Below are 55,162 nucleotides of genomic sequence, written 5' to 3'. Positions count from 1 at the left end.
CGGTGGCCGCCAACGCGATGGCCAGCGGCGCCAGCAGTACGGCGATCCGGCCCACCAGGTAGAGCCCGGCGACGACCACCACCAGGCAGGCGCTCCACAGCACCGCGGTCCGGACCAGCCACGGCAGCGCCGTCCACGCCTGGCGCGGTCCCGTGTCGCCGTTCGTGGGCGTCGCGCCGGTGCCTGTCCTCGGCGCGGTGCCCTGTGCCGGCGCGGTGTCCGCCCCCGCCTCGTCTGCCGCCATGTCGGCCCTCCTCGATCTCGCGAGGTCGGTACCCGCCCGGCCGTGCGCCGACACCCGAATCGTCCCGACGCTGGGCTGGCCGCCCGCGCGGATCGTACGCCGGCCTGGGCGATCCGGGGGGTGTTCGCAGGTCCCGGCGTTTGCGCTCCCCGGCTCAGGGAACGCCAACAGGGAGCGACCGACCCGAGGAGGAACAGCGTGGGCGACTTCATGGACAAGGCCAAGGACCTCGCGGACAAGCACGACAAGCAGGTCGACCAGGGTATGGAGAAGGCCGGCGACATGGCCGACAAGCGCACTGGCGGCAAGTACGACGACCAGATCGACAAGGGCGTGGACCAGGCGCAGGCGCGTACCGGCGAGGGCGATCAGGTCCGCTGACGTGCCGGACGACTCCCGGGCCGCCGAGTGTTCGGCGGCCCGGGAGTGTCCTGTCCGGACCGTACGTCGGTCAGCCCTGCTGGTTCTCGCGTAGCTCGCTCATCGAGGTGGGCCGGCCGCTCAGCGCGTCACGCATCCGGTCGATCATGCCCGTGCCGGGGGCGAGCAGCTTGTTCGCCGGCGGGTGGTCGGGCGCGCCCGGGTGTGGTCGGGTCGGCGCGACCTTCTTGAACGCCGTCACCTTCGCCGCCAGTTCGACAAGCTCCTCGCGGGCCGCCGCAGCGCGGAGCCGGGGAAAGAGGTCGTTCTCCTCGTCCCGCACGTGGTGCCTGATGGTGCCGGTCAATTGGGCCAGCAACTCGTCGAAGCGGCTGTCGGACGGGTCGACCGACTCCAGGTCCTTCATTGTCCGTTCCGCGTCGGAGTGCTCGACGATCTCGTGATCGGCGATCTGGTCCCCGTCGGGCAGCACCTTGCGGGCCGTCGGGTAGACGTACGCCTCCTCGGCAACGGCGTGGCGGACGAGTTCGGCGATCACCACATCGGCGATCTGGCGGCGGTACTCGGGGGTGCCCTGCCGTGACTCCAGCTCGACGAAGAGGCTCTCGACCTCACGATGGTCGGCGACGAGGATGTCGACGACATCCTGGTCATCGGTGCTCTGTGGGTTGCTCATTTCGGGTTCCCCTTACCGGTTGCGGATCGGTGGGTGTGAGGCCCCTGGTACCCCGCACCGGCTGGGCAAACCTACGATCACCGATGGATCGGCCGTTACGGGTGATGGTGGTGTCGCCGGAGGTGCCGGCGGGGTGTACGGGCACGATTGCGCGGCCGACGCCCGGGTAACCGCCGCCATGACCGACGACCGCCAGCCAGCCGACCGCGATCGGTCGCGGCTCGAGGAGGCCGCCGAGCGGAGCGGCCGGGCGGTCGAACGGATACGCCACCGCGGCGGGCGGGCCGGACGGATCAGGGCCCGGCAGTGGGAGATCATCCTGGTCATCTCGGTCCAGGCCGGTTTGGCCGCCACGATCGCGGCCCTCATCGCCCAAAACCTGCTCGGCCCCGGAGCGCACGTCTTCGCGCCCGCTGCGGCCGTCGGCACGATCGCCACAGCCATCGGCCAGCGGGCCCGACGCACCTTCGAGCTGTTGTTCGGTGTGGGCCTGGGTATCACCATCGGCGACACGCTGCGCTTCATGGTCGGCTCCGGGCCGTGGCAGACCGGGGTGGTGGTCGCCCTCGCCATCGCCAGCGCGTTGCTGGTGGCCGGCCGGGGCGGCGCGCTCGTCGGTCAGGCAGGTGGTACGGCGGTGCTGATCGCCACGCTGGCTCCGATGGAGCGAGGGCTGGAGCTGCCCCGGATCTTCGACGCGCTCGTCGGCGGCGCGGTCGGTCTGCTGGTGGTCGCGCTGCTCCTGCCGGTGAACCCGATGAGGGTGCTGGACCGCGCCGCCGAACCGATCTTCACGGTCCTCTGTGAACAGCTCGCCGAGCTGGCCGAGGCGCTGCGCCAGCGCGACAGCGACCGGACGCGGCGCGTCCTGGACCGGCTCCGCGGCACCGAGGACGACGTGGGACGGCTCAACGATTCGCTGAGCGGGGCCGAGGAGGTGGTGACCATCGCTCCGGCCCGCTGGCACCGCCGCCGACAGTTCCATCAGTACGCGCGCAGCGTCTCGCTTCTGGAGCGGCTCCTACTGGACAGCCGCGTCCTGTCGCGCTGGGCGACGACAGCCCTCGAGTACGACGAGCCGATCCCGCCGGAGCTTCCGGACGCGATAGCCCGGCTGGGTCTGGCGGTGGCGGAGATGCGCAACGAATACCGGGTCGGCGACAACCCGCAGTGCACCCGCCGGTTGGTCGAAGAATGCGCCGAGCTGGCCGGGCGTGCCGCCGCCACCGGGGTGAGGTCCTTCGGCGACGCGCTCGTCACCGGGCTGCGCACCGCGTCCAGTGACCTGCTGCGGGCCGCCGGCTGCGAACCGGACGACGCCAACCGGATCGTCCGCAGGGCGGCCGGAGTGGGTGAGGCAGCGATCCGTCCGCCGGTCCGGCGGCACCTCCACCGACCTCGACCCACCCGTGCCACCCGCGCGCGACGGCGGGCGAACCTCAGTGCCCGCCGGTACGGCGACGACGAGCGGGCCGGCCTCCCCGCAGTGGGGAGACCGGCCCGGTGAACCGTCAGGCTCAGGAGGAGTAGCCGCGCTCGGCGATCCAGTTGGCGACCTTCGGCAGCGTCATCCAGTACTCGCCCAGCGCCGGATCGGCCGGGTCGGCGACCCGGATGGTGTCCCCGCCGTCGCGGTAGCCGACGAGCGTCAGGTAGTGACCCCCCTCGTACGAGTGCGGGTTGCCGTCGGTGTCCACTGTCGTGCCCTTGATGTTTGCCACCACCGGTCGACCGGCGTCCACCGCGGCCAGCACGTCCCGGCGCAGCTGCTCGACCTGGTCGGGACGGGCCACCGCGTCACGGATCTCGGTGGTCCGGTACCCGCCGCCGGTCAGCTCGTTGAGGACCCGGGTGGTGTCCAGCGCCGAGGCGGTACCCGCCTCCGTGGTACCCAGCAGCCTGGCCACGTCGTCCTGGGAGACCGCCTTGCCTTGGGCGGACAACGCGATCCGGGTCGCCGCCGGACCGCAGTAGTAGAAGTTCGGCTGGGCCTGGTAGTCGATGCCGAGGATCCGCTCGGCGGACCTGTCGTGCTGGCCGCCCCGCTCGACCGTCGAGGTCGGGTTGACCTGCACCGGTGCGGCCTGTGCGGCCATCGCGGGACCGAGCGCGCACCCGCCGGCGACCAGCAGGCCGGCAACTGACACACCGCTCTTCTGGAGGATCGGATTCATCGTCGAGTCTCCGTTCGGGGGGTTGGTGCCTCCGTCGGCGGAGGCAGCAGCACCGGGAATGGCGCTCGGCTCACCATGTGGCGATCGCCCGCGGCGGCTTCCGGCCGTGGGCGTACCGGATGCAACGGCCGCTCGGTGGCAGGGATTCCTTGCTCGGGGTGCGCCCGGTCACGGCCGGCCGGCGGAACCGGTCAGACGGCCGGAGACCGTACGGACGGTCAGAGACTGCCCAGTAGCCCCGTCACGGTGATCTCGATGACCACCCGCTCCGGGTTGGGACGAGGCGTCCGGTACCGCTCGGCGTAGCGGCGCTCCGCCTCCGCCACGGCGGCCCCGTCCGAGCGGAGCACCGCCCGACCCTCGATGGTCAGCCAGCGGCGCCCGTCGACGTGGCAGACGGCCACCGGGGTGCCGGCCGTTCCGGCGGCGGCCACCTGTCGGGCCTTGCGGGAGGTGCCGGAGGTGATCACCCGCGCCAGTCCGGCCTCCGGGTCGAGGGTGACACCGACAGGCACCACGTGCGGAGTGCCGTCGGCGCGCAGGGTGGTAAGCGTCGCGAGGTGCCGTTCGGCGCAGAAGGCTGTGACACGAGGATCGTGTACGTCCAGCCGATGATCGCCCGCCATGCCCGTCCCCCGTCCACCGAACCGACACCGATCATGGCACGCGCCGGCGCGCGCGGTCCGGGTCCGACGGAGAGTCCGGCTGCCCCGGCAGCTGGCGGCCCGCCGCACGGCGCTGGTGCACGAGGCGGGTCAGATAGATCAGCGCACCGGCCAGGACACCCATGTCGTCCAGGTAGATCGGGTCGGGGAGAAGGTCGATCGGGAAGATCGTGTAGATCAGTGCCCCGTAGAAGGCGACCTTGCCGCCCGCGCCGAGCCCGGCCAGCAGACGCCTGGTCCGCACCACCCGTACCGCCAGCAGCACCGCGCCGACAAGTGTGGCGATCGCCAGGAGACCGGCGATCACCACGAGCACCCACGCCTCACGGGACATGCCGTCACGCTAACCCACCAGCGGGCCACGGCGTCGGAGCCGTCCACCGGCGGCGTCGATCAGTACGCCGGCACCGCCGCGCGGCCCCTGGCGACCACCTGGTTCTCGCGGGTCTGCTCGACCGGCCGGCCGACCTCGCTCAGCGGCAGCACCGAGGCGGACTCCTCGACCCGTCGACCGCTCGCCGCGTGGGCCTCCTCGCGCAGGCTGCGAGCCGCCGCGACCGCGAGTTCCGCCGCCCGCCAGGCGGCCTGTTCCCGCTCGCGGGCGGCGGCGTGCCGGGCCGCCAGGTTGTCCCGGATCGCCCGCTGCAACACCAGTTCCTGCTCGACCGGGTGCCGCCGCGGATCCCAACCGGCACGGTGCGCGAACACGTCACTGAGCTGCTCCACCGACAATTCCCGCCGCCAGTACGCGTCCAGCGCCGCCCGGTGCAGGTAGCGCTCACGGTCCGCGTACTCGGCCGGGGTGCGGGCCGTGTGGGGCAGCGGCATGGCCGCCGCCGCGTCGAGACGCCTGACAGCCGCCTCGGCCGACTCGTACGCCTCCCAGGCGGCCTCGACCTCGTCCTGCGCGGCCACCCACTCGGTCCGACGGCGCTGGGCGGTGGTGGTGGCCCGTTCGGCGGCGACCGCGACCTCCTGCGCGTAGCGGCTCTGCTCGCGCTCCTGGTGAGCCTGTTCGAGGTGGCTGGGCATGGCCGCGCGGCGGATCCGGGCCGCCGCGTCGAGGTGGAGACGGCCGGGCCGCAGCAGCAGGGTGGCGACGGTGACCGCGACGACCCCGAGCAGGCTCAGCCAGATGGCGGCGGCCCGGGGTACGTCGGGCAGGACGGCGGAGAGGACGGTCTGCATGATCAGCACCTCGCGGTCGAATGGCGGATAGCGGCGGGGCGGTGGACGGGATCTCCACGGCCGTGGCCGGATCGAGCCGGACGGTCGGGCGGATGGCCGGACGGACCGGGGCCGCGCGTCGGGCTGGGTCACCGCTGTCCGGTGCCCGGCGGGCCGGTCACCGATCGGTGCCGTCCGGCGGGTGCGGGGGGTGTCAGGCCCCGACGGGTGACCCGGGCCGGGCCGCAGGAGCGGCCGCGGGCCGATGGTCGGCCGAGATCAGCGGGTCGGCGGACCGCGTCGGGAGGGGATGCCACGGCCGGGATCGACGGCCGGCGCGTGCTCGGGGCGCACGGTGACCGGAGCCACCGCCGCAGTGGGGTTGTCGACCGCGCCCGACGGCGGGGAGGCGACCGGTCGGCTCGCCTGCTCGGCGGCGCCGGCTGCCGGTCGGAGGGTGTCCACCCGGCTGCTCACGGCGCTGGGCCGGAGCTGCGTCGGGGCGGGGGGTGACGTGGCGGCGAGGGCGCCGCCGAGGCCGACGGCGAGCACCAACGCGGTGACCGCCAGCCGGGTCAGCTCCCGCAGAGACCGCAGCACTGCCCACCGGGCGGGGCGGACGGAGGCTGCGGAGGACACCCCACCAACCTATCGTCCGCCCCGGCCCGGCGCAGCTCGACCAGGACGCTTTGCGCAGTGACAGCCACCACCTGGGCACTGTGGATGGTCACCGGGGCGGGGACGCCCCGAGGTCAGTCGTTGGTGCCGAGCACCGGGGGCGCGGCGGCTCCACCCTCCCGCCACACCATCTCGTCCTCGGTGAGCCAGGTGAGTCGCTCGTCGGACTCGTCCTCGCCGGGGCGCCCGCGCCCGCCGAGCAGCCCGGGACGGTTCGCCCCGCCCGCCGCGCGGCCGGTGCCGTCCGCGCGCCGGCCGTCGATGCTGCGCCCGATCCCACTGGCGGCGCGGTTGTCGGTCGGGGCCGGCGTCGAGGCCGGTCGGGCCGACGGGGTGGGCGTGCCGCCCGAGCTGGCCAGTGCGGAGGTGCGGAGCACCCCACCGGCCGGGGCGCCACCCTGGGCGCCGAAGAGCAGACCCGGGCCGGTGGTGCCGGCGGGCACTGCGGCGGGACCGGACAGGCCGGCCAGACCGGCGGCGCCGCCGGCCAGCAGAGCGCCGCCGACAAGCGGGTCCGCGCCGGCGAGAGCGGTACGGCCGCCCCCGGTGTCGTCCGAGACCGTGACCAAGCCCGGCGTGTCGCCGGTGCCCCCCTGAACGGGCACGACGCCTTCCCCGACGACAGGCGGCGAACCGACCTGGTGCGGCGTGCCGATCCTCGCGTCGCCGGTGTGGGCCGTCTGGCCGCTGATCGTCGGCGCGGCACTTGCCGGCGCGGTGGGCGGTCCGCTGCGCGGCGTCGTCCTGCCGTCGTCGGCGGTCTTCGGGGTGCCCGGCGGAGGCGGCTCCGGCTCGACCACCCGGTCGTACACGGAGATGTCGTAGCCGGCCGCCAGCTCGGCCACCACTGTCACCATCCGCTGGTGGGCCTTCTCCTGCTCCTGCTTGTCCTGCTGGTGGCCGAGCATGCCGCCGATCACGGCACCGGGCAGGCCGAAGGCGCTGCCGCGCAGGGCGCCGTTGACCAACTGGTCGTTGTCGTCGGTCTCCTCCGGGCTCTCGGCCTGCTTGTGCGCGGTGCGCAACTGCCCGGCCATCATCGTGAGCGCCTGCGTGACGCCTGCCATCCCCTCGCCGAGCGCGTCGGAGTGCACGGTGACCAGACCGACCCGGCGCTGGAACTCCTGACCCGCCGCGCCCGTCCAGGTGTTGCCGAGCTTCTCCAGGTCGCCACTCAACTCCCGGCCGAGGCCGTCGAGGATGCTCTTGAGCGAGGCCCACTGGGCGGCCACGCCCTCGATCTGCTCCGGGTCGCCCGCCATCACGGCGTCGTACAGCTCCTGGTGGCTGCGACCCTCGTAGCGCTGGGTGTACTCAGACACGCCCGTCCCCCTTCGGCTCCAACGCCTGCTGGACACCCGTCAACGCGGCGGTGATGTCCGTGGCGTTCGCCGCGTTGCGCGCCTCGGCGGTGCGGTAGTTCGCCAGGATCGTGGCGGTGGCCTGCTGCGTCGCCAGCACCGCCTGCCGGAGGCGCTCGGCCTGCTCGACGTACGACTGGTGGACCGCGCTGTAGCGGCGCGCCTGGTCGGTGGCGTCGGTGAACGAGCCCAACGCCGGTGGCCTGCACTGCATCTCGGTGTTGAGCTTGCGCAGCACCGACTCGGCCTGGCCCAGTCGGGCCGCCAGGTTCTTGTGGAAGTCCTCAAGGGACAGCAGGTCGACTTCCGTGCGCCCGGTCATGGCAACATCCCCGTCGTTCTGGTTGACAACCGTCAGCGACTCCCAGGTTAGTCCACCGCCGCGATCCCGGGCGACCCGTGCGAGCGGCTCAACCGTCGGCGTCGGTCGATGCGGCCGGTAGGCCCCCGCCGGCTCCACCGTTCGAGGACGTGCCGCTGGCGGCCGGGCTCGGGGCGGCAGTGGTGGGCGCCTCACCCTCGGGGGCGAAGAAGGCAGCCGCGTCCTCCGGGTCCAGAGTGGGCCCGGTGGGGATCAGGGCGAGCAGTGCGCCGGGTACGGCGAGCGGGGTGACCCCGGCGTAGCCGAGCACGGCGAGCGTCTCGGCCGACGCGAGCGGGTACCTGACGCCCTGCGGACTGATCAGGTAGATCGTCGACCCGGCCGCCCCGGAACCGCTGGTCCCGGCGCCGGGGGCGGCCTGCGCGAGGACGCCCTTACCGCCGGGCAGCAGCACCGCCTCGGCGGTGCGCACCGCGTCCCGGCGGGTCTGGCGCACCGGCACCGGACCGGGATCGGTAGCCGTCAGCTCCGCAGGCGCCCGGTCGAAGACCTCCAGGGTGGTGACCGGCGGGCCGCCGCCGGTGCCCGCCCGGTACGTCGCGCACAGCGTGGTCTGCCCGGCGCGGGCCGGGTACAGGGTCGGCAGCGTCTCCGGCAGGCCGTCCTCCTCCACTCGCTGCTCGGTCAGCAGCCGGCCGGCCTGGTCCGGTGTGATGTCGGTGATCTGACCGCCACCGCTGATCATCAACAGGGCGGTGATCTCAGTAATCGAGACGAGCCCTTCGCGGGTCAGCACGTAGTAGCGGCCGGCGGCCTGGAAGACCTGGCCGATCGTGGACGGCCGGTCACCGACGCTCAGCCCGCTCCGGTCGCCCTCGCCGGGCAGCGTCGGCTTGCGCAGCGGGGGCCCGGCCGGTACGGCGTTGAGCAGCTGTTGCCCGACCCGTAGCTGCGTGGCGTTCGGCATCCGCAGCGCCGCGATCGTCTGGTCGCCGCCGAGCACCTGGAGTCGGGCGTCGCCGGTCAGCAGGTACCGCTGGCCGTCCACAGTGACCAGAACGGCCCGGTCGCCGAGCGGCGCGCCACCGGGCAGCGCCCGGTCGATGACGACCCGGGTGGTGGACCGCTGCGGGTCGGTCGGATCAGGGACGTCGCAGACCGACCAGGGCAACCCGGTCAGCGACTTGCGGTCCGGCAGAGCGTCCGGGGCGCCGACGATGCCGAGCGTACGACCACGCGGGCGGTCCCGCAGCGACGCCTGGGACATCGTCCGCACCGTCGGGTCCGCCACGTTCAGGATCAGCCGCGCGGAGGTGTAGTTGAGCGCCGGGTACAGCTGCCCGCCCACGAACACGTATGTCGCGCCGGTCTCCCGTTCGATGACGAGCGTCTTGTCCTCGAGCGGCGCGGTGTTGCCGGTCAACTGGCCGTACGCGCCCACACCGCCGAGCACCACCGCGGCGGCGATCACGCTGCCGAAGACCGCCATGCCGAGCCGTCGCATCGGCAGGTTGGTGGTCTCCGGATCGCCCGACAGCAGTGCGGAGACGATCCGGCGGGTGACGAAGCGGTACGCCTGCACCTGATCGCGGCGGGTCCGCATGACTTACCTCCGGCGGGGTGGATCCGCGACGATGTCCTCGGGGTGCCGTCGCGGGCTTCCCTACGATAAGGGGCCGACGGCTGGTCTTCGGGGCCACCGCCCGCGGCCGACACCGGACCGACCCGGCGCAGAGCCGTACCGTGCAGGAGGGACAGTCAGCGATGACGCAGGTTCAGGCGCGACCCGTCCGAGCGGCCACGAGCCCGTCCGACGTCCCGCCACGGTCGACGCCGTCGGCCGACCGGCCCGGTCGGGGCCGGGTCGGCCCGGTGCTCGTCGGGCAGCTCGTCCTGCTGGAGTTGTGCGCCATCGCCGTCTGGGCCTCGACGGCCGGGCCGGTCTGGCTGCTCGCGGCGGTGGGCACCGTGGCGGCGCTCGTCGTCCTTGCCGTCTTCGCCCGTCGTGGCGGGCGCTGGTGGTTCGAGGACCTGCTGCTGCGTCGGCGACTGCGGCGACGCCGCGATCGGGCCGCGGCGGCGCTGAAGACCGGCTCCGCGGCCGATCCACGGCTGGCCGCGCTGGCCCCCGAGCTGAGCGTCATCGAGTTGACCGACCGGGGCACCCGCCTCGGCATCGGGCAGGACGACCACGGCTGGTTCGCGGCGATCGCGCTGCAGTCGGGCAGCGGCGGGGCGGTCGGTTCCGTCGACGCGTCCACGGTGGACCGCGCGCTGCGGGTGCTCGGGGACGTCGCCGCGCCGGTGTCCCGTACCCAGGTCGTCGCCCACACCCTGGTCTGGTACCCGGCGCCCGGCGCGCCTCCGGCGGCGCACCGGACCGTCTGGGTGGCGCTGCGGCTCACCGTGCGCGACGCCCGGGTGGAGGCGGTGAGCCGGGGTGGCGGGCTGCCCGGTGTGCACCGGACGTTGGCCGCCGGGATCGGCCGCCTCGGCAAGGCGCTGACCGCGGCCGGGCTGTCCCACCGTCCGCTGGGCCGCGACGAGCTGCGCTCGGCGGTGGTCTCGGCCGCCGGGCTTGACCTCGTGCCGGAGCCACCGACGGAGACCTGGCAGGGGCTGCGCGGGGGCGGCTGGACGCACCGCTGCATGGCGCTGCGGGGTAGGCCGGACGCACCGCTCGGCCCGCTGGTGGACGCGATCACCGCGACCTCGGCGCCGTCGCACACGGTGGCCGTGTCCGTGTCGGCGGACGGCCGGGTGGCGGCACCCCTGCTGCGGGTCGCCGCCATGGACAACCATGTGGAGGCGCTGGTCAGGGCGGTGCGGGAGGTGACCGACCGCGCCGGAGCGTCGGCCCGACCGGTGGACGGCCAGCACGGCCCGGGCGTCTACGCCAGCGCTCCGGTCGGGTGGATGCTCGGCGCGTCCCCCCGACCGGAGCCGCGCTGACCGTCCCGGCGTCGCGCGGTCGGCCGCGTCAGGGCCGCAGGTTGACGATCCAGCCGTACAGCCCGCAGACCCAGACGGCGAGCGGCACCAGCGAGATGATCAGCAGGATCTCGACGATGTCGAGCAGCCGGCCCCAGACCGGTGAGATGCGCTTGCCGGCGACGCTCAGCCCGTAGACGAGGCTGATCACGGCGGCCAGCAGCAGCCCACCGAGGACCAGGCCGAGGCGGACCGGCAGGGACCCGTCGGCGAAGGTGGCAGCCGCGGCCAGACCCAGCCCCGCCGTGCCGGCGAGCAGCACCGGGACGCGCTGCGCCCGGCCCAGCAGCGGCCGGGCCCGCAGCAGCGAGAGGAGCCCCAGCACCAGGCAGAGCAGCACCGCCGGGAGCCGCCCGTCCAGGGCGAGCACCAGTTCCGCGCCGAGGACCAGCAACGAGACGGTCCACAGCAGACCGGTCAGGAACTCGTCGGCGCGTTCGCTCTGCTGGAGCACCTGCCGGCCGTCGACCGACTCGCTGTCGGTCTTCAGGTCCTCCGGGCCGGTCGGGATCGACGGCACCGGCAGCCGGGCCAGCCGGTACGCCGCCATCGGCAGCGCCGGCACCACACCGAACGCGACGGCCGCCACCACCGCCGCCGCGGCCGGTGCGTCGATGCCGAAGGCCAGGCAGAGCAGGGCGCCCACGCCTGTCGCCGCACCCACACCGATCGAGGCGAAGAAGAGCGGGTACCTGTCACCCACCGCCAGCACGGCCACCGCCCCGGCGACCACCGCGGCGGTGGCCGCGAGCAGGACGTGCGGGCTCGCCAGGTCGGTCAGCGGCCGGTCGCCGGCGAGCAGCAGCAGGCCGCCGGTGCCGGCGTGCACCAGGCCCACCATGGCCAGCACCGCGCCCGTCCGGCTGTCACCTGCGGCCCGGGACAGCACCGCCGCGCCGACCAGCAGCGCCACCGCCACCAGGAGGGCGGCCACCGCGCCGGGCAGGTGCGGTGGGCCGGCGAAGAGCGCCGCCAGCGCGCCGGCACCCAGGGCCACCGCCGAGAACAGCACCGCGAAGCTCCGGCTCGCGCCGGCCTGCCAGGCGCCGGGTCGCTGGTTGGTGGCCGTGGCCACCGCGTCCACCACGTCGTCGAAGACGATCTCCGGGGCCGCGGCCGAGCGGGGATTGAAGTAGAGGACCTCGCCGTCGCGGACGCCGAGCTGCACCGCCGTACGGCCACCGTCCAGCGGTGCACCGCCCAACCTGGACAGTGCCCAGCCGCCGTGCCGCACTCCCTCGTCGGCGAGATCCTCGCCGGCGTACCGCAGCAGGGTGGGCAGCAGGTCGGCAAGCGGAACGTCCGACGGCAGAGCCAGATCCATCCGGGTACGGGGAGCCACGATGGTGATCCGGCTCAGACCACCGGTCGCCGTCTTCGTCGCCACAGTGGCCTCCAGGTGTCCGTCTACGATCAGCGGGCCGCGGTGCCGCGGTGCGGGTCCACCGCGCCCACGGGAGATTACCTACGATGGCGTGCACGTACGATGCCCACCCGCAGACTCCGGTCCGCGGCGGTGCGTCGTCACTGCCGCTTCTGGGGAGGAGACAGCCGTGAGCACGGTGGTGTTCCGCCGGCTCCCGCGTCAGCCGGGACCGGCCTTGCCGCGTGGTGAGGTGCTGCTGGAGTCCCCTCCCGAGCTGCCGGAGCCGACACCGCGCGGGATGGGGCAGCTGCTCATGATCCTGCCGATGTTCTGCGGGGTCGGCGCGATGGCGTTCCTGTACGCCGGCAAGGGCGGCGGCATGATGACGTACGTCGCCGGTGGCCTGTTCGGTGTCTCCATGCTCGGCATGGCGATCGGTTCGCTCGCCAACAGCGGCGGCAAGGACAAGGCCGAACTGAACGCCGACCGCCGGGACTACATGCGCTACCTGGCGCAGATGCGCAAGCGCACCCGCCGCGCGGCGGAGCAGCAGCGGGCGGCGATGGCGTGGCGGCACCCGGAGCCGGACGCGCTCTGGTCGATCGCCGCCTCCCGCCGGCTGTGGGAGCGGCGGATCACCGAGGACGACTTCGGCGAGACCCGTATCGCGCTCGGCCCGCAGCGGCTGGCCGTGGAGATCGTTCCGCCGGAGACCAAGCCGGTGGAGGACCTGGAGCCGATGAGCGCCATCGCGCTGCGCCGGTTCGTCCGCGCCCACTCGACGGTGCCCGACCTGCCGACCGCGCTGTCGGTGCGCGCGTTCAGCAGGGTCGTGCTGCGCGGCGACCGGGAGCCGGTGCTCGACCTGGCCCGGGCGGCGCTGGGTCAGCTGGCCACCTTCCACGCCCCCGACGACCTGGTGATCGCGGTGGTCGCCGCACCGGACCGGCAGTCGGTGTGGGACTGGGTGAAGTGGCTGCCGCACGCGCACCACAGTGGACGTACGGACGCGGCGGGCGCGCGCCGGCTGGTGTTCGCCAGCCTCGCCGAGGCGGAGGAGTCCCTCGCCTCCGAGCTGGCCGGGCGGCCCCGGTTCGCACCGGAGGCCAAGCCGCTGACCACCGCGCCGCACGTGGTCGTGGTGATCGACGGCGGCGAGGTCTCGCCGACCGGCCAACTGCTGGGCCCGGGTCTGCTGGGCGCCACCATGATCGACCTGTCCGGGACGGTGCCGCGCGACGCCGGTCGCTGGCTGCTCTGCCTCGACGTCGGCGACGGCAGCACGCTGGAGCTGGTCCGGGGCACCACCTCCTCGCCGCTGGGCCGACCGGACCGGCTCACCGCCGAGGCGGCCGAAGGGCTGGCCCGGCAGATCGCCCCCTACCGGCTCTCGCAGCAGCAGACCAGCAACGAGGAACCGCTGGCCCGCAGCATGGAGCTTCCGGACCTGCTCGGCGTGGGTGACGCCGCGACCGTCGACGTCCGTCAGACGTGGCGGCCACGCGGCCACCGGGACCGGCTGCGCATTCCGCTCGGCGTCGGCCCGGACGGCAATGTGGTCGAGTTGGACTTCAAGGAGTCCGCGCACGAGGGCATGGGCCCGCACGGCCTGGTGATCGGCGCCACCGGCTCCGGAAAGAGCGAGCTGCTGCGTACGGTGGTGGCCGCGCTGGCGGTCACCCACTCGTCGGAGGAACTGAACTTCGTCCTGGTGGACTTCAAGGGCGGTGCGACGTTCGCCTCGTTGGAGGCGCTGCCGCACACCAGCGCGGTGATCACCAACCTGGCCGACGAGCTGCCGCTCGTCGACCGCATGCGCGACGCGCTCGCGGGCGAGATGGTGCGTCGACAGGAGCTGCTGCGGGCGGCCGGCAACTACGTCTCCCGGTTCGAGTACGAGAAGGCCCGCTCGGCCGGCGAGCCGTTGGCGCCGATGCCCAGCCTCCTGATCATCTGCGACGAGTTCAGCGAACTGCTCGCCGCGAAGCCCGACTTCATCGACCTGTTCGTCATGATCGGCCGGCTGGGCCGCTCGCTGGGCGTGCACCTGCTGCTGGCGAGCCAGCGCCTCGAAGAGGGCAAGCTGCGCGGCCTGGACACCCACCTGTCGTACCGGATCGGTCTGCGGACCTTCTCGGCCGTGGAGAGCCGGATCGTCCTCGGTGTGCCGGACGCGTACGAGCTGCCGAACGCGCCGGGGCACGGCTACCTGAAGACGGACACCAGCACGATGCTGCGGTTCCGGGCCGCGTACGTGTCGGGGGCGTACCGGGCACCGGGGCAGCAGGCGTCCGCGTCGCAGGCGCTGGTGCAGCGCCGGATCGTGCCGTACGGGCTCGACTTCATTCCGGCGCAGGTCCCGCAAGCGCCCGTGGACACCACGCCGGAGCCGGAGCAGCCGGCCGACGGCAAGGCCGTGGCGATGCTCGACGTGCTCATCGACCAGCTCAAGGGCCGTGGCCGTCCGGCGCACCAGGTGTGGCTGCCTCCGCTGGCCGACCCGCCGGGCCTTGGTGAGCTGCTCGGTCAGCTGGCCGTGGACCCGACGTACGGGCTGTGCACCGCGTCCTGGCCGGGTCGGGGCCGGCTCACCGTGCCGGTCGGCGTGGTCGACCGCCCGTACGAGCAGCGCCGCGACCCGATGATGGTCGAGCTGGCCGGCGCGGGCGGCAACGTGGTCATCGTGGGCCGTTCGATGAGCGGCAAGAGCACAATGCTGCGTACGCTGCTGGCCTCGCTGGCCCTCACCCACACGCCGCGTGAGGTGCAGTTCTTCTGCCTGGACTTCGGCGGCGGCGCGTTGCGCAGCATGGAGCGGCTGCCGCACATGGCGGGGGTGGCCGGCCGGCGGGACGTGGAGGCGGTACGTCGTACGGTCGCCGAGGTGGTCGCCGTGCTGGACGACCGGGAGGCGCGCTTCGCCCAGCACGGCATCGACTCGGTGGCGAGCTACCGCCGTCGCCGGGCTGCCGGCGAGTTCGCCGACGACCCGTTCGGTGACGTGTTCCTGGTGGTGGATGGCTGGAACACGCTGCGCCAGGAGTACGAGGAGCTGGAGCAGACCATCACCACGCTCGCCAACCGGGGTCTCGGTTTCGGCGTGCACGTGGTGCTCACGGCGGTGCGGTGGGCGGAGATCCGGATCAACATGCGGGATCTGCTCGGCACCAAGCTGGAGTTGCGCCTGGGCGACGCCTCGGAGTCGGAGATCGACCGCCGCTCGGCGACGAACGTGCCGGAGAAGGCGCCCGGGCGTGGCCTGACCCGGGACAAGCTGCACTTCCTCACGGCCATCTCGCGGATCGACGGCCGCCGGGACATCGACGACCTGACCGAGGCGTCGATCGCCCTGGCCGGGCACGTGGCGGCGAACTGGCCGGGCCGTCCGGCGCCGAAGGTGCGGCTGCTGCCGCGCAAGCTGCCGGTGGGCGAGCTGGCCCGGATCATCGACCGGTCGGTGCCGGGCCTGCCGATCGGCGTCAACGAGTCGGCGCTGGCGCCGGTCTACCTGGATCTGGCGAACGAGCCGCACCTGACGGTCTTCGGCGACGCGGAGTGCGGCAAGACCAACCTGCTGCGGTTGATCGCCCGGGGCATCACCGAGCGGTACACGCCGGCGCAGGCCCGGCTGGTGATCGCCGACTACCGGCGCGGTCTGCTGGGCGCGGTGGAGGGTGACCACCTGCTCGACTACGCGCCGTCCAACCAGGCGTTCGCCCAGGGGCTCGGCTCGATCCGCAGCGCGTTGTCCAACCGGCTGCCCGGCCCGGACGTGACCACCGCCCAGCTGCGGGACCGCAGCTGGTGGAAGGGTCCGGACCTGTACATCCTGGTGGACGACTACGACCTGGTCGCCTCCGGTGGCAGCAATCCGCTCAGTGCCCTGCTGGAGCTGTTGCCGCAGGCTCGGGACATCGGCCTGCACCTGGTGGTGACGCGGCGGGTCGGCGGTGTGTCCCGGGCGCTCTACGAGCCGGTGCTGCAACGGCTCCGGGAGTTGGATTCGCCGGGCCTGCTGATGTCCGGAAACCGGGAGGAGGGGGCGGTCTTCGGCGCGTTGCGGCCGAGCCCGCAGCCGCCGGGTCGGGGCACTCTCGTACGCCGGCGCGACGGTCAGCAGTTGATCCAGACCGCCTGGTCCGAGCCGTCCTGATCGGGCAGTGGCGAGCGGGGTCGTCCGGAGCGTGGGTATTCGGTCGCATTCCCGATTCACCACTATCCATCGAACGCCCAGGATCAGGGCTGCGAGGGCTGGACCGGTTCGGCTACGGTCTTCACTGGAGTGTCCGTCGGTGGGGTGATGCTGCCTTGCCGCGGGGGAGGGGTGCGGCGAAGCCGCCACCACAACAGACGGAAGGGTGTGAAGCATGGCGTTCGAGGTCGAAGCTGCGACTCTGCATACCGCCGCGAGTGACGTGCGGTCCACGCGCAGCGAGGTCGACGGCGAGCTCAAGAAGCTGTGGAACGTGGTCGACGACCTGGCCATGGCGTGGAAGGGTCAGGCGTCCACGGGCTTCCAGTCGCTGATGACGCGCTGGAACGAGGACACCGTCAAGCTGCTGACGGCGATGGACAGCATCGCCGACCTGCTCGACAAGTCGGGTACGACGCACCAGGTCAACGACGAAGAGCAGCAGCAGATGCTGGACAAGTTCCACTCTGCTCTCAACCCGTGATCCGTAGCCAGCAGAGGAGGAAATCGTGACGATCAAGGTTGACTACGCGGTCCTCGAGAGCAGCAACCAGCAGATGCAGGCGATCTCGAAGACCATCGACGAGAAGCTCGACACGCTGCGGTCGATGCTGTCCAAGCTGCACTGGGACGGCGAGGACCGGGTGGCCTACGAGCAGCACCAGGCCAAGTGGGACACGGCGGTCCGGGACATCAACCGGATCCTCAACGAGATCGGTGGCGCGGTGGGCATCGCCCGCGAGAACTACGTCTCCACCGAGATGAGCAACTCCAAGGTGTGGAGCTGACGCAGTCTCCGCCGCGGCTCCGGTCCGGGTTCGACCCGGGTCGGAGCCGCTGTGCGTTGGGCGGCCCCGCGCACCAGAGTCAGCCGGTGACTGGTGAGTCCGTCCGCCGGCCGGGCCGCCAGCCGCGGCGACGGCCCCGGGCCAGCACCGGTCGGGCGATCAGCAGTAGCACGACGAGCAGGGCGCCGATGGCGGCGGCCCACAGTGCGGCGGTGCGCTGCCCGCTCAGCGGGTCGTCCTCCGGGGTGGGCGCCGGCAGCGCCCCGGCGGGCGGGTCGGTGCGGGTGCCGAGCACGCTCGACACCGCGCGGTACGGGCTCACCACTCCGTAGCCGACGTCGGCGTTGTGCCCGTCCGGCGGGTTGTCGGCCGTCCGTTCCAGCCGGTCGGCGACCTCCTGCGGGGTGAGGTCCGGGTACGCGGCCCGGACCAGCGCCGCCGTCCCCGAGACGTACGCGGCGGCGTAGCTGGTGCCGCCGTTGGGCTCGGCGCGGTAGCCGGGCCCGCCGGGCGCCGGGCCGACGATGTTCAGCCCGGGCGCGGCGATGTCCACGTAGGAGCCGCTTACCGACGTGCCCACGTGCCCGCCCTGCTCGTCCACACCGCCGACGGCGATGACGCCGGGGTAGGCGGCCGGGTAGCCGGGCCGGTCCTGCTGGTTCTCCTGCCGGTTGCCGGCGGCGGCGACGAGCACCACCCGCTTGGCCAGCGCCCGCTCGACGGCCCCTTCCAACTCGGGGCGCGGCAGTGTCGTCAGGGACATGTTTATGACGTCCGCGCCCTGGTCGACGGCCCAGTCGATGGCGGCGGCGACCTGACCGGGCAGCGCCTCGTCGTTGGTGCCCTTGAGGTCCGGAAGCACCCGGACGGGCAGGATGCGGGCGGCGGGGGCGATGCCGCTGAACGGCACGCCGGTGCCCTCCCGGCCGGCGATGATGCCGGCGATCATCGTGCCGTGGCCGACCAGGTCGCACTGCCCCTTGTTGGAGGGGAGGTCGTTGAAGTCGCGGCCTTCGAGCACCTGGCCCTTGAGCACCGGATGGATGGCGGAGACCCCTGAGTCGATGACGGCCACTGTCACTCCGTCGCCCCGGGCCAGCGGCCACGCCGAGGACGGCTCCAGCCGGCGCAGCCCCCACGGCATCTCGGTCAGGCCCGGTTCGCCGGCGGGGCCGCACGTGGGCGGCGCCGCGGCCGCCGGGGTGGGCACCACCACTGTGGCGCCGAGCAGGGCCGCCAGCGCTCCACTGAGGATGCCGCGGACGGCACGCCACGGACGGTGGAGAGGCTCGGTCGCGCTCATCGGCAGGCTTTCGCGCACCCGCAGAGATTACCGCTGTGGTGGGCCGGGCAGCGGCCCGGCGGCGGTCAGGACGGGCCTGGGGCGTCGGCGGGAGGCGCCTCGGCGAAGAGCGCGAGCAGATCGCCGACCTGCCGGTACGCCTCGGACGGGTGCCGGAACCGGCCGGACGGGTTGAGGGTGTACTCGTTGCGCCGGCCGACCCGGGTGCGGTGCAGGTAGCCGCCCGCCTCCAGGTCGGCGACGATCGCCTGGGCGGCCCGTTCGGTCACGCCGACCTCCGCGGCGACGTCGCGCAGCCGGGCCGTGGGGTCCCGGGCGATGGCCAGCAGAACGTGCCCGTGGTTGGTGAGGAACGTCCAGTTCCGCCCGCCGCCGGTCGCACCCGTTGCCGTGCCCGTCATCGTGGGACCGCCTCTCCGGTTGTCCGTCCCACTCGTCACCCTGCCATCGAGGCTCGCCGGCCCTGCCTCCGGGGCGGCGTCGCGGGAGCGACTCTGGCCGTCAACGTATGAAATCTATATCACGCATACCTTGACGCATCTTGTGGTGCGTGTGACCGTGGAGCGGGCCAGCGCCCGCCACCGGCCGGTCGAACACCCGGCTGACCAGGTCAGATGCGTGGAAACGAGGTGCGGGAATGAGCCTTCCCGGAGCACCCGGCGGGCAGCCGGGTCCGCAGCGGAGCGCCGACCAGTCGTCGACGATCACCGAGCCGGCCCTGGCGTACGCCGAGCTGGCCGCCGGCAACCGGCGCTTCGTCAGCGGCTCCCCGCGCCACCCCAACCAGGACGCCGGGCACCGGGCCGCGGTGGCCGACGGGCAGCACCCGTTCGCGGTGATCGTCGGCTGCTCCGACTCCCGGCTCGCCGCCGAGATCATCTTCGACCGGGGGCTGGGTGACCTGTTCGTGGTCCGCACGGCCGGGCACACGACCGGCCCGGAGGTGCTGGGCAGCGTGGAATACGCGGTGACGGTGCTCGGCACCCCGCTCGTAGTGGTGCTGGGCCACGACTCGTGCGGCGCGGTCCAGGCGGCCCGTGAGGTCGCCGCCACCGGCGTGGCACCCGAAGGGCACCTGGGCGCAGTCGTGGACGCCGTGCTGCCCAGCCTCCGTCGCGCCGCCGCCGACGGTGTCGACGACATCGACGGCATCGTCGACATCCACATCGCACAGACCGTCGAGGCGTTGCTGGAACAGTCGTCCGTGCTGGCCGACGCGGTGACGCGGGGACGGTGCGCGGTGGTGGGCGTGTCGTACCGGCTCGCCGCCGGTGTGGTGCGCCCGGTCGCGGCCGTTCCGGCGGGCGTCGCCTCGCTCGACGTACCCGACGGGCCGTCGACGCCCGCCGCCGCCTGACGCGACGAGGGCCGCCCCACGGTGCGGGACGGCCCTCGATCAGCTGAGCGGGTGGGTCAGAGCAGCGACATGTGTACGTGGTCGGTGTGGTTCGACGGTCCGCTGTACGACTTCCAGCCGGTCGCCGGGAACCAGATCTGCCGGTTCCAGATCACGTAGTAGATGCCGAGGCGGTCGGCGTTGCGGATGAGGAACGCGGCGACGTTGTTGCCGTACATGCGGGTGTCGTCGTTGTGCCACGGGCTGAAGCCGCTCTTCTGCAACGACCAGTCGCAGGCGCGGCCCTTCGGGTGCTCCCACGGCCCGCCGGAGCGGTAGCAGCCCACGAACCGGTTGAAGCCGGCCCGCTTGACCTCCTTGTACGCGTGCAGCGTGCGCGGCGTGACGCAGCCGGACGTGGTCGGGTCGTCCTCGCTGCACGACTGCGCCTTCCAGTCGCCGTCGGCGGTGCGCCCCGGGCCGATCCGGGCCACCGGCGAGGTGGCGTCCACCAGGCCTCCGGTGAAGCCCTTCCCGCCGACGAGGGCGAGCGCCTTGTCCGCGTCGCGCTTCTCCTTCGCCATCAGGGCAGTCTGCTTCTGCTGCTCCCGGACCTCCGCGTCGAGTTGCAGCTTGGCCTGCTCCGCGCGGGCCTTCACCTCGTTGACCTCGGCGAGCTTCTTCTCGTTGACCATGTTCATCTCGTCGAGCATGGCGGCCCGGCGGACGAACGAGTCGGGGGCGTCGCTCTCCAGCAGCATGGCGATCGCGCCGATCCGCCCGGTCCGGTACGACTGGGCGGCGATCTGCGCGACCTGCGGCGCCAGCGCCTCCAGATCCGCCTTCGCGCGGTCGACCTCCTGCGCCAGTTCGAGCTGCCGCTTCTTGGACTTGTCCAGCTGGGACTTGGCCGCCACGTAGTCCCGGTTGGTCTTCTCGATGACGTCGGTGAGCAGTGTCGGCTCGCCGTCCTCCTCGTGCCCGGACGGCGTCGGCGTCGTCGGGGCAGCGTTCGCCGGGAGGGGGCCGGCGAGCACGGTCAGTGCGGCGATCACGGCCACCACGGGCGTCAACCAGCGGCGTAGGGGTGCCGTCACGATGTTCCCTTCCGTCGACCGCCGACCGGGTTAGCTGACGGGTTCGGGGCGGAAGTGGCCCCTACCGCTGACGCGGATTCACCCCACGTACCTGGGTTCCCGGCTCGCCGGTTGGCGATTGGGCGGTGGCACCGCAGGCGCCGATTCGCGCCTTCGGCGGTGACCGGCAGCGAGGTTACCCGAGAGTCGACCCCCTGAGCTACGTCCCGATGCCCACCAAAAGCGTCATATCGCCATGGCGTTGAGTGACCAGTGATGCGGTTCTCAGGCCGGATGCCCGATCTGGTCACGCTGAGGAGTGTCACCATGCCGTCTCCGTGCTCCTGTTCGTCTCTGGCCACCTGTCGGTGGCGGGGGGCGGGGGTGTGGCAGGCGCCGGGTCCGCTTCGTGGGGTGGACCAGTACGTGGGGAGCTGAGCGCGGCCAACGCCTCCGCCCGGTCCGGCCGGGGCCGGGGAGCGGGGGTGCCCTCGGCCGGCTCGGCAGCCGACCGGCCGGCGGCGGTCACCACCGCGGCCAGCCCGGTGGTCAGCGGCACGGCGGCGATGAGGCCGAGGGTGGCCACGGCGCTGCGGACGATCTCCTGCGCCAGGAACTCGCTGGTGAGGATCTGTCCGAGGGGGCGCGTGTCGGCGGTGAGCAGGAGCAGCAGGGGCAGCGAGGCGCCCGCGTACGCCAGCACGATCGTGTTGACCGTGGAGGCGATGTGCGCCCGGCCGACCCGGGTGGCAGCCCGGTACAGCTGCAACCGGGTCAGCCCCGGGTTGGCGTTCGCCAGTTCGGTGACGGTGGCCGCCTGGGTGACCGTCACGTCGTCGAGCACCCCGAGCGAGCCGATGATGATCCCGGCGAGCAGCAGGCCGTGCAGGTCCACGTCGGCCTGGAACATCGACAGCGTGGTGGCGTCCTCGCTGCCGAAACCGGTGAGGTGGGTGGCTGCGGTGGCGATGGTGGCGAGCACGCCGGTGAGGACCAGGCTGCCCAGGGTGCCGAGGACAGCTACCGAGGTCTGCGCGGTCACCCCGTGTGTCAGGTAGAGCACCACGAACATGATCAGGGCGGCACCGACCACCGCGACGACAAGCGGTGACCGGCCGGCGGCGATGCCCGGCAGCACGAAGGTGAGGAGGATGGCGAAGCTGGCGGCCAGCCCGGCGAGCGCGGCCAGGCCACGCCACCTGCCGAACGCGACGATCGCGGCGGCGAAGACCACCGCCAGCCACACCAGCGGTGTGCCGCGCTGGTGTTCGGCGATGTTCCAGTTGCTGGCGCCGGGGTCGGCGGGGTCGGTCAGCTCGACCAGGATCACCTCGTCGCCGACGTCGACCCGGGGTGCTCCGGGGCCGTCCGGTACCGGTGTCTGGACCTGCTGCCCGGCGCTCGGCCCGTCCTGCACCCGGACGTCCACCGTGCCGCACCGCCCGTCGCCGGCGTTCGGCGTGCCCTCCGGGGTCTGCGGCGTGGGCGGGCACGGTTCGGTAACCACGCGGGTCACTGTGCCGTGGTAGCGCGGGACGTCCGCGCCGCCGCCGGTCTGCGGGGAGTCGCCCCGGGGCCAGAGCACCACAGCCGCGAGCACCGTGGCGACGAACAGGGGTACCACGGTCGCGACGAGGATCCGCCGTACCCGGGGAGGGGCGGACGGAACGGAACGGCTGTGGTCGGAACCCAATGCGAGACTCCCAACGAATCCGATGCGGGGTACGTGCCGGTGGGCCGGTCGGTTCACCGTCGCCGCGGAAATGCGGTGACGGGCGCGGCGGATCGCGGGATGCCGATCGCTTGATCACGTACGGTGAACGACTGGTCGGACCGGCGGGGAGCGCCGCCGTGTCGCGGCGGCACCGGTGCCGGGCTGCGCAGCGTCGTGATCCGAGGGCCATCGTCGGAATGCTAACCACACAGGCTGTGGGACGCAGGTCGTGGCGGAGTGTCGGGGTCCCCGAACCGCCCGCGTGGCGGGGCGCGGCCCGGGATCGTGGAGTCATGCACGCTGAGTCACCACATGGTCCGCACGGTCAGCAGCACGGTGGGCACGACAAGCACGCCGGTCACGATCCGGCGATGTTCCGCCGCCGGTTCTGGGTCTGCCTGGTGCTCACCGTGCCTGTGGTGCTGACCAGTCACCTCGTGGCGGACCGGCTCGGTCCGCGCTGGGACGTGCCGGGGAGTTCCTGGGTGGGGCCGGCGCTCGGCTCGGTGGTGTTCTGGTGGGGCGGCTGGCCGTTCCTGGTCGGCGCGGTCCGGGAGGTGCGAGACCGGGCACCGGGGATGATGCTGCTTGTCGCGATGGCGATCACCGTCGCCTACACCGCGTCGCTGGCCACCAGCGTCGGCGCGTTCGACCTGGACTTCTGGTGGGAGTTGGCGGCGCTTGTCACCATCATGCTGCTCGGGCACTGGCAGGAGATGAAGGCCATCGGGCAGGCCCGGGGAGCCCTCGCGGCGCTTGCCGCGCTGCTGCCCGACGAGGCCGAGCGGGTGGCCGCCGACGGCCGGGTCGAACCGGTGCCGGTGGACGCGCTGCGGGTGGGTGACGTGGTGCTGGTCCGCCCGGGTGGCCGGGTGCCGGCCGACGGGGTCATCGTCCAGGGCGGTGCCGAGCTGGACGAGTCGATGATCACCGGCGAGTCGCGGCCGGTCGCTCGTGCGGCCGGCGGTCGGGTCGTGGCGGGCACTGTCGCCACCGACTCGGCGGTCCGGGTCCGGGTCGAGGCGCTTGGTGAGCAGACCGCCCTCGCCGGCATCCAGCGCATGGTCGCCCAGGCACAGCGCTCGGGCGGTCGGGCCCAGCTGCTGGCCGACCGGTTCGCCGCCGCGCTGTTCTACGTCGCGACCGGCACCGCCGTGCTGACCGTGCTGGTCTGGACGGCGCTGGGGCGGACCGACGAGGCGGTGGTCCGCGCGGTAACCGTCCTGGTGATCGCCTGCCCGCACGCGCTCGGCCTGGCCATTCCGCTTGTCGTCGCGCTCTCCACGGCGGTGGCCGCGCGATCCGGGATCCTGGTGAAGGACCGGTTGGCGTTGGAGCGGATGCGGACCGTCGGCGCGGTGCTCTTCGACAAGACCGGCACGCTGACCCGGGGCGAGCACACCGTCTCCGACATGACTGTGACGCCTGACGTGGAGCGGGACGAGGCGCTGCGCATCGCCGCAGGCGTCGAGTCGGACAGCGAGCATCCGCTGGCCCGGGCGATAGTCGCGGCGGCCGGGTCCGCAGGTCCGGCCCCGGCCCACGGGTTCCGGTCGCTGCCGGGCCGCGGTGTGCAGGCGACAGTCGACGGTACGGAGTACGCGGTGGGCGGGCCGGCGCTGCTTCGCGAGTTGGGGGTGTCGCTCCCGGCCGACCTGGAGACGGCGACCGGGCGCTGGTCGGCGCGGGGTGCGGCGGTGCTGCATCTGGTGCGGCTGCCGGACACAGTGCTCGGCGCGTTCGCGTTGACCGACGAGGTGCGTCCGGAGGCCCGACGGGCAGTCGACGAGCTGCGCGCCGAAGGCGTCCGGACCATCGCCATGATCACCGGGGACGCGCGGCCGGTGGCCGAGGCGGTCGCCGCCGAACTCGGGTTCCGCCCCGGTGTCGACGAGGTCTTCGCCGAGGTGCTGCCGGCGGACAAGGACGGCCGGGTGGCCGACCTCCAGCGGCGGGGGCTGACCGTGGCGATGGTCGGTGACGGGGTGAACGACGCACCCGCGTTGGCCCGCGCCGACGTGGGCATCGCGATCGGTGCGGGCACCGACGTGGCGATCGAGTCGGCCGGGGTGGTGCTCGCCTCGTCCGACCCGCGTGGGGTGGGCGCCGTGGTGCGGCTGTCCCGGGCGTCGTACCGCAAGATGCGGCAGAACCTGGCCTGGGCGGCGGGCTACAACGTGGTGGCGCTGCCCCTGGCGGCCGGGGTGCTGGCCTGGGCCGGGGTGGCGTTGAGCCCGGCGCTGGCCGCCGTGCTGATGTCGGCGTCCACGGTCGTGGTGGCGCTCAACGCCCAGTTGCTGCGCCGGGTCCGGCTCGACCCGGAGTCGGACTGAGGGGCATCAGCCGCGCTTCATCAGCCGGCCGACAGCCGCCATCATCTCGGTGGCCATCTCGTCGGCCCGACCCTCGGCGGCGCCCTCGTGCATGCAGTGCCGCGCGTGGCCGTCGAGCAGACCCAGCGCCACCTTGTCGAGGGCGGCCTGGATCGCGGAGATCTGGGTGAGCACGTCGATGCAGTAGCGGTCGTCGTCGACCATCTTCTCGATGCCCCGGACCTGGCCCTCGACGCGGCGGAGCCGCGCGAGCAGCTGGTCCTTGCTGGCGGTGTACCCGCGGATCGGGGTGGGTGCGGTCATGCCGACCAGGATAGCCTACCCCTGGGGGGTATGGTACGGTCCAACTGGCGGATACCCCCACCGGGTACCGGTAGCGAGGCAGAGGAGACGGTCTGATGGTCAACACCACGTACCAGGTGCAGGGCATGACCTGTGGGCACTGTGTCAGCGCGGTCAGCGCCGAGGTCAGCGCCCTCGACGGTGTACGCGACGTCCAGGTCGACCTCGCCAGCGGCCAGGTCACCGTGAGCAGCGACCAGCCGCTGGACGTGGCATCCGTCCGGGCCGCCGTCGACGAGGCCGGCTACGAGCTCGTGGACGGGTCATCCGGAGGTCCGGCGTGAACACGGTGACCCGACTGGGCGGTTTCGCCCTCGGTCTCGTGGCGGTCTTCGGCACGGCGTACGGGGTCGGCCGCGTGGTCGACCCCGGCGTGCCCGCCGCGGAGATCCGGCACGACGGCGACGCCGCCCACCCGGACGGGGAGCACGACGAACCGGTCGACCGGCTCCCCGGCGGCCTGCTCGTCTCCGACCGCGGGTACACCCTCGCCCCGGTCGCCGCCCCGGCCGGCGAGTTCGCCTTCACTGTCGACGGCCCGGACGGCCGCCCGGTCACCAGCTACGACGTCGCACACGACAAGCGGATGCACCTGATCGTGGCCCGCCGGGACCTCTCCGGCTTCCGGCACGTCCACCCCGACCTGACTTCGGACGGCACCTGGCGGGTCGCCACCCCACTGGCCGGTCCCGGGCAGTGGCGGGCCTTCGCCGACTTCACCCCGACCGGTGGCGAACCGCTGACCCTTGGGGTGGACGTGACAGTCCCCGGCGAGTTGACCGAGCGGCCCCTGCCCGCCCCGGCGACAAGCACAAGCGTCGACGGCTACACGGTCACCCTGGCCGGCGAGCCGCAGCCCGGCCGTACCTCGCCGCTCACCCTGACGGTCAGCCGGGACGGGCAGCCGGTCACCGACCTGGAGCCCTACCTGGGCGCGTACGGGCACCTGGTGGCGCTGCGCCGGGGTGATCTCGCGTACCTGCACGTGCACCCGGACGGGACGCCCGGCGACGGCCGTACCCGCCCCGGCCCGGGCGTCACCTTCCTCGCCGAGGTGCCGTCGGCCGGCACCTACCGGCTCTACCTCGACTTCCGGCACGGCGGGGCGGTGCACACCGCCGAGTTCACGGTCGTCGCCGGCGCCGTCACGGCCGGGGGCGATCCCCGCCCGAGCGGAACCGCGCCGACCGGGGAGCCCGAGCATGGCACCCCCGGGCACGGGCACAACTGACGGGACCAGACGATGACCACCACCAGCAGACCGCTGCCCGAGGCACCGAACCGGATCGAGTTGGCGATCGGGGGGATGACCTGCGCCGCCTGCGCCGCCCGGATCGAGAAGAAGCTGAACCGGATGGACGGGGTGAGCGCCACGGTCAACTACGCCACCGAGAAGGCCACCGTCCGCTACGTCGACGGCGTCACACCTGACGACCTCATCGACACCGTGCAGAAGACCGGTTACACGGCGGCGCTGCCGGCGCCGCCGGCCAGCACCGAGGAGCCGGTGGACCCGCTGAAGGGGCCGCGTACCCGGCTCTGGGTGTCGGCGGCGCTCAGCTTGCCCGTGGTCCTGCTGGCCATGGTTCCCGCCTGGCAGTTCGACTACTGGCAGTGGCTGTCGCTGACCCTGGCCGCCCCGGTGGTGGTCTGGGGTGGCCTGCCGTTCCACCGCGCGGCCTGGACCAACCTGCGGCACGGCGCGGCGACAATGGACACGCTGGTCTCGCTCGGCACCCTGGCGGCGTTCGGGTGGTCGCTCTGGGCGCTCTTCCTCGGCGACGCCGGGATGCCGGGCATGACGCACCCGTTCCGTTTCGACATCACCCGCACCGACGGCGCGGGCAACATCTACCTGGAGGCGGCCGCCGGGGTGACAGTGTTCATCCTGGCCGGCCGCTACTTCGAGGCGCGTTCCAAGCGGACCGCCGGCGCCGCCCTGCGCGCCCTTCTCGAACTCGGCGCCAAGGACGTGGCGGTGCTGCGCGACGGCGTGGAGACGCGGATACCTGTGGACCAGCTCGTCGTGGGCGACAGGTTCGTGGCCCGGCCCGGGGAGAAGATCGCCACCGACGGGGTGGTCGACGAGGGCACCTCGGCCGTCGACGCCAGCATGGTGACAGGGGAGTCGGTGCCGGTCGAGGTCGGCCCGGGAGACGGCGTCGTCGGCGCCACGATCAACGCGGGCGGACGGCTGGTGGTCACCGCCACCCGGGTCGGCGGCGACACCCAGCTCGCCCGGATGGCAGACCTGGTGGAGCAGGCCCAGAGCGGCAAGGCGGCCGTGCAGCGGCTGGCAGACCGGATCTCCGGTGTGTTCGTGCCGATCGTCATCACCCTGGCCGTGGGCACCCTCGGCTGGTGGCTCGGGACGGGTGCCGGCCCGACGGCCGCGTTCACCGCCGCGGTGGCCGTGCTGATCATCGCCTGCCCGTGCGCGCTGGGTCTGGCCACGCCCACCGCGCTGCTCGTCGGCACCGGTCGGGGCGCTCAGCTCGGCGTCCTGATCAGAGGGCCCGAGGTGCTGGAGTCCACCCGGCGGGTGGACACGGTCGTGCTGGACAAGACCGGCACCGTGACCACCGGCCGGATGACCCTGGTGGACGTGGTGCCGGCCAGCGGCGAGGACCGCGCCGAGCTGCTCCGGCTCGTCGGGGCGGTGGAGGCCGCCTCCGAGCACCCGATCGCCCGCGCGGTAGCGGCGGGCGCCGCCGAGGCGGGGGCGCTGCCCCCGGTCGCCGACTTCGCCAACCTCGAAGGGCTGGGCGTGACCGGTACGGTCGACGGTCGGGCGGTGCTTGTCGGTCGATCCCGGCTGCTGCGCGAGCGTGGCATCGACGTACCGCCGGAGGTCGAATGGGCCGTCAGCGACGCCGAGGCCGCCGGCCGGACGGCGATCCTCGCCGCCTGGGACGGCCGCGCCCGGGGCGTCCTCGCGGTCGCCGACGTGGTCCGGCCGACCAGCCGGGCGGCAGTGGCCCGGCTGCGCGCGTTGGGGCTCACCCCGATCCTGCTGACCGGGGACAACGCCACAGTGGCCCGCGCGGCCGCCGCCGAGGTGGGCATCGACGAGGTGATCGCCGAGGTGCTGCCGGCCGGCAAGGTCGACGTGGTCAAGCGGCTCCAGGCCGAGGGACGGTCGGTGGCGATGGTCGGTGACGGGGTGAACGACGCTCCGGCGTTGGCCCAGGCCGACCTCGGCCTGGCCATGGGCACCGGCACCGACGTGGCGATCGAGGCGTCCGACCTCACCCTGGTCCGGGGGGACCTGGACGCGGCGGTGGACGCCATCCGGCTGTCTCGGCGCACGCTCGGCATCATCCGGGGCAACCTGTTCTGGGCGTTCGGCTACAACGTGGCGGCGCTGCCGTTGGCCGCCGCCGGGCTGCTCAACCCCATGATCGCCGGCGCGACGATGGCGCTGTCCTCGGTCTTCGTGGTGGCGAACAGCCTGCGCCTGCGCCGGTTCCGTCCCGCCGCCGGTGATCTGTGACGGCGGTGATGGTTGGGCCGGTGGCGTCGGGGGTACTGCTGAGGTCGTAGCGACGCTCGCAATGGAGGTTGGCACATGGGTATCGACGACAAGATCAACAATGCCAGCGAGGACGCGGCCGGCAAGCTGAAGGAAGGCGCCGGTCGCGCCACCGACAACGAGCAGCTCGAGGCCGAGGGTCGTGCTGACCAGTCGACGGCCAAGCTCAAGCAGGCCGGCGAGAAGATCAAGGACGCCTTCAAGAGCTGACGTACCACGTGATTCGCACGCCGGGCCGGTGATCATTCACCGGCCCGGCGTTCTGTGTGCCCAGGTCCTCTCGGTGACCCTGAGGTTCCCCTGATTCCGCAAGCGGTCCCCACCGCCGCGCGCCGATACCTGCTAACTTCTGTTGGCATGTGCAAGGGCTGGTTATGAGCAGCGCTCCGCCGCCGACCGGTGACGACCTGATCCGGGTGCTGGCCACCCTGGCCAACCCGCACCGGATGCGGGTCGTCGCCGCGCTGGCCCGCGAGCGTGCCTACGTCAGCGGGCTGGCCCGGCAACTGGGCATCAGCCGCGCGCTGTTGCAGGTCCACCTACGGAAGCTGGCGGCGGCCGGGCTGGTCACCGCCCGCCTGGAGTTGTCGGAGGACGGGAAGGCCATGAACTACTACGAGGTGCAGCCGTTCGTGCTCACACTCACCCCCGAGGTCATCGCGGCGGCGGTGCAGACGCTCACCGTGCCCGACTCGGCCGACCAGCCGGGAGCGGCGCGATGACAGGCATGAGTGAGCACGACTGGACCGAGGTGGTCGGCGCGATAGGCATCTTCGCCCTGCTGATCACCGTGTTCGCGGTGAGCGTCGTCCAGATCGCCAAGACCCGACGGGCCCGTCTCGAGTCGTCCCGCTCGGACGAGTACCGCCGGATCGCCGAGACCGCCGCCCAGGCCCAGGCCGAGAACGCCCGCCTGCTCGCGGCGCTGGACGGCCGGCTGGGCGGGATGGAGACCCGGATGACCAACCTCGAACGCGTCCTGCGCGAGGTCGACTGACCCCGCCGGACGAAGGCCCCGGGCCGTCGAGCTGCCACTCGACGACCCGGGTGGAAGAAGGCATCACCTCGCCCCACGGGCGAGTTCCACTGGTAACGCTCCTTCGAGGAGAGGACAGCACCTCATGCTGCGCGTACGCAAATCCGCGGTGGGCTGGGCGGTCGCCCTGGCACTCACGGCCGCCGGCCTGACCCCGGCGAGCCCTGCCACCGCCCGACCGGCCATCGACTGGCGGCCCTGCCCCAAGGACGCCACCGCCGAGTGCGGCACCCTGTCGCTTCCGGTGGACTGGGACCGCCCCCGGGGTGAGCGCTTCGATCTGGCCTTGGCCCGCCGGGTCGCCGATCCGGCCCTTCGGCAGGGTTCGCTGGTGTTCGGCCCCGGCGGGCCGGGCGACAGCGGGGTGGAACGGGTGGTGGACGGCAGTTCCCGGTTCAGCGCCGACCTGCGCCGCCGGTTCGACATCGTCAGCTTCGACCCGCGCGGCACCGGCGCCAGCCACCCGGTGGTCTGCTCGCGGGACCTGCTCGCCCGGCAGCCGCAACTGCTCACCGACCAGGCCCAGTTCGACGCCACGCTGGCCGGGAACGCGCTGCTGCGCGCCGACTGCCGGGCCCGCACCGGCCCGCTGTACGACCATGTGGACACCACAAGCGCCGCCCGTGACCTCGACGCGGTCCGCGCCGCGCTCGGCGAGCGACGGTTGACCTTCCACGGCAGCTCGTACGGCACCCTGCTCGGCGAGCGGTACGCGGAGTTGTTCCCCGACCGGGTCCGGGCGGTGGTGCTGGAGGCCGCGATGGACCACAGCCTCGGCACCCGCGCCTTCCTCGACACCCAGGCCGTCACCTCGCAGAACGCGTTCGACGAGTTCGTCGCCTGGTGCGACAGGTCCACCTCCTGCGTCCTGCACGGGCGGGACGTCCGGGCGGTCTGGGCCGGGCTGCGCGCCCGGGCCGAGCGCGGCGACCTGACCGACCCGAAACGGCCCGGAGTCGTGCTGACCCCGTTCGAGCTGACCCGGCTCACCCACAAGGAGTTCTACGACACGTGGCGGTGGCCGGGGTTGGCCGACTGGCTGAACAGGATGGAGGCCCCCACCGCCGTGCGGGGCGTCGTCCCGTCGGCGGGCGACGCCGTGGCGCCGTACCCCTTCGCGGTGTTCTGCCAGGACTGGAGTCTGCCCGTCCGCGACTACCGGGAGTACGCCGGGCACCTGCGCCGGATGGCCCGGCTCGCACCCGACCTGCGCTACCCGACGGCGGTGTTCGCAGTGGTGACGTGCCTGGGCGCGCCGACGCCCGTCGCCAACCCGCAGCACCGCCTGCGGGTCCGCAGCGATGTGCCGCTGCTGATCGCCGCCACGGTGCACGACCCGGCGAGCGGGTACAACTGGGCCACGAACGTGGCACGGCAGTTGGGCCGGCACGGCGTGGTGCTCACGTACCGCGGGTGGGGGCACGGCAGTTACTCCACCAGCCCGTGCGTGGCGCGGGCTGTCGACGCCTACCTGATCGACCAGGTGGTGCCCGCCCGGGGCGCCGACTGCCCGGCCGTCGACCCGGACGTGTGACAGCCCCGCCGGCCGTCGGGTGGTCAGCTCCGCCCGACGGCCGGCGGCGGTGCGCTCACCGGCGTCGCGTGGCGCAGACGACGACGTCGTGAAGCGTTTTCCCGTGACCGGCCGGTCCGGTGACCGTGCGCTCGTGCTCCCGGGCGGTGGTGATCTCCCAGGTGTCGCCGGCCAGACCGGCGGTGATGTCAGCGACTGTGACCGATGCCTCGGCGGGCGGGTGGTGCCCGTGCCCGGTGACCCCCGCGGCGTGCAGGTGACCGACGATCAGCAGGGTGCCGCCGGGCGCCACCCACCCGGAGATGCGGTCGTAGAAGGCCAGGTGCGACATGGCCGGGTGCGCGTAGTGCGTGGTCACCAGATCGAACCGGGCCTCCGGCTCCCAGGTCGTCAGGTCGGCCTCCACCCACCGCACCCGCTCGGCCAACCCGCCGGCGGCCGCGCGTTCGGCGGCGACGGCCAGGGCTGCGGACGCGATGTCGACAGCGGTGACCCGCCATCCGTGCTCGGCGAGCCAGACGGCCTCCGCGCCGGTGCCGCACCCGGCGTCCAGTGCGGTGCCCGGCGTCAGGCCGGCGGTCCCGTCGGCAAGGTACGGGTGTGGGGCCGGCAGGCCGTGCTGCGCCTGCTGCCAGTGCCGCTCCCAGTAGTCCCTGTCGAAATCGTGCTGCTCGGTCATCGGGCTGCTCCTTCGCGTGTCACAGGCGACTGTGACCGGGATCCGGCTCTACCCGCAAAGCTTCTTGCCGAATGGCAAAATGGCTGCATGGACGAGCAGACGGACCGCACGCTCGACGCAGTCGGCCCGCGACTGAAGCAGCTCCGGCTGCGCCACGGCCTCACCCTCACCGACCTCGCCGAGCGGACAGGCATCTCCGCGAGCACCCTCTCCCGGCTCGAAGCGGGCCTGCGGCGGCCCACACTCGAACAGCTCCTGCCCCTCGCCCGCGTCCACGGCGTCACACTCGACGACCTCGTCGACGCGCCGCCCACCGGCGACCCCCGCATCAACCTGCGCCCCATCGCCACCAACGACGGATCGACGATCCTGCCGTTGACCCGCCGGCCCGGCGGCATCCAGGCGTACAAGTTCGTGCTCCCGGCAGGTGCCGACGACCGCGAACCCGACAGGCGCACCCACGAGGGCTACGACTGGGTCTTCGTCCTCAACGGCACGCTGCGGTTGGTCCTCGGCGACCACAACCTCCTCCTCCGGCCCGGCGAGGCCGCCGAGTTCGACACCCGCACCCCGCACTGGTTCGGCGCCACCAGCGCCGGCCCCGTCGAATTCCTCAGCCTCGTCGGCAAACAGGGCGAACGCGCACACGTGCGCGCGGCGCCGATCAGCGCAGAACCCGGTACGTCAGGTGCGTGACGGTCGGCCCGGCCACCACCGACACCTGCTCCAGGCGCGGCGCGACGCCGTCGAAGAGTAGTTCGCCGCCACCGAGGACGATCGGCACGAGGTGCAGTTGCAGGGTGTCGACCAGCCCGGCGGCCAGGTACTGCCGTACCGTGCTCGCCCCTCCGGCGATCGACACCCGCCGGTCGCCGGCAGCCTCCCGTGCCTGCCGCAACGCCGACCCGATGCCCTCGGTGACGAACCGGAACTCCGTGCCACCCCGCATGACAAGCGGCGCCCGGGGGTGGTGGCTGAGCACGAACACCGGGGTACGGAACGGCGGGTCATCGCCCCACCAGCCCTGCCACGTCTCGTCCCACGGGCCGTCGCCGCCGCCGAACATGCGCCTACCCATGACGTACGCGCCGATGTCGCGGGTCATCTCCTCGACGACGTCCGCGTCGACACCCCGGTCGCCGCCGCTGAGTCCGTGCTGGGCCCGCCAGGTGTCCAGGCCGAACACCCACTCGTGCAGCCGCAGACCTCCCCGGCCCAGCGGATCCTGCCGACTCTGCTCCGGCCCCGCCACGTACCCGTCCAGCGAGATCGACAGCTGACTGCTCACCATGCCCATGTCCCTCGACTCCTCTTCCTCATCGTCGGTCCGCCAGTCGGGCGGCTCGGCGTTCCAGGTAGCGCTGCTCGGGGCGGCTCGTGGTCCCTCGTGCCGCCGCCAGGTACGCCGTCCGCGCCGCGTCGGGCTCACCCGCCAGCTCCAGCAGGTGCGCCCGTACGGCGGCGAGCCGGTGGTGCCCCGCCGTACGCTCGTCCGCGTCCAGTGGTGCGAGCAGGGCGAGCCCGGCCCCTGGCCCGTCCACCATGGCGACCGCCACCGCCTGGTTGAGGGTGACCATCGGGTTCGGGGCGATCCGGGCCAACAGCCGGTAGAGCGCGACGATCTGCCGCCAGTCCGTCTGCGCCGCCGTCGCCGCCTCGGCGTGCACTGCCGCGATGGCCGCCTGGAGCTGGTACGGGCCGGGCGGCGACCAGGTCAACGCCTCGGTGACGAGCGCGACGCCCTCGGCGATGGCGGTGGTGTCCCACCGGGTGCGGTCCTGCTCGGCGAGCGGCACCAGCTCTCCGTCCGCGCCCACCCGGGCCGCCCGGTGCGCGTCGGTGAGCAGCATCAACGCCAGCAACCCGGCGACCTCGCCGTCGTCGGGCAGCAGCCCGTGCAGGACGCGGGCCAGCCGGATCGCCTCGCCTGTCAGATCGGCCCGGTGCAGATCCGGCCCGCTGGACGCCGTGTACCCCTCGTTGAAGATCAGATAGATGACGCGCAGCACCGTCCGCAGCCGCTCCTCCCGTTCACCGGGCCCCGGCATGTCGAAGCGGGCGCCGGCCGCCTCGATCCGCTGCTTGGCCCGGCGGATGCGCTGGCTCATCGTCGCCTCGGGCACGAGGTGTGCGCGGGCGATCTGGGCGGTGCTGAGCCCGCCGACCGCCCGCAGCGTGAGCGCCACCTGGGCGGATCCGGCAAGCGCCGGGTGACAGCAGAGGAACAGCAGGGTCAGCGTGTCGTCGGCGTCCGCCACCGCCGGCTCCGCGTCGGCCGGCGGCGCCACCTGGGCGTACGCCGGCTCGCGCAGCGCCACGGCGATCTCGCGGTCCCGGCGGGCGCTCTCGCTGCGCCACTCGTCGGTCAGCCGGCGGGTGGCCACGGTGAGCAGCCACGCGCGGGGACTGTCCGGTACGCCCTGCTCGGGCCACTGCGTCGCGGCGGCCAGCAACGCCTCCTGGACCGCGTCCTCACACCTGTCGAACTGGCCGTGCCTGCGGACCAGCAGGCCGAGGACCTGTGGCGCGAACGTGCGCAGCAGATCCTCGACCGTCCGGTCGTCTGTCACATCTCCGCTCCGGACTCGTCCATGATCGGCCGGACCTCCATGGCGCCGCCGAACCGCACGTCCGGCCAGCGGGCGGCGATCTCGGCGGCCCGCTCGGGGCTGTCGCAGTCGACGGCCAGGTAGCCGGCGAACTGCTCCTTGCTCTCCATGAAGGGCCCGTCGACGACCTCCGGGTGGCCACCGGCGAGCCGGACCGTACGGGTCTGCGACGGGTTGGCGAGCGCCTGGCCGCCGATCAGTTCGCCGGTCTCGGTCAGCTCCTTCATGATCTCGTCGACCTCGCCGAACAGGGCGGTGCGGTCCTGCTCGGAAAGCTCCTCGGTGAAGCCGGGCCGGTTCCAGATCAGCAGCATGTACTTCACGGCGATGCTCCTCGCGTCCTGGTCGCACCCCGGTCGGGGCGCGGCTCACCGGAGGGTCGGAGCCGTCACCCCGTTCCCTACCGCGTACCGAAGAAAATCGCAGAAAACCTTCCGGGTGGCGGTCCCACGCCGCACGGTCAGCGCCGGCCCGGCACCTGTCGGGGCTTCCGCCCGTCGCCGACGTCGAGCGACGCCCGGTCGGCGGCCGAGGTGCCGGACGACCAGCCCTCGGCGTCGCGGACGCTGAGCCGGTGCCTCGTGACGCCGGGAAAGAGCGTCTCCAGCCGTTCCTGGACCGCCTCGCCGCGCTTGGCGAGCACCGGCAACAGTCGCTCGGCGCCTGCCGTCTCGGCCGCCGCCGCGTCGGTTGCCGCGCGCAGCCGCTCGCCGATGCGCAGCGCGAACGCGTTGAGGAACGACTCGTCCCACACCTTCGTCCGCCGCCCCGACCCCGGCTTACGCTCGGCCCGCCCGCGCAGCATCGCGGCGGTGGCCTGGACCAGCAGAGACGTGTAGAGCAACTCCACCGCCACGAGATCGGCGGGCCAGCCCAGCACTGTGGTGAACCCCAGGTCGTCGGACCAGACCGCCTCGCACCGGTTCGCCGCCGCCACCTCCTGCACCAGCAGCGCCTTCGCGCCCGCGTACGGGGGGTCGGTGCTCAGGCGTACCCCACCCGGCTGGTCCCCGGTGGCCGACCCGGCGGCCAGCAGCGCCTCGTCGATGCTGTGCCTGGCGATCAGTTCCTGTGCCTTGCCGGTCAGCGCCTCCGCCTCGGCCGGGAACGTGGTCGACTCGGCCTTGGCGAGCAGTGCCCGCACCCGGTCCAGCATCGGTGACCCGCTGCGGGCCGTACCTGCCGCGCGGGTGGTCGCCGCGCCAGTCGAGCCCGGCGGCGGGCGCAGCACCGCGATCGGCGGCAGGCTCTCCACGAGCGCGAGGACGTCGATGGCGGTGCGCAGCGCGTCCACCCGGTCCAGCCCTTCGCGGGCTGCCCAGCCGGCCAGCACACCCCGGTCGTCGCCCCGGACCTCGGCGCTCAGCTCGCCCAACTGGTCGTCCCACCAGGCGGGGACCGGCTCGGCCTGCTCGCGCCGCTGGGCGGCCATCGCGTCGCGGAGCAACCCGGCCGCGCGGGCGTCGAGCCGGCGGGTGGTGATCCGGTCCAGGTCCACCGGCTGCCAGCCGCGCGGCCACAGGCGTGCCAGGCCACGGACCAGGCGACGCAGCAGGGCCGCGTCCACCGCCGTGCCACCGTCCGTCGCGCCGGTGCCGACCATCAGCCGGTCCAGTTGTCGTTCGGCCTGCCGTACGTCGGTGCCGCGCACCGCCGTCAGCGCGTCGGCGACGAGTTCGTCGGCGTCCGGCACGTGCACCTCCCTCTCGGCTCCCCTTCAGGCTCCATGATCATGCCGCCAGCCGTGCTGGAGTCGCGAAACGGGACCGGCAAGGCATGGTCGACGCGGTTCGGGGTAGTTCGGGCCTGACCCGGCATGGATGCGAGGTGTGTGGTGACCGGTACGAGTCTGCCCCGGGCAGGGACTCTCGACGGTCGCTCCTCCACGCTCGCCGGCGTCCTGATCGGTGTGGCGATCATGGCGGCGGTGGACGAGATCGTCTTTCACCAGCTGCTGGCCTGGCACCACTTCTACGACAGGTCCACCCCGTCGATAGCCCTGCTGTCGGACGGCCTGCTGCACGCCGCCGAGCTGATCATCCTGGTCGGCGGGTTCTTCTGGTTCGCCGACCTGCGCCGGCGACGTGCCCTGTCGGCCCGGCTGGCCTGGGGTGGCTTCCTGCTCGGCGCCGGCGGTTTCCAGGTCTTCGACGGCGTGGTCGACCACAAGGTGCTCCGGGTGCACCAGATCCGCTACGGCGTCCACCTGCTGCCGTACGACGTGGTGTGGATCGCGGGCGGGGCGGTGCTGCTGCTGGCGGGCGCCGCGGTGGTCTGGTGGACACGGTCCCGCCGGCCCGGTGACGGCCCCCGGTGACGACGGTCCTCTCCGGTCTGCCGGCCTGGGCCGGACAGCCGGTGTTGGCGCACGGCGGGCACGCGGCGGACGGGCGGAGCTGGCTGCCGCTGCTCCCGGTCGTGCTGCTGGCCGTCGGCTACCTGCTGGCCGCCGTTGGCGACCCGCGCGGCTGGGATCACAGGCGCACCGCCGCCTGGTTGGCCGGCTGCGCCCTGCTGGCGGTCGCCGTCGGACCGCTGGCCCAACTCCCCGACCCGCGCGGGCACATGGCGCAGCACCTGCTGCTCGGCATGGTCGCCCCGCTCGGGCTGGCCCTCGGTGCCCCGGTGACCCTGCTGCTGCACGTCGCGCCCCCGCCGACGCGGCGGATGGTGGGCCGCCTGCTGCGCGTCCGCCCGCTGCACCTGGTCGCCCACCCGGTCACCGCCGCGCTGCTCACCACGGGTGGGCTGGCCCTGGTGCTGCTCACCCCGCTGTACGCGGCGGCCGAGCGGCAACCGACCCTGCACCACGCCCTGCACCTGCACTACGTGGCCGCCGGGTACCTGTTCGCCTGGTCGCTGGCCGGGCCGGACCCGGCACCCCGCCGCCCCGGAATGGCCGTCCGCGTCGGGGCGCTGCTCGGCGCGTCGGCAGGGCACGCGGTACTGGCCAAGTACCTGTACGCGCAAGCCGGAACGCTCCCGCCCGGGCTCACCGACCGTGACCCGGAAGCGTTCCGCGCAGCCGCCCAACTCATGTACTACGGCGGCGACCTGGCAGAGCTGCTGCTGGCCGTGGCCCTCTTCGCCACCTGGTACCACCGCCCCCACCGGGCGCGGCACCCCCGGGTGGTGGGCTTCGTTACTGCCAGGTGGTGAGGATCGTGTCCACAGGTACGGCGTCGCGCTCCGGGTCCGGTGCTGGGGATGGCTGGGCGGTGGGCGTGCGGTCGAAGCGGGGTGCGGGGGCGGGCTGGATCTCACCGCCCACCTCGACGAAGGTGCCCCGGGCCGCGTTGTGCGGATGCTGGTGCGCCTCACCCGGGCCGAGCACCGGGGCGACGCAGGCGTCCAGGTCGGCGAAGATCGCCGTCCACTCGTCCCGGGTCCGCTCGGCGAACCGCTCGGTGAACCGCCTCCGCAGCTCGTCCCAGCCGCTCGGGTCGTACTGGGCGGGCAGGTCCGGGTCGTCGGCGAGGCCGAGACCCGCCAGGAGTACGGCGTAGAAGGCCGGTTCCATCGCGCCGACCGCCATGAATCCATCGTCGGAGGTGCGGTACGTGTCGTAGAACGGTGCCCCGCCGTCGAACATGTTGCGCCCACGCGGTGCTGCCCACAGGCCGGTGCCGAGCAGCCCGTGCAGGAACGACGTGAGCAGCGCCGACCCGTCCACCATTGCCGCGTCGACCACCTGCCCGACGCCTGAGCGTTCCCGTTCCAGCAGCGCGGCGAGCACGCCGACGGCGAGCAGCATGCCGCCTCCGCCGAAGTCGCCGAGCAGGTTCATCGGCGCGTACGGGCGCTCACCGGCCCGGCCCAGCGGCTCCAACGCCCCGGCGACCGCGATGTAGTCGATGTCGTGCCCGGCCCGGGCCGCCAGCGGGCCGTCCTGACCCCAGCCGGTCATCCGCGCGTACACCAGCCGGGGGTTGCGCTCCTGGCACACCTGCGGGCCGAAGCCGAGCCGCTCGGCCACCCCCGGCCGGTACGCCTCGACCAGCACGTCGGCACGCTCGACGAGGCTCAGCAGGCCGGCCACCCCGTCGGGGGACTTCAGGTCGAGGGTGGTGACCCGCCGGCCGCGCTGCAACGGCCCGCCGGTCGGCGCGGCCAGCCGGCCCGCTCCCGGCGCGCCGGGCCGGTCCACCCGCACCACGTCCGCGCCGAGGTCGGCGAGGACCATGCAGCCGAACGGCGCCGGGGCGAGACTTGCCAACTCGACAACCCGCACCCCGGCCAACGGCCCGCCGTGCGCCGCCGTCACGCGACGCCGGCCGGTTCGGTGGTACGGGCGGCGAGCCGCTCGACCAGGTCGGCGGGGGGCGTGAACCGGTCGCCGTACCGGTCGGCCAGCTCGGCCGCGCGCGCCCCGAAGCCGGCCGGGCCGCCCGCGTACTGCCGGACGTAACGGATCACCCCACCGGTCCACGCCGGGAAGCCGATGCCGAAGATCGAGCCGATGTTGGCGTCGGTCTCGGTCCGCAGTACGCCCTCGTCGAGGCAGCGCAGCGCGTCCAGCGCCTCGGCGAAGAGCATCCGCTCCTGAAGGTCGGTGAACGGCACCGCCCGGCCGGCGTCGGTGATCAGGTCGGCGAGACCCGGCCACAGCCGTCCCCGGCTGCCGTCGTCGTACGCGTAGAAGCCGCGACCCGCCGCGCGTCCCGGCCTGTCGTACGCGTCGACAAGTTCGTCGACGAGCCGGTGCGCCGGCAGGGGCAGGAACTCTTCGCTCGCGGCTTCGAACTGGCGGCGGATCCGCTGGATCAGGGTGAGGCTCACCTCGTCGGCCAGCGCCAACGGCCCGGTCGGGTAGCCGGCCTGCAACGCGGCCTGCTCCACCGACGCGGCAGGTACGCCGTCGGCGACCATGCCCACCGCCTCGTCGATGAACCGGCCGATGACCCGGCTGGTGAAGAAGCCCCGGCCGTCGTTGACCACGATCGGGGTCTTGCCGATCCGCCTACCCAGGTCGAACGCGCGGGCCAGCGCGTGGTCGCCGGTCCGTTCGCCGACCACGATCTCCAGCAGCGGCATCCGGTCGACAGGGGAGAAGAAGTGCATGCCGATGAAGGCGGCCGGCCGGTCCACGCCCTCGGCCAGCTGAGTGATCGGCAGGGTGGAGGTGTTGGAGGCGATCAGCGCGTCAGGTGCCAGCGCTGGCAGGACCTCGGCGAACACGGCCTTCTTCAGCGCCGGGTCCTCGAAGACCGCCTCGATGACCGCGTCGCACCCGGCGAGGTCGTCCACCCGGTCGGTGGTGGTGATCCGGTCCAGCACCGCGCGGGCGTCGGCCTCCGTGGCGCGGCCCTTGCGCACCTTGCGGGCCAGCAGCCGTTCGGCGTGCTCCCGGGCCCGTCCGGCGGTCTCCTCCGTGACGTCCTTGACCACCACGTCGATGCCGGCGCTGGCGCAGGCGTACGCGATGCCGGCGCCCATCATGCCCGCGCCGAGCACCGCCACCTTCCGCACCGGCGGCACGTCGACGGACGGTCGGGCGGCGCCGCCGTTCACGGCCTTCAGGTCGAAGAAGAACGCCCCGATCATGTTCTTGGCGACCTGCCCGGTGAGCAGGCCGATCAGGTGCCGGGTCTCCACTGTGAACGCGGTGTCCACGTCGACCTGCGCGCCCTCGACGGCGGTGGCCAGGATCGCCTCGGGCGCGGGCAGCCGGGCGCCCTTGAGCTGCTTGCGCAGGGTGGCCGGGAAGGCGGGCAACTGCGCGGCGAGTGACCGGCTGGCCGGGGTGCCGCCGGGCATCCGGTAGTCCGGTCGGTCCCACGGCTGCTTCGGCTGCGGGTTGGCGGCGATCCAGGCACGGGCCCGGTCCATCATCTCCGCCTCGGTGGCCACCACCTCGTCGACCAGGCCGGCGGCCAGGGCGTCGGCCGGGCGCATCCGCCGGCCGGTGAGCAGCACAGTGGTCAGCGCGCCGGCCAGGCCGAGCATCCGCACGGTCCGGGTGACACCACCGGCCCCGGGCAGCAGGCCCAGCGTCACCTCGGGCAGCCCGAGCCGGCTGCCCGGCGCGTCGAGCGCGATCCGGTGGTGGCAGGCGAGCGCGATCTCCAGGCCGCCGCCGAGCGCGGAACCGTTGACCGCCGCGACCACCGGCCGGCCCAGTCTCTCCAGGCGGCGCAGGTCCCGTTTGATGGTGCCGAGCAGCTCGGCGAGCGCGGGAGCGTCCTCGCGGGTGGCCCTGATCATCTCCGGCAGGTCGCCGCCGGCGAAGAACGTCGACTTCGCGCTCGTCACGATGACCCCGGCGAGGTCGGGTTCGGCCTCCAGTCGGTCGAGCACCGCGCTCATCGACGCGGCGTACGCCCGGTTCATGGTGTTCGCGGACTGGGTCGGGTCGTCAAGGGTGAGCGTGACGATGCCGTCGGCGCCGCGGTCGTACCGGATGGTGTCGGTCATTGTCGTCCTCCGGGTCAGCAGCGCTCGAGAACGGTGGCGACGCCCATGCCGCCGCCGATGCACAGGGTCACGACGGCGCGGCGCAGGTCGCGGCGCTCCAACTCGTCCAACGCCGTACCGAGCAGCATCGCTCCGGTCGCGCCGAGCGGGTGGCCCAGGGCGATCGCGCCGCCGTTGACGTTCACCAGGTCCGGGTCGAGGCCCAGGTCGCGGACGTACTTGAGCACCACGGCCGCGAACGCCTCGTTGATCTCGAACAGGTCGATGTCGTCGAGCGTCAACCCGGCGGCGGCGAGCGCCTTGTGGGTGGCCGGGATCGGGCCGGTCAGCATCAGCGTCGGGTCGGCGCCGGTGACCGCCGCGCCGACGATCCGGGCGCGCGGGGTGAGACCGAGGTCCCGGCCGACCTGCTCCGAGCCGACCAGTACCAGCGCCGCGCCGTCCACGATGCCCGACGAGTTGCCGGCGTGGTGGACGTGCTCGATCGCCTCCAGCCAGTGGAACTTCTGCAACGCCACCGCGTCGAAGCCGGCCGCCTCGCCCATCGTCGCGAAGGACGGGGTGAGCTTCGCCAACGCCTCCCTTGTGGTCTCCGGGCGCAGATGCTCGTCCACGGTGAGGATGTCCAGCCCGTTGCCGTCCCGGACCGGCACCACCGAGCGCGCGAAGTGCCCGCCCGCCCACGCCTTGGCGGCCCGTTCCTGCGACCGCACCGCATAGCCGTCCACGTCGTCGCGGGTGAAGCCCTCCAGGGTGGCGATCAGGTCGGCGCTCACGCCCTGCGGCACGAACGACGTGGCAAGCGCGGTCTGCGGGTCGGTGGCCCAGGCCGCGCCGTCGGAGCCCATCGGCACCCGGGACATCGACTCCACCCCGCCGGCCAGCAGCAGGTGTTCCCAGCTGGAACGGATCCGCGCGGCGGCGGAGTTGACCGCCTCCAGCCCGGAGGCGCAGAACCTGTTGAGCTGCACCCCGCCCACCTCGTCCGGCAGCCCGGCGAGCAGCGCCGCCGCCCGTGCCAGGTCGCCGCCCTGTTCGCCGACCGGGGTGACGATGCCGAGAAGCAGGTCCTCCAACCGGCCGACGTCCAGGCTCGGGTTGCGCTCGCGCAGCGCGTCGATCAGGCCGACGACAAGGGAGATCGGCTTGACCCCGTGCAGCGCGCCGGTGTCCCGGCCGCGTCCGCGCGGGGTGCGCACCGCGTCATAGACGTACGCCTCAGAGGGCACGGGCGATCAGCTCCTTCATGATCTCGTTGGTGCCGCCGTAGATCTTCTGGACGCGGGCGTCGGCGTACATGCGGGCGATCGGGTACTCAGTCGTGTAGCCGTAGCCGCCGAACAGTTGCAGGCACCTGTCGATGACCTCGCACTGCCCTTCGGTGAGCCACGACTTCGCCATCGCGGCGGTCGCCACGTCCAGGTCGCCTCGGCTGTGCCGGACGATGCAGTCGTCCAGGAAGACCCGGCTGACCCGGGCGCGGGTGGCGCACTCGGCGAGCACCATCCTGGTGTTCTGGTGCCCCATCAGCGTCTTGCCGAAGGCGCTGCGCTCCTTGGCGTACGCGACGGTCAGCTCGACCGCGCGTTCCATGGCGGCGACCGCGCCCACGCCGATCACCAGTCGCTCCTGCGGCAGCTGCTGCATCATCTGGATGAAGCCCAGCCCCTCGGCGCCGCCGAGCAGGTTGGCCGCCGGCACCCGGAGCTCGTCGAAGAACAGCTCGGCGGTGTCGTTGCCGTGCAGCCCGATCTTGGACAGCAGCCGACCCCTGCGGAAGCCCTCCGGCTCGTCGCCCACCTCACAGACCAGCAGGGAGATGCCTGCCGCCCGCTGCTCGGGGTCGGTCTTCACCGCCACGATGATCAGATCGGCCACGCCGCCGTTGGTGATGAACGTTTTCGCGCCGCTGACCAGGTAGTCGTCGCCGTCGCGGACGGCCCGCGTCCGCATCGCCTGGAGGTCCGAGCCGCCGTCCGGCTCGGTCATCGCTATCGCGCCGACCAGCTCGCCGCTGCACAGGCCGGGCAGCCAGCGTCGCTTCTGCTCCTCGCTGCCGTACGCCACGAGGTAGCCGGTGACAATGCCACTGTGGACGGCCAGGCCGAGGCTGCTCTCCCCGGTGTACGCCTGCTCGTGCAGCAACACGGCCTCGTGGGTGAAGCCGCCGCCCCCGCCGCCGTACTCCTCGGGGACGGACAGGCCGAGCAACCCCAGCTCACCGGCGCGCCGGTAGTGCTCGCGGTCCGGGTGGCCCTGCGCCAGCAGGCGGTCGGTGTGCGGCAGCACCTCCTTGGTGAAGAAGGTGCGGGCCAACTCGGCCAGGTCGTCGTGCTCCGGCTCACGCCAGAGCGAGGGGGAGCCATCGGTCGTCGGCATGTGCATCACCCTCGCGCGCTGTTGGCGGCATGTCAATAAGTCTCGATCAGCAGCCGGGAACAGGCTTTCGGGTCGTCCGCGAAGGGCAGATGTCCGCAGCCCGGCAGCGGCACGTGCCGTGCCGCCGGCAGCGCCGCGCGGGCCCGCCGGGCCTGAGTGGGGTACGGCAACACGAGATCGCGCGTACCCCAGGCGACGGTCACGGGAATGTCGTCGAGCGCGCCGGTCGTCTCGCGACGGAGCTGCCATCCGGCGAACGCGGCGCGCGCCGCCGCGAAGCCTGGCGCGTCGGCCAGCGCCGCCGCGGACTCGACGCACTCGTCTCGGCTGAGTCGTCCCGGGTGGCCGTAGAAGAGGCCGCAGAAGGCCACCCGACCGGCCCGGCTCGCCAGCAGCCGGGGCAGTGCCGGCCGCAACGCGACGGCGGCCGAGCGGGCTCCCCCGACCGTCAGTTGGCACCAACGTCGCCCCACCGGGCCCCAGAACCCGATCGGCGAGAACGCGATAACCGAGCTGGCCAGCCCGCGCCGCCCCAACTCCAGCGCGATGCCACCGCCGAGCGAGTTGCCGGCCACGGCGGGCCGGTGCACACCCAGCGCGTCAAGGAACGCGGCGACCCGGTCGGCCAGGTACTCCACCGAGCCAGGCGCTCCGCGTCCAGCCGGCGCTGCCGGCTCGGTTGGCTCGGTTGGCTGGCCCGGCTCGGTTGGCTGTGCTGGCTCGGTTGGCTGGGCCGGCTCGGTTGGCTGGGCCGGCGCTGCCGGCTCGGTTGGCGCGGCCGGCGTCGGCCAGGGCGGTGAGGCGCCGAAGCCGGGCAGGTCCAGCGCGATCACGTCCCGGTGCCGGGCCACCTCGTCGAGCACCGGCTCCCACACCTGCCACCGACTACCGACCCCGTGCAGAAGCACCAGCGGCGGACCTTCCCCACGCCGCGAGTGAGCGAGCCAGTCCGGATCCCCACGCCGCATCCCCCCACCCTCACACGCCAAAGCCACCCCAGAGTCTCTCCCCCCGGCCCGAAAGTGCCCGCCACGCCAGCGAGTCGCCGTCCGTCGAGCAAGGAACCGCGCCGATCTTGCAGTTTCAGTCGCCGGGATGGGTGGAATTGCCCCTTGTGTCATGACAGAGAGTGCAAGATCGCCGAGCGAGGGCGAGGGCGGGGGCGAGGGCGGGGGCGAGGGCGGGGCGAGGGCGGGGCGGGGGTGGGGTGGGGTGGGGTGGGGTTTGAGCGCTGATCGAGGTGGGGGTGGCGGCTGCCGCTAGGGTCGGGCAGATGAGTGTCGAGACGGCTCCCCGCCGCCGCCGGTTGGAGCCGGACGCCAGGCGCGGGCAGATCCTGGCCTGCGCGGTCCGGCTGTTCGGCGAGCGCCCGTACGCGGACGTGTCGACCACCGACGTGGCCCGGGAGGCGGGCGTCGCCCGGGGCCTGGTCAACCACTACTTCGGCACCAAGAAGGACCTCTATCTGGAGGTCGTGCGGGTCATGGTGACCATCCCGGAGGTCGCCGTGGAGCGGCTACCCAAGGGGGATCTGCGGACCCGGGTCGATGCCAGCGTCTCGTGGTTCCTCGACGTGGTGTCGCGGCACAGCACCTCCTGGCTGGCCGCCGTCACGGCCCGGGGGATGGGCGGCGACGCCGACGTGGAACGGGTGCTCGCCGAGGCGGAGGAGGTCGCCGCCGACCGGATGCTCGTCGCCGTCGGGCTGGCCGAGGAGGCCGAGGACCATGAGGAGCTGCGGGGGATGGTCCGGGCGTACTGCGGGCTGGCGACGTCGACCGCCCGGGAGTGGCTCCAGCGCGGCGCGCTGACCCGTGCCCAGGTGCACCTGCTGCTCACCACAACCCTGCTGACAATCGTCGAGCAGGTCGTACCGCAGGTCATCGCCGGCGACAGTGCGGTACGCCCGGCCGGCCCTCGCGCGTAGTCGTTGGCGCGCTGTCAACAAGCTGTTACGGTCGGCCGCACGGCTGAGGGAGCCCGCCATGACCGACACCGCACCAACCACGACCGCAGTGAACGGTGACATTCGGGGTCGGGTGCGGGTGGCGGTCATCGGTTCCGGGTTCGGCGGCGTGGCGGTGGCCGCCGCGTTGACCCGCACCGGCGCTGCCGACGTGGTGCTGCTGGAGCGGGCCGACCGGATCGGCGGCGTCTGGCGGGACAACACCTACCCGGGCTGCGCCTGCGACATTCCGGCGCCGCTCTACTCGTACTCCTTCGCCCTGAACCCGGACTGGTCGCGGCGCTTCCCGCCGCACTCGGAGATCCTCGACTACCTGCACCGCTGCGTGGCCGAGCTGGGCCTGACCGATCGTGTGCGGCTGCGGACCGAGGTCACCGACGCGTCGTGGGACGAGGCGGCCGCGTGCTGGCGGCTGCGTACCGTCGATGGCGCGGAACTGACGGCGGACGTGCTGGTGCCGGCGGTCGGTCAGCTCTCCCGGCCGGTGGTGCCGGTGCTGCCGGGCGCGGAACGGTTAGCCGGGCCGGCCCTGCACACCGCCCGGTGGGATCCGACGGTACGGCTGGACGGCGCCCGGGTCGCGGTCATCGGCACCGGCGCCAGCGCCGTGCAGTTGGTCCCGGCCATCGCCGATCGCGCGGCCCGGGTGACAGTCTTCCAGCGCACCCCGCCGTGGACGCTGCCCAAGCCGGACCGCCGGCACGGTCGGCTGGGCCGGGCGCTCTACCGGCGGGTGCCGGTGCTGATGCGGCTGCCCCGGGCCGCGTTCTGGTCGGCCACCGTGGTCACCGGGCTGGCGGTGACAGGCAACCGGGCCGCCGCAGCGGTGCTGCGAGGCCTCTCGCGGGCGCAGCGGTGGTGGCAGGTACGCGACCCGGAACTGCGCGCCAGGATCACTCCGGTGGAGCCGATGGGCTGCAAACGGGTCCTGTTCACCAACGACTGGCTGCCCACCCTGGGCCGCCCCGACGTCGACCTGGTCACCGAGAGGATCGTCGAGCTGACCGAGGACGGTGTGCGGACCGCCGACGGTCGGGTCCACCCCTGCGACGTGCTGGTCTACGGCACCGGCTTCGCGGCCACCGACTTCCTGGTGCCGATCCGGGTGACCGGTCGCGCCGGCCGCCGGCTCGACGAGGAGTGGCGCGACGGCGCCTACGCGTACCTCGGGATGGCGGTGCCCGGCTTCCCCAACCTCTTCCTGATGTACGGCCCGAACACCAACACCGGCAACACGTCGGTGATCTACTTCCTGGAGGCGCAGGCCCGGCACATCGCCCAGGCGGTCCGGTTGCTCGCCGCGGGCGGTCCACCCCTGGAGGTACGCCCCGAGGTCGCCGCCGACCACGACGCGGAGATGCAGCGCCGGTTGGCCGGCAGTGTGTGGACGGCGTGCCGCAGCTGGTACCGCACGGCCAGCGGACGGATCGTCACCAACTGGCCTGGGATGGCCGCCGAGTACCGCCGCCGTACCGCCCGACTGGACCCGGCCGACTACGGACGCACCAGTTGACGGCTGCTCAGGCGGCTCGTCGGTCGGTACGTGCCGCCGGGGCGGCGTACCGGTCGGCCGCCTGCGCCGGATACGACTCGGGGCGTACGACCCGCAGGGGCCGGTCGACCTCGTCCGCGCCGAACCGCCAGCGCGAGGGGGCCGGCTGCCGCTGCGGCGAGGGCCCGCCGGGGCGCAGGCCGGGCCGGGACAGCAGCACGGTGATCAGGTAGCCGACCACCAGGAACCCGTGGCTGACCAGCCGTTCGCCGCCCACCGATCCGGTGGCCAGGTCGTTTACCGACAGCAGCAGCAACGTGCCGACGAAGGCGCTGAGCATCGGCAGCAGACCGGCGGGTGGGCTGCGGCGTACCGCCACGAAGAGGAACCCGGCGCCGACCGCCACGTTCCAGGCGGCGGACTCGTGCCACAGGTGCTGGCCTGTGGGGTGCAGGTGGTCGGCGGTGGCGCCCCGGCCCACCTGGGCCAGGCCGAGCACGAGTTGCACCGCGCCGAGCAGTCCGAGTGCCGCGCGCAGCCCGGCGACCAGCGGGCCACGGCGGGGCAGGCGGGGTCGCCACCGCGACCGGCGGGGCGGCGGTGCCGCAGCGGCGGCGGCCAGGATCGCCGCGGTCCGGTCGGGCACGTCGGTGACCACCCGGGTACGAACACGGCGGGTCACCGAGGCCGCCGCGCTGAACCAGGCCCGACACTCGGCGCACCCGTCGAGGTGCCCCTGCGCCGCCGTCCGCTCGGCGGCGGTCTCCTCCCCGTCCAACTGCGCGGACAGGACCTCCCGCCACTGCTCACACCCCATGTACCGGTAGTCGCTCCGGCGGCCGCTCCGGTTCCCGGCCACCGGGACGCGTTGTGGAATACTCGCCGGACCATGACGCGCTACGGCCTGCTGATCCTGCCCGCCACCAACCGGGTGTACGCCCGCTCCGCCATCGACCTGACCCGGGCCGAGCTGGAGATCTTCGGCCGATCGGCGCTCGACGGCCGGCTCGGCGAGCTGGACACCGAGGTGGTCGGTGGGGCCTCCTACGTCACCTTCACCGGTGACGGGTTGACCGAGCGTGACCTCGCCGTCCTGGGCAATCTCTCCGCCGGGTACGCGCTGTTCGAGATCGTCGGCGAGCTGCTGCGCCCGATCGAGTGGAGCCGGCTGGACCGGTACGACGACGACCTGCTCACCATCCAGAAGTACCCGGGCAAGACCAACGAGCAGTTCACCAAGCTGCTGCTCAACGTCACACTGCTCGCCTCGGACTGGGCCGGCGAGCTGACCAGCCGGCGGTTCCGGGTGCTCGACCCGCTGTGCGGTCGCGGCACCACCCTCAACCAGGCGCTGATGTACGGCTTCGACGCGGCCGGAATCGAGCGCGACCAGAAGGACGTCGAGGCGTACCGGGCGTTCATCACCACCTGGCTGAAGCAGAAGCGGATCAAGCACCGGGTGCTGGAGTCGGGGCCGGTGCGCCGGGAGCGCAAGGTGGTCGGCCGTCGGGTGCGCATCGAGCTGGCACCGACCCGCGAGGAGCACAAGGCCGGCCGGACGCAGCTGCTGGACGTGGTAAACGCCGACACGACCCGCTCGGCGGAGTTCTTCCGCCCGGAGACCGTCGACCTGGTCGTCGCGGACGCCCCGTACGGCGTGCAGCACGGCAGCCGTACCGCCGATCACGGACTGACCCGCGATCCGCTGGCACTGCTCGCGGACGCCGCTCCGGTCTGGGCGCGGCTGCTGCGCCCCGGCGGCGCGCTCGGCATCTCCTGGAACACCCATGTCGCCAGCCGCGACGACGCGGCGGCGGCACTTGCCGACGCCGGCCTGACAGTTGTGGACGACGAGCCCTACCGCGCGCTGCGGCACCGGGTCGACCAGTCGATCATGCGCGACGTGCTGGTGGCCCGCCGCCCGGCCTGACCCGGTCGCGCGCCCCCGCCCCCGCCGGGTCGCCGGCCGGGGTGGCGTCGAGGACCAGCTCGACGTCGGCGAACTCGGGCGGCGCGACGAGCCGGCGACCAGTCGCCTTCAGTCCTTTGCTCTGCTTCAACCGGCGCAACAGTTTCGGCGCCTCGCTGTCGCGTCTGTTGAAGCAGAGCAAAGGGTGGACATCAACCCCTGGTCTCCCCGGCACCCATGCTTCTGTGCCGCATTTCACCTGTTCAGTGGGCACGTGTGAAAACCGCGTCAAGAAAAGGATCGCCGCCGTCATGGTCGCGTTATGACCCCTGCCGTCCGGTAGGTGGTGGGGCTTTGATTGCCCCGCGCGACCGGAAGGCGGTCGCGACGAACCTTTCCGGTAAGAGGAGTCAGCGTGTCTGACGTGGTGTTCGTGGTCCTCACGGTGGCGCTGTTCGCCGTGCTCGCCCTGGTGGTCCGGGCGGTGGAGAAGCTGTGAACGCGGTAAACGCCGTCGGTCTGGTGCTCGCGATCGTCCTGGGCGCGTTCCTGGTGTTCGCCCTGTTGTTCCCGGAGCGCTTCTGATGACCATGACAACAGCGGGCGTCATCTTCGTGCTGACGCTGGTGGCGGCCCTGGTCGCTGTCTACAAGCCGCTCGGCGACCACATGTTCCGGGCGGTCACCGGAACCAGGCAGTCGCGGGTCGAGCGGGTGATCTTCCGCCTGGTCGGGGTCAACCCGGCCGCCGAGCAGACCTGGGGCGTGTACGCCCGCAGCGTGCTCGCATTCTCCGCGGTCTCGATCCTGTTCCTGTACCTGTTCCAGCGGGTGCAGAACCACCTGTGGCTGTCGCTGGGATTCGACCCGGTGGTGCCGCACGGCGCGTGGAACACGGCAGTGTCGTTCGTGACAAACACCAACTGGCAGTCGTACTCGGGTGAGTCGACCATGGGTCACCTGGTGCAGATGGCCGGCCTGGCGGTGCAGAACTTCGTCTCGGCGGCGGTCGGCATCGCGGTGGCTGTCGCGCTGGTGCGCGGCTTCGCCCGCAGCCGCACCGGGCAGCTCGGCAACTTCTGGGTCGACCTGACCCGGATCGTGCTGCGGATCCTGCTGCCGATCGCGGTGCTCGGCGCGATCGCGCTGATGATCGGCGGGGCGGTGCAGAACCTCTCCGCCGGCACCGACGTGAGCACGCTGACCGGCGGCACCCAGACCATCACCGGTGGTCCGGTCGCCAGCCAGGAAGTGATCAAGGAACTGGGCACCAACGGTGGCGGCTTCTACAACGTCAACAGCGCGCACCCGTTCGAGAACCCCACAGCCTGGACGAACTGGCTGGAGATCTTCCTGATCCTGCTGATCCCGTTCAGCCTGCCGCGGGTGTTCGGCCGGATGGTCGGACAGAACCGCCAGGGGTACGCCATCGCCGCGGTGATGGGCATCCTCGCGTTCGCCAGCGTCGCCATCACCAACATCTTCGAGCTGGCCGGCCACGGCACCGTCCCGCAGGCGGTCGGCGCGGCCATGGAGGGCAAGGAGGTGCGGTTCGACGTGTCGAACTCGGCCACCTTCGCCGCCGCCACCACGCTCACCTCGACAGGTGCGGTCAACTCGTTCCACGACTCGTTCACCTCGCTCGGCGGCATGATGACCATGGTCAACATGATGCTCGGCGAGGTCGCGCCCGGCGGCACCGGTTCCGGGCTCTACGGCCTGCTCATCCTCGCGGTGATCACGGTCTTCGTGGCCGGGCTGATGGTGGGCCGCACCCCGGAGTACCTGGGCAAGAAGATCGGGTCACGCGAGATCAAGTTCGCCTCGCTCTACTTCCTAATCACGCCGATCCTGGTGCTCGTCGGGACGGCGGCGGCGTTCGCCACCGGCAACAACTCGACAGCGCTCAACGTCGGCCCGCATGGCCTCTCCGAGGTGCTCTACGCGTTCACCTCGGCCAGCAACAACAACGGCTCCGCCTTCGGCGGCATCACCGTCAACACCACCTGGTGGGACACCGCGCTGGGGTTGTGCATGCTGCTGGGCCGGTTCCTGCCGCTCATCTTCGTGCTCGCGTTGGCCGGCTCGCTGGCCCGCCAGGCACCCACCCCCGCGTCCGAGGGCACCCTGCCGACCCACCGACCGCTGTTCATCGGCATGGTCGTCGGCGTCACGGTGGTCCTCGTCGCGCTGACCTTCCTGCCCGCGCTCGCGCTCGGCCCGCTGGCAGAGGGGCTCTGACCATCATGAGGAACGAGGACATGTCCGTCACGTCCGCCCCGACAGAGCAACTCCCCGGCACACCCGCCACCCAGGGCAACCGGGTCGGCGGGGGCCTGCTCGACCCCCAGCAGCTCATCCGGTCCCTGCCGGACGCGCTGCGCAAGCTGAACCCGACCACGCTGTGGCGCAACCCGGTGATGCTGATCGTGGAGGTCGGTGCTGCCTTCACCACGGTCCTGGCGGTGACCGACCCGTCGGTGTTCGCCTGGGCGATCACCGTCTGGCTCTGGCTGACAGTGCTCTTCGCCAACCTGGCCGAGGCGGTCGCCGAGGGCCGGGGCAAGGCCCAGGCCGCCGCGCTGCGGCAGGCCAAGCAGGACACCATCGCCACCCGGCTGATCGACTGGAAGCCCGGCGCCCGCGCGAACACCTACCGCGACGAGGCGGTGCCCGCGCCGCAACTGCGCCAGGGCGACATCGTGCTCGTCGAGGCGGGCGGCATCATCCCGGGCGACGGCGACATCGTCGAGGGCATCGCCAGCGTCGACGAGTCGGCGATCACCGGCGAGTCGGCCCCGGTCATCAGGGAGTCCGGCGGTGACCGCAGCGCGGTCACCGGTGGCACCAGGGTGCTCTCCGACCGGATCATCGTGAAGATCACCCAGAAGCCGGGGGAGAGCTTCATCGACCGGATGATCGCCCTGGTCGAGGGCGCCAACCGGCAGAAGACACCTAACGAGATCGCGCTGAACATCCTGCTCGCCGCGCTCACGATCATCTTCCTGCTGGCTGTGGTCACCCTTCAGCCGCTGGCGATCTTCTCCAAGGCGTACCAGGCGGCCGCGCCGGACAGCGGGGCGATCACCGGTTCCGGTGTCACAGGTGTCGTGCTGGTCTCGCTGCTGGTCTGCCTCATCCCCACCACCATCGGCGCGTTGCTTTCGGCAATCGGCATCGCCGGCATGGACCGCCTGGTCCAGCGCAACGTCCTGGCCATGAGCGGCCGGGCCGTCGAGGCGGCCGGCGACGTCAACACCCTGCTGCTGGACAAGACCGGCACCATCACGCTGGGAAACCGGCAGGCCGCCGAGTTCGTACCGGTCGAGGGGGTCGACGCCGCGACGGTGGCCGACGCCGCGCAGCTGTCCAGCCTGGCCGACGAGACCCCGGAGGGACGTTCGGTGGTCGTGCTGGCAAAGAACGAGTTCGGGCTGCGCGAACGCGAACCCGGGGTGATGCCGCACGCCACCTTCGTGCCGTTCACCGCGCAGACCCGGATGAGCGGCGTCGACCTGACCCCGGACGCCAGCGTGGACGGCGGCGCGGTGGGCACGGCCCGCCGTGTCCGCAAGGGCGCCGCCGCCGCGGTGATGAAGTGGGTACGGGAGAACGGCGGCCACCCCACCGAGCAGGTCGGCGAGATCGTGGACGCGATAAGCGGCACCGGCGGCACCCCGCTCGTCGTCGCCGAGCACGTCGACGGTGAGCCAGCCCGAGCGTTGGGCGTCATCCACCTCAAGGACGTGGTCAAGTCCGGCATGCGGGAGCGGTTCGACGAGATGCGCCGGATGGGCATCCGCACCGTGATGATCACCGGCGACAACCCGCGTACCGCGAAGGCCATCGCCGACGAGGCCGGCGTGGACGACTTCCTGGCCGAGGCGACGCCTGAGGACAAGCTCGCGCTGATCAAGCGGGAGCAGGAGGGCGGCCGGCTGGTCGCGATGACAGGTGACGGCACGAACGACGCGCCGGCGCTCGCCCAGGCCGACGTCGGGGTGGCGATGAACACCGGCACGTCGGCCGCCAAGGAGGCCGGCAACATGGTCGACCTCGACTCCGACCCGACCAAGCTGATCGAGATCGTGGAGATCGGCAAGCAGTTGCTGATCACCCGCGGTGCGCTGACCACGTTCAGCATCTCCAACGACATCGCGAAGTACTTCGCGATCATCCCGGCCATGTTCGCCGGCCTCTACCCGAGCCTGGACGCCCTGAACATCATGCGGCTGGCCAGCCCGGAGTCGGCGATCCTGTCCGCCGTCATCTTCAACGCCCTGGTGATCATCGCGCTGATCCCGCTCGCCCTGCGCGGCGTGCGGTACCGGCCGGCCGCGGCGTCGAAGCTGCTCAGCCGCAACCTGCTGGTGTACGGACTGGGCGGCATCATCGTGCCGTTCATCGGGATCAAGCTCATCGACCTGCTCATCCAGTTCATCCCGGGGATTTCGTGATGCGTCTACCCACCTGGATCGCCCAACACCTCGCCGCGCTGCGCGCCGTGCTCGTCTTCACTGTGCTGCTCGGCCTGGTCTACCCGCTGGCACTGGTAGCGCTCGGCCAGCTGCCCGGCCTCAACCACAAGGCCGACGGCTCGCTGATCACCTCGGGCGGTACGACTGTCGGCAGCACCCTGATCGGCCAGTCCTTCACCGACGCGGACGGCAACCCGATCCCCCGCTACTTCCAGTCCCGCCCGTCGGCGGCCGGCGACGGCTACGACCCGACGTCCACCTCGGCCAGCAACCTGGGCCCGGAGAGCGTCGTCGACACCATCGCCACCGACCCGGAGGAGTCCAGCGAGAGCCTGCTCACCCAGGTGTGCGCCCGTAGCAAGGAGGTCGGCGAACTCAACGGTGTCGACGGTCGACGCCCCTACTGCACCGACGACGGGGTGGGCGCCGTGCTCGCGGTGTTCCGCGCCGGCGGTCTGACCGGCCCGGTCACCCGGGTGGTAAGCGCCAACCAGACCGCCCCGGCCACCCCGTTCGTCGCGTCCTACGAGGGGGTGCCGGTGGAGCTGGCCCAGCCGGGCGAGGACTACGTGGCAGCCGGCGGGGTGGTCACCCCGATCCGGGGCGACGCGCCCGCCGACCCGGCGGTACCCGCCGACGCGGTCACCGCCAGCGGCAGCGGCCTCGACCCGCAGATCAGCCCGGCGTACGCCGAGTTGCAGGTGAACCGGGTCGCGCGCGAGCGTGGCGCGGACCCGGCGGCGGTTCGCAAGCTGATCGACGAGCACACCACCGGGCGTGCGCTCGGCTTCATGGGTGAGCCGGGGGTGAACGTGCTGGAGTTGAACATCGCGCTCGACAAGCGGTTCCCCGCACGCTGACCGCGTAAGGAAGGGCCCCTTCCTACCGCCTGGCGTTTAGGAAGGGGCCCTTCCTTCTGATCGGAGAGGATGGAACCCGTGCCACGCGGCGAACTGCGCATCTATCTCGGGGCGGCCCCCGGCGTCGGCAAGACGTACGCCATGTTGGAGGAGGCCCAACGGCGGGCCGCGCGCGGCACCGACGTGGTGATCGGTTTCGTGGAGACCCACGGCCGTCAGCAGACCGCCGCGATGCTCGGCGACCTGGAGGAGGTGCCCCGTCGGGCGATGACCTACCGCGGCGCCGAGTTCACCGAGATGGACCTGGACGCGGTGCTGGCCCGCCGGCCGGAGGTCGCCGTGGTCGACGAGTTGGCGCACACGAACGTGCCCGGTTCCCGGCACGACAAACGCTGGCAGGACGTCCAGGAGCTGCTCGACGCGGGGATCGACGTCCTGTCCACGGTCAACGTGCAGCACCTGGAGTCGGTGAACGACGTCGTCGCGCAGATCACCGGGACGACCCAGCGGGAAACCGTGCCGGACGAGATCGTCCGCGCGGCCGAGCAGGTGGAACTCGTCGACATGACCCCGGAGGCGCTGCGCCGCCGGATGGCGCACGGCAACATCTACCGCCCCGACAAGATCGACGCCGCGCTCGGCAACTACTTCCGGGTCGGCAACCTCACCGCGCTGCGTGAACTGGCGCTGCTCTGGCTGGCCGACAAGGTCGACGAGCAGCTCGACAGGTACCGCAGCCAGCAGGGCATCGCCGCGACCTGGGAGGCCCGGGAGCGGGTCGTCGTGGCCCTGACCGGCGGCCCGGAGGGCGAGACGCTGATCAGGCGGGCGGCCCGGGTCGCGGCCCGCAGCAAGGGCGCCGACCTACTCGCCGTGCACGTGGCCCGCAGCGACGGCCTGGCCGGTGCCGACCCGGCCCAGCTCGCCCGCCAGCGGGTGCTTGTGGAGAGCCTGGGTGGCACGTACCACCAGGTGCTCGGCACCGACGTGCCGGCGGCGCTGCTGGACTTCGCCCAGGGCGTGAACGCCACCCAGCTGGTGCTCGGCGCCAGCCGGCGGGGCCGCCTCGCGCAGATCTTCGCCAGGGGAGTCGGGGTGACCACCACCGCGCTGTCCGGCTCGATCGACGTGCACCTGGTCACCCACAAGCAGGCCGGCAAGGGCCG

General features: G+C 72.8%; 54 protein-coding genes and 1 riboswitch (2 of these 55 running past the window's edge). Of the genes, 26 read left to right on the top strand and 28 right to left on the bottom strand.

All coding sequences use genetic code 11. From position 1 onward, the window contains the following. A protein-coding gene (locus AB0N27_RS15135) for an AI-2E family transporter (protein WP_364368859.1) crosses the window boundary here: on the bottom strand, positions 1-244 show its 5' portion. The gene continues 914 nt to the left of window position 1, outside the view; only the first 244 of its 1,158 coding nucleotides appear in the window; the start codon lies at positions 242-244; the stop codon falls past the left edge of the window. Positions 245-442: 198 nt separating this feature from the next. On the opposite strand from AB0N27_RS15135, the gene AB0N27_RS15130 reads away from it, so the two are divergent. Then, positions 443-625: an antitoxin gene (locus tag AB0N27_RS15130; RefSeq protein WP_364368856.1), complete on the top strand. Its 183-nt coding sequence runs from the start codon at positions 443-445 to the stop codon at positions 623-625. 70 nt (positions 626-695) lie between these two features. Here AB0N27_RS15130 and AB0N27_RS15125 read toward each other — a convergent pair whose 3' ends face one another. Further along, entirely contained in the window at positions 696-1,301 is a 606-nt protein-coding gene (locus AB0N27_RS15125; RefSeq protein ID WP_364368853.1) for a hemerythrin domain-containing protein, read from the bottom strand. Between the two features lie 133 nt (positions 1,302-1,434). Here AB0N27_RS15125 and AB0N27_RS15120 point away from each other — a divergent pair, with 133 nt between their 5' ends. After that, on the top strand, positions 1,435-2,808 hold the full coding sequence (locus AB0N27_RS15120) for an FUSC family protein (RefSeq protein ID WP_364368850.1): 1,374 nt from the start codon (positions 1,435-1,437) through the stop codon (positions 2,806-2,808). 10 nt (positions 2,809-2,818) lie between these two features. Here AB0N27_RS15120 and AB0N27_RS15115 read toward each other — a convergent pair whose 3' ends face one another. From AB0N27_RS15115 to eccB, 8 genes are all read right to left on the bottom strand, one after another. After that, positions 2,819-3,475, bottom strand: coding sequence for a C39 family peptidase (locus tag AB0N27_RS15115; protein ID WP_364368847.1), 657 nt, complete (start codon positions 3,473-3,475; stop codon positions 2,819-2,821). Positions 3,476-3,693: 218 nt separating this feature from the next. Then, on the bottom strand, positions 3,694-4,101 hold the full coding sequence (locus AB0N27_RS15110) for a TIGR03618 family F420-dependent PPOX class oxidoreductase (RefSeq protein ID WP_364368844.1): 408 nt from the start codon (positions 4,099-4,101) through the stop codon (positions 3,694-3,696). 31 nt (positions 4,102-4,132) lie between these two features. After that, a complete protein-coding gene (locus AB0N27_RS15105) occupies positions 4,133-4,474 on the bottom strand; it encodes a YkvA family protein (protein WP_364368841.1) in 342 nt (113 codons plus the stop codon). 59 nt (positions 4,475-4,533) lie between these two features. Further along, entirely contained in the window at positions 4,534-5,328 is a 795-nt protein-coding gene (locus tag AB0N27_RS15100) for a hypothetical protein (protein ID WP_364368838.1), read from the bottom strand. A 258-nt stretch (positions 5,329-5,586) separates the two neighbouring features. Further along, positions 5,587-5,946 (bottom strand): hypothetical protein, encoded by a 360-nt coding sequence (locus AB0N27_RS15095; RefSeq protein ID WP_364368836.1) that lies wholly within the window; start codon positions 5,944-5,946, stop codon positions 5,587-5,589. A gap of 113 nt (positions 5,947-6,059) precedes the next feature. Beyond that, positions 6,060-7,307, bottom strand: a complete 1,248-nt coding sequence (locus AB0N27_RS15090) for a WXG100 family type VII secretion target (protein WP_364368833.1) — start codon at positions 7,305-7,307, stop codon at positions 6,060-6,062. Continuing rightward, a complete protein-coding gene (locus AB0N27_RS15085; RefSeq protein WP_364368830.1) occupies positions 7,300-7,668 on the bottom strand; it encodes a hypothetical protein in 369 nt (122 codons plus the stop codon). The genes AB0N27_RS15090 and AB0N27_RS15085 overlap by 8 nt, the downstream gene beginning before the upstream one ends. An 88-nt stretch (positions 7,669-7,756) precedes the next feature. Next, positions 7,757-9,271: a type VII secretion protein EccB gene (eccB, locus tag AB0N27_RS15080; protein WP_364368827.1), complete on the bottom strand. Its 1,515-nt coding sequence runs from the start codon at positions 9,269-9,271 to the stop codon at positions 7,757-7,759. 161 nt (positions 9,272-9,432) lie between these two features. Here eccB and AB0N27_RS15075 point away from each other — a divergent pair, with 161 nt between their 5' ends. After that, positions 9,433-10,620 carry a type VII secretion protein EccE gene (locus AB0N27_RS15075; RefSeq protein ID WP_364368824.1) on the top strand — a complete coding sequence of 396 codons (1,188 nt, stop codon included), beginning with the start codon at positions 9,433-9,435 and terminating at the stop codon, positions 10,618-10,620. Between the two features lie 28 nt (positions 10,621-10,648). Here AB0N27_RS15075 and eccD read toward each other — a convergent pair whose 3' ends face one another. Beyond that, on the bottom strand, positions 10,649-12,046 hold the full coding sequence (eccD, locus tag AB0N27_RS15070; RefSeq protein ID WP_364368821.1) for a type VII secretion integral membrane protein EccD: 1,398 nt from the start codon (positions 12,044-12,046) through the stop codon (positions 10,649-10,651). Positions 12,047-12,212: 166 nt separating this feature from the next. Here eccD and eccCa point away from each other — a divergent pair, with 166 nt between their 5' ends. The 3 genes from eccCa to AB0N27_RS15055 all read left to right on the top strand — a co-directional run bounded on the left by eccCa (position 12,213) and on the right by AB0N27_RS15055 (position 17,005). Beyond that, the gene (gene eccCa, locus AB0N27_RS15065) at positions 12,213-16,178 is read left to right on the top strand and encodes a type VII secretion protein EccCa (protein WP_364368818.1); all 3,966 of its coding nucleotides are present in this window, start codon (positions 12,213-12,215) and stop codon (positions 16,176-16,178) included. 214 nt (positions 16,179-16,392) lie between these two features. Continuing rightward, positions 16,393-16,701 carry a WXG100 family type VII secretion target gene (locus AB0N27_RS15060; protein WP_139583998.1) on the top strand — a complete coding sequence of 103 codons (309 nt, stop codon included), beginning with the start codon at positions 16,393-16,395 and terminating at the stop codon, positions 16,699-16,701. Positions 16,702-16,726: 25 nt separating this feature from the next. Further along, a complete protein-coding gene (locus AB0N27_RS15055) occupies positions 16,727-17,005 on the top strand; it encodes a WXG100 family type VII secretion target (RefSeq protein WP_139583997.1) in 279 nt (92 codons plus the stop codon). Positions 17,006-17,084: 79 nt separating this feature from the next. Here the strand turns inward: AB0N27_RS15055 and mycP are convergent, their stop codons facing one another. Continuing rightward, on the bottom strand, positions 17,085-18,326 hold the full coding sequence (gene mycP / locus AB0N27_RS15050) for a type VII secretion-associated serine protease mycosin (RefSeq protein WP_364368815.1): 1,242 nt from the start codon (positions 18,324-18,326) through the stop codon (positions 17,085-17,087). Between the two features lie 47 nt (positions 18,327-18,373). Then, on the bottom strand, positions 18,374-18,709 hold the full coding sequence (locus AB0N27_RS15045) for a helix-turn-helix domain-containing protein (RefSeq protein ID WP_364368813.1): 336 nt from the start codon (positions 18,707-18,709) through the stop codon (positions 18,374-18,376). Positions 18,710-18,945: 236 nt separating this feature from the next. On the opposite strand from AB0N27_RS15045, the gene AB0N27_RS15040 reads away from it, so the two are divergent. Beyond that, complete coding sequence (locus AB0N27_RS15040) at positions 18,946-19,665, top strand: carbonic anhydrase (RefSeq protein WP_364368811.1); 720 nt, start codon at positions 18,946-18,948, stop codon at positions 19,663-19,665. Between the two features lie 56 nt (positions 19,666-19,721). Here AB0N27_RS15040 and AB0N27_RS15035 read toward each other — a convergent pair whose 3' ends face one another. Both AB0N27_RS15035 and AB0N27_RS15030 read right to left on the bottom strand, forming a co-directional pair. Then, positions 19,722-20,741, bottom strand: coding sequence for a hypothetical protein (locus AB0N27_RS15035; protein WP_364368808.1), 1,020 nt, complete (start codon positions 20,739-20,741; stop codon positions 19,722-19,724). 4 nt (positions 20,742-20,745) lie between these two features. Then, positions 20,746-20,876, bottom strand: a riboswitch (cyclic di-AMP (ydaO/yuaA leader). Between the two features lie 166 nt (positions 20,877-21,042). After that, a complete protein-coding gene (locus AB0N27_RS15030) occupies positions 21,043-22,413 on the bottom strand; it encodes a YibE/F family protein (protein ID WP_364368805.1) in 1,371 nt (456 codons plus the stop codon). Between the two features lie 314 nt (positions 22,414-22,727). Here AB0N27_RS15030 and AB0N27_RS15025 point away from each other — a divergent pair, with 314 nt between their 5' ends. Continuing rightward, positions 22,728-24,767, top strand: a complete 2,040-nt coding sequence (locus AB0N27_RS15025; RefSeq protein WP_364368802.1) for a heavy metal translocating P-type ATPase — start codon at positions 22,728-22,730, stop codon at positions 24,765-24,767. A 6-nt stretch (positions 24,768-24,773) separates the two neighbouring features. Here AB0N27_RS15025 and AB0N27_RS15020 read toward each other — a convergent pair whose 3' ends face one another. Beyond that, on the bottom strand, positions 24,774-25,070 hold the full coding sequence (locus AB0N27_RS15020; RefSeq protein ID WP_030329541.1) for a metal-sensitive transcriptional regulator: 297 nt from the start codon (positions 25,068-25,070) through the stop codon (positions 24,774-24,776). Positions 25,071-25,165: 95 nt separating this feature from the next. Here AB0N27_RS15020 and AB0N27_RS15015 point away from each other — a divergent pair, with 95 nt between their 5' ends. The 7 genes from AB0N27_RS15015 (at position 25,166) to AB0N27_RS14985 (ending at position 31,211) form a co-directional block, all read left to right on the top strand. Further along, complete coding sequence (locus AB0N27_RS15015; RefSeq protein ID WP_357988329.1) at positions 25,166-25,393, top strand: cation transporter; 228 nt, start codon at positions 25,166-25,168, stop codon at positions 25,391-25,393. Then, complete coding sequence (locus tag AB0N27_RS15010) at positions 25,390-26,340, top strand: hypothetical protein (protein ID WP_364368798.1); 951 nt, start codon at positions 25,390-25,392, stop codon at positions 26,338-26,340. Before AB0N27_RS15015 ends, AB0N27_RS15010 begins: the two co-directional genes overlap by 4 nt. A gap of 12 nt (positions 26,341-26,352) precedes the next feature. Then, entirely contained in the window at positions 26,353-28,602 is a 2,250-nt protein-coding gene (locus AB0N27_RS15005; RefSeq protein ID WP_364368795.1) for a heavy metal translocating P-type ATPase, read from the top strand. A 75-nt stretch (positions 28,603-28,677) separates the two neighbouring features. After that, entirely contained in the window at positions 28,678-28,851 is a 174-nt protein-coding gene (locus AB0N27_RS15000; protein ID WP_139583988.1) for a CsbD family protein, read from the top strand. 164 nt (positions 28,852-29,015) lie between these two features. Then, on the top strand, positions 29,016-29,363 hold the full coding sequence (locus AB0N27_RS14995) for a helix-turn-helix domain-containing protein (RefSeq protein WP_364368791.1): 348 nt from the start codon (positions 29,016-29,018) through the stop codon (positions 29,361-29,363). Next, positions 29,360-29,638: a hypothetical protein gene (locus AB0N27_RS14990; RefSeq protein WP_364368788.1), complete on the top strand. Its 279-nt coding sequence runs from the start codon at positions 29,360-29,362 to the stop codon at positions 29,636-29,638. Before AB0N27_RS14995 ends, AB0N27_RS14990 begins: the two co-directional genes overlap by 4 nt. Before the next feature lie 124 nt (positions 29,639-29,762). Then, a complete protein-coding gene (locus tag AB0N27_RS14985; protein WP_364368785.1) occupies positions 29,763-31,211 on the top strand; it encodes an alpha/beta hydrolase in 1,449 nt (482 codons plus the stop codon). Between the two features lie 55 nt (positions 31,212-31,266). Here AB0N27_RS14985 and AB0N27_RS14980 read toward each other — a convergent pair whose 3' ends face one another. After that, the gene (locus AB0N27_RS14980) at positions 31,267-31,890 is read right to left on the bottom strand and encodes a class I SAM-dependent methyltransferase (RefSeq protein ID WP_364368782.1); all 624 of its coding nucleotides are present in this window, start codon (positions 31,888-31,890) and stop codon (positions 31,267-31,269) included. 87 nt (positions 31,891-31,977) lie between these two features. On the opposite strand from AB0N27_RS14980, the gene AB0N27_RS14975 reads away from it, so the two are divergent. Beyond that, entirely contained in the window at positions 31,978-32,586 is a 609-nt protein-coding gene (locus AB0N27_RS14975) for an XRE family transcriptional regulator (RefSeq protein WP_364368779.1), read from the top strand. Here AB0N27_RS14975 and AB0N27_RS14970 read toward each other — a convergent pair. The 4 genes from AB0N27_RS14970 to AB0N27_RS14955 form a co-directional block, all read right to left on the bottom strand. Then, on the bottom strand, positions 32,555-33,181 hold the full coding sequence (locus tag AB0N27_RS14970; RefSeq protein ID WP_364368776.1) for a dihydrofolate reductase family protein: 627 nt from the start codon (positions 33,179-33,181) through the stop codon (positions 32,555-32,557). The two genes, AB0N27_RS14975 and AB0N27_RS14970, sit on opposite strands and share 32 nt — an antisense overlap. A gap of 25 nt (positions 33,182-33,206) precedes the next feature. Beyond that, the gene (locus tag AB0N27_RS14965) at positions 33,207-34,460 is read right to left on the bottom strand and encodes a DUF6596 domain-containing protein (RefSeq protein ID WP_364368773.1); all 1,254 of its coding nucleotides are present in this window, start codon (positions 34,458-34,460) and stop codon (positions 33,207-33,209) included. Further along, complete coding sequence (locus tag AB0N27_RS14960) at positions 34,457-34,813, bottom strand: YciI family protein (RefSeq protein WP_364370725.1); 357 nt, start codon at positions 34,811-34,813, stop codon at positions 34,457-34,459. The genes AB0N27_RS14965 and AB0N27_RS14960 overlap by 4 nt, the downstream gene beginning before the upstream one ends. Before the next feature lie 146 nt (positions 34,814-34,959). After that, positions 34,960-36,192 carry a DUF2786 domain-containing protein gene (locus AB0N27_RS14955; protein ID WP_364368770.1) on the bottom strand — a complete coding sequence of 411 codons (1,233 nt, stop codon included), beginning with the start codon at positions 36,190-36,192 and terminating at the stop codon, positions 34,960-34,962. A 141-nt stretch (positions 36,193-36,333) separates the two neighbouring features. Between AB0N27_RS14955 and AB0N27_RS14950 the strand changes: the two genes are divergently transcribed. Both AB0N27_RS14950 and AB0N27_RS14945 read left to right on the top strand, forming a co-directional pair. Further along, a complete protein-coding gene (locus tag AB0N27_RS14950; protein WP_364368767.1) occupies positions 36,334-36,816 on the top strand; it encodes a DUF2243 domain-containing protein in 483 nt (160 codons plus the stop codon). Continuing rightward, positions 36,813-37,658 (top strand): cytochrome c oxidase assembly protein, encoded by an 846-nt coding sequence (locus tag AB0N27_RS14945; RefSeq protein WP_364368765.1) that lies wholly within the window; start codon positions 36,813-36,815, stop codon positions 37,656-37,658. Before AB0N27_RS14950 ends, AB0N27_RS14945 begins: the two co-directional genes overlap by 4 nt. On the opposite strand, the gene AB0N27_RS14940 is transcribed toward AB0N27_RS14945, so the two are convergent. The 5 genes from AB0N27_RS14940 to AB0N27_RS14920 are packed head-to-tail and all read right to left on the bottom strand — an operon-like array spanning position 37,642 to position 44,200. Continuing rightward, on the bottom strand, positions 37,642-38,763 hold the full coding sequence (locus AB0N27_RS14940; RefSeq protein ID WP_364368762.1) for a CaiB/BaiF CoA-transferase family protein: 1,122 nt from the start codon (positions 38,761-38,763) through the stop codon (positions 37,642-37,644). The two genes, AB0N27_RS14945 and AB0N27_RS14940, sit on opposite strands and share 17 nt — an antisense overlap. Beyond that, complete coding sequence (locus AB0N27_RS14935) at positions 38,760-40,913, bottom strand: 3-hydroxyacyl-CoA dehydrogenase NAD-binding domain-containing protein (protein WP_364368759.1); 2,154 nt, start codon at positions 40,911-40,913, stop codon at positions 38,760-38,762. The genes AB0N27_RS14940 and AB0N27_RS14935 overlap by 4 nt, the downstream gene beginning before the upstream one ends. 14 nt (positions 40,914-40,927) lie before the next feature. Next, positions 40,928-42,142, bottom strand: a complete 1,215-nt coding sequence (locus AB0N27_RS14930) for an acetyl-CoA C-acetyltransferase (protein ID WP_364368756.1) — start codon at positions 42,140-42,142, stop codon at positions 40,928-40,930. Continuing rightward, complete coding sequence (locus tag AB0N27_RS14925) at positions 42,132-43,292, bottom strand: acyl-CoA dehydrogenase family protein (RefSeq protein WP_364368753.1); 1,161 nt, start codon at positions 43,290-43,292, stop codon at positions 42,132-42,134. Before AB0N27_RS14925 ends, AB0N27_RS14930 begins: the two co-directional genes overlap by 11 nt. Before the next feature lie 32 nt (positions 43,293-43,324). Further along, a complete protein-coding gene (locus tag AB0N27_RS14920) occupies positions 43,325-44,200 on the bottom strand; it encodes an alpha/beta hydrolase (RefSeq protein WP_364368750.1) in 876 nt (291 codons plus the stop codon). 365 nt (positions 44,201-44,565) lie between these two features. On the opposite strand from AB0N27_RS14920, the gene AB0N27_RS14915 reads away from it, so the two are divergent. Together AB0N27_RS14915 and AB0N27_RS14910 are read left to right on the top strand one after the other, a co-directional pair. Beyond that, complete coding sequence (locus AB0N27_RS14915) at positions 44,566-45,219, top strand: TetR/AcrR family transcriptional regulator (protein ID WP_364368747.1); 654 nt, start codon at positions 44,566-44,568, stop codon at positions 45,217-45,219. A gap of 58 nt (positions 45,220-45,277) precedes the next feature. Then, entirely contained in the window at positions 45,278-46,771 is a 1,494-nt protein-coding gene (locus AB0N27_RS14910) for an NAD(P)/FAD-dependent oxidoreductase (RefSeq protein WP_364368744.1), read from the top strand. Positions 46,772-46,778: 7 nt separating this feature from the next. On the opposite strand, the gene AB0N27_RS14905 is transcribed toward AB0N27_RS14910, so the two are convergent. Further along, positions 46,779-47,567 (bottom strand): zf-HC2 domain-containing protein, encoded by a 789-nt coding sequence (locus tag AB0N27_RS14905; protein ID WP_364370722.1) that lies wholly within the window; start codon positions 47,565-47,567, stop codon positions 46,779-46,781. A 72-nt stretch (positions 47,568-47,639) separates the two neighbouring features. Here AB0N27_RS14905 and AB0N27_RS14900 point away from each other — a divergent pair, with 72 nt between their 5' ends. Continuing rightward, complete coding sequence (locus AB0N27_RS14900) at positions 47,640-48,680, top strand: SAM-dependent methyltransferase (protein WP_364368742.1); 1,041 nt, start codon at positions 47,640-47,642, stop codon at positions 48,678-48,680. On the opposite strand, the gene AB0N27_RS14895 is transcribed toward AB0N27_RS14900, so the two are convergent. After that, positions 48,643-48,972, bottom strand: coding sequence for a hypothetical protein (locus AB0N27_RS14895; RefSeq protein WP_364368739.1), 330 nt, complete (start codon positions 48,970-48,972; stop codon positions 48,643-48,645). The genes AB0N27_RS14900 and AB0N27_RS14895 overlap by 38 nt on opposite strands. Before the next feature lie 182 nt (positions 48,973-49,154). Here AB0N27_RS14895 and kdpF point away from each other — a divergent pair, with 182 nt between their 5' ends. The 5 genes from kdpF to AB0N27_RS14870 all read left to right on the top strand — a co-directional run. Next, positions 49,155-49,244 carry a K(+)-transporting ATPase subunit F gene (gene kdpF / locus AB0N27_RS14890; protein WP_036390805.1) on the top strand — a complete coding sequence of 30 codons (90 nt, stop codon included), beginning with the start codon at positions 49,155-49,157 and terminating at the stop codon, positions 49,242-49,244. Next, positions 49,244-50,899, top strand: a complete 1,656-nt coding sequence (gene kdpA, locus AB0N27_RS14885) for a potassium-transporting ATPase subunit KdpA (protein WP_364368735.1) — start codon at positions 49,244-49,246, stop codon at positions 50,897-50,899. The genes kdpF and kdpA overlap by 1 nt, the downstream gene beginning before the upstream one ends. 20 nt (positions 50,900-50,919) lie before the next feature. After that, positions 50,920-53,115 (top strand): potassium-transporting ATPase subunit KdpB, encoded by a 2,196-nt coding sequence (gene kdpB, locus AB0N27_RS14880; RefSeq protein ID WP_364368732.1) that lies wholly within the window; start codon positions 50,920-50,922, stop codon positions 53,113-53,115. Then, positions 53,115-53,996, top strand: a complete 882-nt coding sequence (locus AB0N27_RS14875) for a potassium-transporting ATPase subunit C (protein ID WP_364368730.1) — start codon at positions 53,115-53,117, stop codon at positions 53,994-53,996. Before kdpB ends, AB0N27_RS14875 begins: the two co-directional genes overlap by 1 nt. 78 nt (positions 53,997-54,074) lie before the next feature. Next, on the top strand, positions 54,075-55,162 hold the beginning of the coding sequence (locus AB0N27_RS14870) for a DUF4118 domain-containing protein (RefSeq protein ID WP_364368727.1). Its footprint extends 1,465 nt past the window's final position; only the first 1,088 of its 2,553 coding nucleotides appear in the window; it begins with the start codon at positions 54,075-54,077; the stop codon falls past the right edge of the window.

Source organism: Micromonospora sp. NPDC093244 (assembly GCF_040683695.1).
Taxonomy (GTDB): domain Bacteria; phylum Actinomycetota; class Actinomycetes; order Mycobacteriales; family Micromonosporaceae; genus Micromonospora.
Note: the sequence above shows the minus strand (reverse complement) of the source record. Positions and strands in the feature narration are given on the sequence as shown.

Excerpts from the sequence above, each read along its gene's own strand:
- AB0N27_RS15125 (WP_364368853.1), bottom strand. The coding sequence starts at position 1,301 with ATGAGCAACCCACAGAGCACCGATGACCAGGATGTCGTCGACATCCTC.
- AB0N27_RS15115 (WP_364368847.1), bottom strand. The coding sequence starts at position 3,475 with ATGAATCCGATCCTCCAGAAGAGCGGTGTGTCAGTTGCCGGCCTGCTG.
- AB0N27_RS15110 (WP_364368844.1), bottom strand. The coding sequence starts at position 4,101 with ATGGCGGGCGATCATCGGCTGGACGTACACGATCCTCGTGTCACAGCC.
- AB0N27_RS15105 (WP_364368841.1), bottom strand. The coding sequence starts at position 4,474 with ATGTCCCGTGAGGCGTGGGTGCTCGTGGTGATCGCCGGTCTCCTGGCG.
- AB0N27_RS15100 (WP_364368838.1), bottom strand. The coding sequence starts at position 5,328 with ATGCAGACCGTCCTCTCCGCCGTCCTGCCCGACGTACCCCGGGCCGCC.
- AB0N27_RS15085 (WP_364368830.1), bottom strand. The coding sequence starts at position 7,668 with ATGACCGGGCGCACGGAAGTCGACCTGCTGTCCCTTGAGGACTTCCAC.
- eccB (WP_364368827.1), bottom strand. The coding sequence starts at position 9,271 with ATGCGGACCCGCCGCGATCAGGTGCAGGCGTACCGCTTCGTCACCCGC.
- AB0N27_RS15075 (WP_364368824.1), top strand. The coding sequence starts at position 9,433 with ATGACGCAGGTTCAGGCGCGACCCGTCCGAGCGGCCACGAGCCCGTCC.
- AB0N27_RS15060 (WP_139583998.1), top strand. The coding sequence starts at position 16,393 with ATGGCGTTCGAGGTCGAAGCTGCGACTCTGCATACCGCCGCGAGTGAC.
- AB0N27_RS15045 (WP_364368813.1), bottom strand. The coding sequence starts at position 18,709 with ATGACGGGCACGGCAACGGGTGCGACCGGCGGCGGGCGGAACTGGACG.
- AB0N27_RS15040 (WP_364368811.1), top strand. The coding sequence starts at position 18,946 with ATGAGCCTTCCCGGAGCACCCGGCGGGCAGCCGGGTCCGCAGCGGAGC.
- AB0N27_RS15025 (WP_364368802.1), top strand. The coding sequence starts at position 22,728 with ATGCACGCTGAGTCACCACATGGTCCGCACGGTCAGCAGCACGGTGGG.
- AB0N27_RS15020 (WP_030329541.1), bottom strand. The coding sequence starts at position 25,070 with ATGACCGCACCCACCCCGATCCGCGGGTACACCGCCAGCAAGGACCAG.
- AB0N27_RS15015 (WP_357988329.1), top strand. The coding sequence starts at position 25,166 with ATGGTCAACACCACGTACCAGGTGCAGGGCATGACCTGTGGGCACTGT.
- AB0N27_RS15005 (WP_364368795.1), top strand. The coding sequence starts at position 26,353 with ATGACCACCACCAGCAGACCGCTGCCCGAGGCACCGAACCGGATCGAG.
- AB0N27_RS15000 (WP_139583988.1), top strand. The coding sequence starts at position 28,678 with ATGGGTATCGACGACAAGATCAACAATGCCAGCGAGGACGCGGCCGGC.
- AB0N27_RS14995 (WP_364368791.1), top strand. The coding sequence starts at position 29,016 with ATGAGCAGCGCTCCGCCGCCGACCGGTGACGACCTGATCCGGGTGCTG.
- AB0N27_RS14990 (WP_364368788.1), top strand. The coding sequence starts at position 29,360 with ATGACAGGCATGAGTGAGCACGACTGGACCGAGGTGGTCGGCGCGATA.
- AB0N27_RS14985 (WP_364368785.1), top strand. The coding sequence starts at position 29,763 with ATGCTGCGCGTACGCAAATCCGCGGTGGGCTGGGCGGTCGCCCTGGCA.
- AB0N27_RS14980 (WP_364368782.1), bottom strand. The coding sequence starts at position 31,890 with ATGACCGAGCAGCACGATTTCGACAGGGACTACTGGGAGCGGCACTGG.
- AB0N27_RS14975 (WP_364368779.1), top strand. The coding sequence starts at position 31,978 with ATGGACGAGCAGACGGACCGCACGCTCGACGCAGTCGGCCCGCGACTG.
- AB0N27_RS14970 (WP_364368776.1), bottom strand. The coding sequence starts at position 33,181 with ATGGTGAGCAGTCAGCTGTCGATCTCGCTGGACGGGTACGTGGCGGGG.
- AB0N27_RS14960 (WP_364370725.1), bottom strand. The coding sequence starts at position 34,813 with ATGCTGCTGATCTGGAACCGGCCCGGCTTCACCGAGGAGCTTTCCGAG.
- AB0N27_RS14935 (WP_364368759.1), bottom strand. The coding sequence starts at position 40,913 with ATGACCGACACCATCCGGTACGACCGCGGCGCCGACGGCATCGTCACG.
- AB0N27_RS14925 (WP_364368753.1), bottom strand. The coding sequence starts at position 43,292 with ATGCCGACGACCGATGGCTCCCCCTCGCTCTGGCGTGAGCCGGAGCAC.
- AB0N27_RS14915 (WP_364368747.1), top strand. The coding sequence starts at position 44,566 with ATGAGTGTCGAGACGGCTCCCCGCCGCCGCCGGTTGGAGCCGGACGCC.
- AB0N27_RS14910 (WP_364368744.1), top strand. The coding sequence starts at position 45,278 with ATGACCGACACCGCACCAACCACGACCGCAGTGAACGGTGACATTCGG.
- AB0N27_RS14905 (WP_364370722.1), bottom strand. The coding sequence starts at position 47,567 with ATGGGGTGTGAGCAGTGGCGGGAGGTCCTGTCCGCGCAGTTGGACGGG.
- AB0N27_RS14900 (WP_364368742.1), top strand. The coding sequence starts at position 47,640 with ATGACGCGCTACGGCCTGCTGATCCTGCCCGCCACCAACCGGGTGTAC.
- AB0N27_RS14895 (WP_364368739.1), bottom strand. The coding sequence starts at position 48,972 with ATGACGGCGGCGATCCTTTTCTTGACGCGGTTTTCACACGTGCCCACT.
- kdpA (WP_364368735.1), top strand. The coding sequence starts at position 49,244 with ATGACCATGACAACAGCGGGCGTCATCTTCGTGCTGACGCTGGTGGCG.
- kdpB (WP_364368732.1), top strand. The coding sequence starts at position 50,920 with ATGTCCGTCACGTCCGCCCCGACAGAGCAACTCCCCGGCACACCCGCC.
- AB0N27_RS14875 (WP_364368730.1), top strand. The coding sequence starts at position 53,115 with ATGCGTCTACCCACCTGGATCGCCCAACACCTCGCCGCGCTGCGCGCC.